The following is a 51,298-nucleotide window of genomic DNA, read 5'->3' on the forward strand; positions in this document are numbered from 1 at the left end:
ATGTTATACCAGCTGCATTTTTATATACATAGTATATAAGTCCTGAACAGTCAAAACTATTAGGTCCTTCAGCTCCCCATACGTAAGGCTTCCCTAATTGCTTGTGAGCTAAGTCTATTACTGCTTGTACTTTATTAGTAGATGGTGTTGATGGCTGTTCAACCACACTATTTGCTAAGTAGCTTCCACTTACCCATCCTATTGTTCCATTTGATGTTTTTATTTTTTTCCATCCATTTGATGCACTTTCTAGAACATCTACTACTGTTCCCTTTGATAACTTTGTTATTACTGAATAACTTGTTCCTGCACCTTTTCTCATATTTAGCGAGTCTGTATTTACTGTTGCTTTATATGATGTTTGTGATGTTGAGTTATCTGTTGATGGATATTCAACTACTCCAGTTGTTAAATAACTTCCGCTTACCCATCCTGTTGTTCCATTTGATGTTTTTACTTTCTTCCATCCATTTGATGCACTTTCTAGAACATCTACTACTGTTCCTTTTGATAACTTTGTTATTACTGAATAACTTGTTCCTGCACCTTTTCTCATATTTAGCGAGTCTGTATTTACTGTTGCTTTATATGATGTTTGTGATGTTGAGTTATCTGTTGATGAGTTTCCAGCTGATCCCGTTGTTAAGTAATCTCCACTTACCCATCCTGTTGTTCCATTTGATGTTTTTATCTTTTTCCATCCATTTGATGCACTTTCTATTACATCTACTACTGTTCCTTTTGATAACTTTGTTATCACTGAATAGCTTGTTCCTGCTCCACTTCTTACGTTTAATGAAGTTGCAGTTACTGTTGCTTTATATGATGTTTGTGAAGTACTTCCTGAATAAACTTTTATATAATCTCCACTCACCCATCCTATTTTTCCATTTGATGCTTTTATTTTATGCCATCCATTTGATGTTTCTAATATTTCTACTTTATCTCCTTTGTATAGCTTAGTAGTAATACCATAACTTGTACTTGGTCCGCTTCTTACGTTTAATGCATCAGCCGTTACTGTACCTTCATTTGAATTTGCAAATGAAGCTGTAGCTGATAATGCAAGGGCCATAACAGGTACGCTTACTCCTATCGCAATTTTTCTATTTAACATAATCAATCTCCTTTAAAATTAACAGATAATGTATCTTTTTTGTAACCTTTTGTATAATATATTTTTATTCATATACATCCATTATATAACATTTATGATTATTTATTCAAGGTATTTTGTTGATTCATGAAAATATTGGTCCATATCTCTCATATTATAATGAAATTTTAATTTTTATTTAGTATATAAAAAAAGTATGACGCCTTATGTATTAAGGCGTCATACTTTAGTTTAATGCAACATCTTTATTATCTATATATTCATTATTTTTTACTATATATTTTTTATCATAAACATTAATTTCTATATCATTACCTTCTAAATTAGTTATATTTACACCGTCTTTATTTACTTCTACTTTGAGTTTATTCTCTCTATAATTTATGTTAAAACTATAACTATTCCATTTATCAGGAAGCTTCGGACCAAATGATAAAGTTTGATTATTTGTTTTCATACCTGCAAATCCTTGAACTATAGATAGCCATGCACCCGACATAGATGTAATATGAAGTCCATCTTCAGTATCATTATTATAATTATCTAAATCAAGTCTAGCTGTTCTTGAATATAGCTCATAAGCTTTATCAAGATTATCTATTTCACAAGCAATTATAGAGTAAATCGAAGGAGATAGAGACGACTCATGAACAGTGTACGTTTCATAGAAATCAAAGTTTCTTTTCTTTTCATCAAAAGTAAATTTATCACTAAAATAATAAATTCCTTGAAGTACATCTGCTTGTTTTATAAAGCATGATCTAAGTATTTTATCCCATGACCAATTTTGATTTAAAGGTAGATTGCACTTTGGTAAATCCTTTACCTTTATAAATTCTTTATCTAAAAAATCATCATGTTGAACTATTATATCTAACTCTTCATCATAAGGTAGGTACATTTTAGCTGATATATTTAACCATTTTTTAACCTCTTCTTCAGTTACATTATTTCTATTTACTGATTCTATACACTCTTTTTCTAACTTAGATATATTTTCTGCTGCATATTCTAAGCACCATTTAGCTAGATAGTTAGTGTACCAGTTGTTATTTACATTATTATCATATTCATTAGGACCTGTTACTCCATGAATCATATATAAATCTTTTCTTTTATTTAAGTGCACTCTACTTGCCCAAAATCTTGCAACTTCAACTATTACATCTATACCGTATTCTTTTATATATTCATAATCTCCAGTATAATTAGTGTAGTTGTATATCGCATAAACCATAGAACCATTTCTATGAATTTCTTCAAAAGTTATTTCCCATTCATTATGGCACTCTTCACCATTGAATGTAACCATTGGATATAAAGCTCCATCTAAGCCTAGCTTTTTAGCATTTTCTTTTGCTTTATCTAACTGATTATATCTATATAATAAAAGATTTCTTGATACTTCTTTAGATGCTACACCAAGATAAACTGGGATGCAATATGCCTCTGTATCCCAATAAGTTGCTCCACCATATTTCTCTCCTGTAAATCCTTTTGGACCTATATTAAGTCTTGAGTCATCTCCATAATATGTTGAAAGTAATTGGAATAAATTATATCTTATCCCTTGTTGTGCTAAATCATCACCATCTATTTTTATATCTGCTGTTTCCCATCTTTTATTCCATGCTTTACTTTGTTCCTGTAAAACTATTTCATACCCCTTATTTGCTTCTTTACTTAATATACATTCAGCTTTTTCTACAAGTTCATTTTCCTTATAGTCCCTTGTAGTAGTTATAGCAACATACTTTTCTATATATATAGTTTCACTTTCTTTAATATCAAATACTAAAGTATTATCACTATAGTATTCTTTATTTGAGTAAGTATTTTTTTTAGCATCTTTATTGGATTTAATATTCATAACTGATGCTATAGTAAACACTTCTGTATTAAATGGATTATCTTTAGTTCTAGCTACTACACTACCATAGTTTTCTTTAGAATCTGTACTAACGTTAACCCAGAATGCTTCATCATAATTTGAATCTTCATTTTTTACATTTGAGTCTAAATATGGACAAAACATTACTTCTCCATCAAAATTTAATGCTTTTATCTCATACTTTATAACTCCTAATTCTTTAGCTACTATACTTAAGAATCTTGTAACTTTAGCTTCTATTTCATATCCATCTATGTTAGCTATAAATTTTCTAGTTAGAGTACCATTTTTCATATCTAACTCTCTATAAAAATCTTTTACCTCGGCTTTTCCTAAATCTAATATTTTTCCATTTATATATACATCAATACCTATAAAGTTTACACTATTTGGCACCTTACCAAAATAATTAGGATATCCATTTTTCCACCATCCAACACGTGTTTTATCAGGATACCAAACCCCTCCTATATAAGATCCTCTATGAGAGTCCTTACTATAATATTCTTCATAATTACCCCTCATACCCATATATCCATTACCTATACTCATTATGGATTCAGCTAATCTATTTTCTTCAAACTCTATTTTATCTTGAATTATCTTCCACTCATCAATAGTGTTAAATAAACGCTTCATACATATCCCCCTGTTAACTTTTTATTTATTAAATATATCCATTAATGTATCAAATTCTAAATATGTTGTATCTTCTACTACTAAATTTGCATTTTTTAATGTTTCTTTATCTCCAACTCCTACAGAATACATTCCAGATGTATTTATTGCTTCAATTCCAGAATATGCATCTTCTATCCCTATACAATTTTTAGCTTCAACATTTAAACCATTTAAAGCCATAAGGAATATATCCGGCGCAGGCTTACTATTTTTACATTTAGATGCATCTGCTATAAAATCAAAATAATTAACAAGTTTCAAATTATTAAGCACCATAGTCGCATTTTTACTTGCTGATGCTAATCCTATTTTTATATTATTTGATTTTATATTTTCCAATAATTTACTTATTCCTGGTAATATATCTTTAGGTGTTATATTTTCTATTAAGGATACATAGTACATATTTTTATCATTTGCCATTTTTTCTTTTTCTTCAATAGTAAAATCATTTTGCTTATTTCCATGTACAAGTATCCTCTCTAAAGATTCCATTCTACTTACACCTTTTAATGTTTCATTAAATTCTCTATCTATTTCTATACCTATTTTGTTTGCTAATTCTTTCCATGCAAGATAGTGATACTCTGCTGTGTCAGTTATCACTCCATCTAAATCAAATATAAATGCATCTATCATACTCCCAATTCCCCTTAAATTTAACTTTTTATTCAGAGTTTATATCATTATATAAAGGATTCTCTCTCTATAAATTCTGTATCTACTATATAGTGTCTTTTTGCATGCTCTTTACCTTCTAAATTATTTATAAGTAATTTTGCAGCACTATATCCTAACTCATAGGCATTTATATCAACTGTAGCAAGTGGTGGATTTTGATATGCTGATAAAGGTGTGTTATTAAATCCTACTATTGATATATTATCTATATTTTTTAATTTTAATTCTTTCATAATACCAAAAGCTATAAGATCATCAGTTGTAACAATCGCAGTTATATCTTTATTTTGTAAAAGCTCATTGCATGCACTTTGTCCTTCATTTTCTATGAATTCATCTTTATGTACAACAATACTTTCATCATAGCTTATTTTGTTATCAAAAAGTGCATTCTTATATCCTATAAATCTATCTTTAGACATATTAAGATTTTCAATAGCCCCTACAAAACCTATTTTTCTATGACCTTTTTTAATCAACTTCTCTACAACATTATACATTGCACTAATATTATCATTATTAACCCATAAAACTTCCTCTGGATTATCAGGTCTTCCAACTACAACAAATGGAAAATCTATGCTTCTTAAATAAGCTGTATTTTTATCGTCTTCACTTACTCTAAGAAGTATAACTCCATCAACTAAATTACTATTTATTATATCTTTTAAATGCTTTCTTTCTATCTGCTGAGTCTTACTAAATGTATAAGTTATATAGTAGTTTTTCTTTTGAGCATACATACTCATTCCCTTCATAGCATTTATGAAAAATGGATTATTTAATATATCATCCGCATCCTCAGGAAGAACTACACCAAGTATTCTAGTTTTATTATTTGCTAAACTTCTAGCTATTGCATTTGGTTTATAATTTAGTTTTTTTATAGCTTCATGTACATTTTCTTTAGTTTTTTCACTTATTTTAGGGCTATTAGATAAAACCCTAGACACTGTAGATGTTGCAACATTTGCCTCTTTTGCTACATCCTTTATTGTTACTTTCATGGCGTCACCTCTATATAATGCTTTCTATAATTATCTTAATATTAGAGTTTAAATATAAGCATATATTTAAACTCTAATATTATATCAATTTGACTTGTATACTTTTAAATGTTGTATCTTAATCCTATATTTATTTTATACTTCCTACTGTTACACTCTTTATAATGTGTTTTTGAGCAAAGAAATAGAATATTAAAACTGGTATTATTGTAAGTACAAGACCTGCAAGTGCTAAATCCCATTGCTTTGTGTATTGTCCAAAGAAGAAAAACATTGAAAGTGGTATTGTTCTAGTACCTGCTTGATTTATAACTAATGATGGTAATAAGAAATCATTCCATATCCAAACTGTATTAAGTATTGCAACTGTTATTGATATTGGCTTTAAAAGCGGAAATATTATATATCTAAATGTTTGCCACTTACTGCATCCATCTATTAATGCAGCTTCATCTAATTCTTTTGGTATACTCTTTACAAATCCATGATATAAGAATATTGCAGATGCAGAACCAAATCCTATATACATAAATATAATTCCTGGTACATTAAGTAAATTTAATTTCCCCATTATATTTATAAGAGGTAACATTATAGATTGGAATGTAACTAACATTGAAGATATAAATATAAATAATATCATATTACTTATTTTAGAGTTTGTTCTTTGTAGCATCCACGCTGCCATAGATGCAAATAGTACTATAAATACTATACTTATAACTGTTATAAATAAAGAGTTTCCTAATACTTTTATAAAATCTAATTGCTCCCATGCTCTAGTATAGTTATCAAGATTAAACTTTTCTGGTAAAGCTAGTGTACTTTCAAATAATTCCCCTTTTGTCTTAAATGAATTTACTATTATTATATAAAATGGCGATAAACATATTAATGCCAGTATTATACCTAATATATCTAGTGCTATCTTACTTAATTTTTTATTCATTATGCTTCCACCTCATCTTTCTTAGTCATATAAACTTGAACTAATGTTATAATACAAACAAATACAAAGAATATTACAGCTTTAGCTTGAGCTAAATTCATTTTGTTATATGAAAATGCTGTTTGGTAAATATTTAATGCTAGCATTTGAGTTGCATTACCTGGCCCTCCATTAGTTAATGCTAAGTTTTGGTCAAATAACTTAAATGAGTTCGAAAGTGTTAAGAATAAACTTATTGTAAATGATGGTCTTATCATTGGGAAAGTGATAAGTTTTATTCTTTGCCATGCATTTGCTCCATCGATTTTTGCAGCTTCATTTAATTCTGGTGGAACATTTTGAAGACCTGCTATATATATAACCATAACATATCCTGCCATTTGCCAAGCCATAATGATTACCATTCCCCAAAAACCTGTAGTTGAATTAGATAACCATCCCATCATCCATTCTTGACCTAGTGATTGACCTACAGCATTAAATACATTAACAAATATGAATTGCCATATAAAACCTAATATTAATCCTCCAATTAAGTTTGGCATAAAGAATATTGTTCTAAGTAAATTACTTATTTTTGATTCCCTAGTTACTAGTAATGCTAAGAAAAATGCTATTACATTTATAGAAATAACTGATACTATAGTAAATTTAACTGTAAACCAAAGTGAACTTCTAAATCCTTCATCATTAAATACTTTTATATAATTTTTAAGTCCAACCCATTCTATATTAGAACCTATACCATTCCAATTTGTAAATGAATAATAAATCCCTAATATTAATGGAATAAGTACAACTAATGAAAATGCAAATAAACTTGGTCCAACAAATGACCAGTAAGCTATACCATGCTGACTTTTAGATTTTTTATTTAACTTTTTAACTTTAGTTTTTGATTCTTTAATTTCAACTTTAGCTTGTGACATAAACTATTCCCCCCTTTAAAATTATAGGAAAGTACAAGTGTACTTTCCTTTTGAAATATTAATTATCTTATTCTCTTTCCTCAGCCCATGTTTTTTGAGCATTTTTAACTAAATCTTCCCAGCTCATGCTTCCATCTAAATATTTTTGTATATCAGCACCAACAACATTTTCTCCCCATCCACTTGGGTATCCCATAAATACCCATGGCATAGTTTTTCCATTGTTAGCATAATTTAATACTTCTGCTGATAATGGATCCTTTGGTTGTAATTCATCACTTTCATATCCTTTAAATGCTGGTATAAAATTAAAGTCATTTATTATCATTTCTTTACCTTCATCAGAAGTATATAGCCAATTTAAGAAATCTTTAGCTGCATCTTTTTCTGCATCTGATTCACCTTTATTTATAGACCAATACATTGGAACACCTACTGGTATAGAGTCTTCTTTAACTCCCTTAAGTGGCATTGGTAATATTCCTGAGTTAGCTGCTATATCAGCATTTACTCCTTCTATTCCTCCATATGCCCAGTTACCCATTTGAACCATAGCTACTTTACCAGTTGAGTATTTTTGCTCTATTTGCATAGCATAGTCAACAGAGTTTATAGATCCTTTTTTACCATCTGGCATAAATGCATAGTCAGCTTGTAAATCTAATAATTCTTTTAATTCTTTATTGTATGTAAAGTTTAAGATCTTAGCTTCATAGGCTTGCTTTCCACTTTCAAATTCATTTCCTAATGCAACATTTAGTAAGTGAAGTCCTGTTACCCATTTTTCTTTTCCTGGAACTGCAAATACTGCTTCAATCCCTAATTCATCTTTTTTAGAATCTAATGTCTTAACAGCATTTTCTAATGCTTCATAAGAAGTTATAGTTGCTGGGTCAATACCTGCTTTTTCAAATATTTCTTTGTTATATATAAATCCATATCCTTCTTGGTTAAAAGGCATACCAAATACACCTTCATCATTTGTTACTGAACCTAATGTACCATCAAATGCCTCATTAACCCAAGGTTGATCTGATAAGTCCTCTAATTTAGATGTCCAGTCTTCAACATCCTGTGGTCCACCAATATTAAATATAGTAGGTTCTTGACCTGATTGGAATTTAGATCTTAATGCAGCACCGTAGTCATTTCCCCCTCCTACAGTTTCTATATTTATATCTACATTAGGATTTTTCTCCTCATAAACTTTTGCTGCTTTTTCTAGTGCATCTTTAGCCTCTACTTTAAATTGGAATATATCTACTACAACCTTGTCTCCTGAAGCATTCCCTGAACTATCGCCTCCATTTGAGCTACTACATCCAACTACACTTGTACCTACTAATACTGTTACAGTTAATAAACTTAAGATTCTTTTTAATCCCATTTTTAATCCCCCTATTCTTTTCAGAGCAATCGATTGCACTGTTTATATTTTTATAGTAGCACAATATATATCATATGTGCAATCGTTTTTCAGAAATATTTTAATTATATTTCAAAAGTGCTGTTGTCTATAAATTTTATATCTTTAGTTATATGCTTTAAATCTTTGACTAATGTGTTAAGAGTTATATCTTTTTTCTTAGCTTCAAGCATAACATCAAAATCCTTATTAACACTTTCTTTAGCCTTATATATAAACTCTAAAAACTTTTTTGCATCCCTGAATTGTATAATTAAATCAGACAAATATATAAACAAAAAAAGACACTTATGATATACTTAGTTAACCTACTAAAATCAACAAAAGGAGTACCAAAAATGTCTTTTAATCATATTAACATAAATCAGCTAACAAATCTAGAAGCAAATTACTATTTAGGCGTGAAAGCAAGAGCTTGCGCTCAAAGAATGAAAATTGGAAAAGATAAAGTTTACAGATATTACAAGCTATTTATGCAAGGACTTACTGTTCAAGAAATATATAATCAATACCTAATAAATAAATCTAGATGTGGAAGAAAGCCCATTGTATTAAGCAAAGAAAAATTAGATGATATCAATAATAAGCTAGAAAATGATTGGTCTTTAGATGCTATCGCAGGAAGAGATAAAATAGATGGAAAAGATGAAAAAATATCAACAAAAACATTATACAAATTAGCAAAACAAGGTGTAATAGATATAAATAAGTTGAGACGTAAGGGTAAAAATAACCCGAAGGGTCATAACGAAACAAGAGGTAAAATTAATACATGTAAAACAATTCATGAAAGAGATGAAAAGTATCCTAATGCTAAAACTAGTATAGAATATGGCCATTTTGAGGGAGATACTATTGTAGGAAAAGCTAGAAAATCAGCTATAGTTACTTTAGTAGAAAAGTATTCAAAATATATTGTATTACTTAAAGCAAGTAGAAAGAGTGAGGATGTTAAAGAAGCAATTTGCAAATGGCTATCATCTTTACATAAGTCGTGTATATCTACTATTACATTTGATAGAGGTAAAGAGTTTTCAAAATGGTCAGACATAGAAAAAGATAGTTCAGTTAATATTGAAATCTACTTTGGAGACCCTGGATCACCAGGTCAAAGAGGGCTAAATGAGAATTCAAATGGAATAGTTAGAAAAGATTTACCTAAGTCTACAGATTTATCTGCATATTCTCAAGAAGAATTAAATATGATTGCGTATAAATGGAATTCTATACCTAGAAAATCACTAGACTATAAAACACCAAATGAGGTTATAAAAGAAGCAACTGGATTTGAAAGCTTACTTACATTTGCTTAGTGATTCATAAGTAATTTGTCTGATTTAAATTGACAATTCAGGATCTATAAAATCTGCATGTTTTCTATCATTTTCAAATTCCCTAGGACTTGAAAAATGTATTTTAGGTGGTAGTTTTTCCTCTTCCCAAGTACTAAATACTTTTGGTAATAAGCTTTTAATATCTTCTTCACAGCTGTTACAATTATGATGATGTACATCAAGCACCATTGGTAATTTTGTCTGTTTACAAATCTTTAACACTTCTTCTGCATTAAAGGTTTTATCATCATTTTCAAGTATTAATCTATTAGTTATTCTCTGAGGAAATTTTTTTAAATTATATATAAATCTATCTGATGCAAGATCCTTTCCTCCTTTAGCACCACCTATGTGTATTACCATTTTTCCATCCTCATAATTCATAGCTTCAAATAAATCAACTTGCATATTAAGAGTTCTTAAAGTATTTTCAACTACACTTTCTTTATCACTATTTATAACATTAAATTGATCAGGATGAGCATCAACTCTTAAATTATTATCTTTTATCAACTTTCCGATATATTCTAAATCTTTTTTAAAATACTTTAAATAATCCCACATTACATCAGGGTGAGTTGCTAAAGGTATAAAATTTGATGTCATTCTATAAAAATGTATATTATTTTCTATATTATATCCAAGTATTTTTTCAAGTGCTTCTATATTAGAGTAAGTTACTTCTTTAAGTTTTTTTAATCTATTTTCTTCATCCATTTTTAAATATCGTGAGTATGTCAATGTAGATGATGATGTAACTTTATCTAAATTTAATGCTATTGCTACATATCCTAGTCTTATTCTCATTTTAGGTTCTCCTTATTGTTTAGTCATTAGTATTTTTAGTACTATCTAATATTCATATTCATGTGATTTTTTCTTCAATATTAAAAATTTTTATTTAAATAATATTTAGTAACTTTTTTTCATATATATGAACATGCTATATATTTAAACAATTTATATTAGGAGAAAAACTATGAAGAGAAAAAAATTAATACTGAATGCGTTTATTCTGACATTTGCAACAATGATGATAGGATTTGTAAGCACGTCATTTAGAGTATATCTATCTAATAAAATCGGTTCAGAAGGTATAGGACTTTATCAACTTATAATGAGCATACATGTAATGACAACTACTTTAGCTATATCTGGAATTAGAGTAACAACTACTCGTCTTATAGCTGAAGAACTTGGAAGATCTAATATAAAAAATATTAAATCAATTTTAAGAAAATCAATACTATATAGTTTACTTTTTAGTACTACAACATTTTTACTTGTTTATAACTTTGCAGATATAATAGCTCTTAAATGGATAGGTGATTCTCGAGCTATAATACCTATAAAAATATTATCTTGCAGCCTACCATTTATAGGAATTAGTGCTTGCTTCCATGGTTATTTTTATGGAATGAGAAAAATAATAAAGAGTGTTTCCTCTGATATAGTTGAAGTTGGAACAATGATGATAATTATTATTTCATTTATGGGAATATGCTTACCTAAAGGCCTAAACTTTACTTGTGCTTTAATTGCCATTGGAACAAGTCTTGGTAATATAGCTTCTGCTATTTATTTTTGCATATTATTTTTATTTGAAAAAAAATCTGGATATAAAAGCGGATATAGTAGAAATAATAAATATAGTTTTTTTAAGATTTTCTCTATATCTTTCCCTATAGCATGTAGCTCTTATATCCAAACAGGACTTAAAACTATTGAAGATTTGTTAATACCAGATGCACTTAGAAGATATGGTTCTTCAACAGCTTCATCATTATCTATATTTGGTATGATAAAAGGAATGGCTCTGCCTATTTTAAATTTTCCATCAATATTTTTAGCATCATTTTCAACTCTTATAATACCTGAAATTGCTGAAGCAAATGCACTTAATCAACATAAAAGAGTTATATATATAATATCTAAAGTATTTAAATTTACATTATTAATTGCCGTATTTGCATCAGGATTATTTATGATATTCTCTAATGAATTAGGATTAGCAATATATAATGATACTCAAGTTGGATTAATGATGAAAATATTAGCACCTCTTATACCATTTATGTATTTAGACAGAATAGTTGATGGAAGCTTAAATGCTCTAGATTATCAAATGAGTACATTAAAGTTTAACTTAATTGATATGACTGTAAGAATATTTTTAATACTATACTTGATACCTAAAAAGGGTATAGAAGGATTTATTATAGTTTTATTTGTAGGAACCCTTCTTAACGCTTCTTTAAGTATACATAAGTTATTAAAGGTTACTAATATACAATTTAAACTATTAAATTGGATTATAAAACCTGGATTTTGTATAACTCTTGCTGGATACTGTATAAAATATGGTCTAGCTTACATTAATTTAAATTTACATATTTCTATTCAAATAGTATTAACTATATCATTATATTTTGTTTTACTTATATTATCTAAATGTATAACTAGAGAAGATATATCCTGGTTTATTGAAGATTTTAAGGCTGAACCAATATGTGTAGAATGGAATGATTTAAGTATATATAAAAGACTTTAAAATTAGCTATGCTTAAACAAAATATTGGTAAATCACTTCTGCCACATCCGTTATTTAAAATATATAAATAATTAAGGCTACCAATTTGGTAGCCCTAATTATTATCTATATTTTTAAGTAATTTAACTATACTATTTAATGTAATATTTAATTGTTTTTCTTCACTTATTAATGCATCATAGTCGCCTTTTTGCTTTCCGTAATCACCAAACTGAGCATGATTTGCACCTTCTATTTCTACATAAGTTGTATTTTCTGGTAATTTATCTTTTGATTCGATAAGATTTTCAAATTTTATAACTCCATCCTTACTTCCCCATATAGAAACTACTTCTTTTCCTAATTGTTTAAGATCATCATTTGATGGATATGATGCAAGAAGTACTACTCCATCTACATTTTTATTCTTTGCTGCAAATCTAGATGCAACAACACCTCCTAATGAATGACCTCCTACAACCCAAGATTTTATATGATCGTGTTCTTTTATAACTTTCTCAGCTTTGTTAGGATCTAGCATAGCAAAGTTTAAAGGCATATCAAGTATAATTACTTCATATCCATTTTCTGCTATTGCCTTACATAGTGGTGCATATGCTTTTGCATCTACTTTCGCTCCAGGGTATAATATAAATCCTTTAGTTGCCTCTTTTCCTTTTGGAGTAAAAGTTATATTTCCATCTACAGTTACTTCTACCTTATTATCACTAACTAATGAATCTAGTGCTAGTTGTCCTGGTTTATAAGATGTTCCTATCCAATTAATAATCCCTACTAAAAAAACTATAACTAATATACTTAAGCCAATTTTTATATTTTTTTTGATTCTATATTCTTTATGTTTAATTATTTCTTCATTTTCATCATCTTCATCTTTCAATAGAGGCCTTTGAAGTTCCATAGTTATACTAAACGTATCCTCTAAGTTAGTGTGTTTTTTCTCTACTTTTTCTGCCATACTCTCCCTCCATAAATCTAAAATACTATATTATAGTTTACCATACATAAAAATTTTTTTCATTAAAATTAAGTTTCAAATTCATTACAAAAAAGCTATGTACAAATTTTGTACATAGCTTTTTTCTTTAGTTTAATGTAATTATTATCTTATAAGATAAATTATAATTTAATTCCACAGCAAGCACAATAAGCAGAATCTTCTTCATTTAATGAATTACATCTTATACATTCAATTAAATAATTTTCTTCTATTTCTACTTTCTTGCCACAAGATCCACAAAACTTATTTTCAGAGTTTAATACACTACCACACTCACATACTAGATCTTTTGATTTTTCTTCTAATTTTTTTATTCTTAGATTATTATTATATATTAACTTATCTATCTCTAAAATTTCATTACATATATTATCAAAGCTATCGTCTATTATTATTTCATTTCTTATTTTTTCATATGTCATTATACCCATATCTAATAATAAATTAGCCTTTTTTATTTGTGCATTTTCTATTTCCATATATATATCATTTTTTTCATTTTCTATTTTATTTCTTGAAAACTTATTACTTATATTTTGCATATTAACATACTCTCCATTTCTGATTATTCAAAATCACTTAATGTATATCCTATTTTTAGTATTATATAGCTATATATAAAAGATATTATCAATGTAGTAAATATACCTGATCCCATAAATATATTACTTAGATAACTGTTCATTTGTAGTAAAGGCATATTTCCTCCTACATATATAACACTAAATGATGATAAAATTGTAATGATTATAGAATAACAAATACTAAAAATTAACACTATGTTAGATGAGCTATTTTTAAATTTCTTTCTTAAATTATATCCTGTAAGTATAAGCACTAATAATGATAAAAATATTATAGATATAAGCATTAACTTTGTATCAAATAATAAATCTCCATTTATTATACTTAAAATTGATAATTTATTGCTCCCTATTGTTGTAGGTACAATATTTGCAAATGTTAATATATATGATGCTAGCTGACTAAGTATAAAAGTAGTATTTCTACTGTAATTATATAATCCAAGTTCATATAAATAACTATTATCAACTATAGAAATACCTAAAAGAATTACAAATACTACTATATATAAAATTAATATAGTATTTATAGCTTTCTTAAGTATATCTAAGTAAATATTTTGTCCAAAGTATTTTTTCTTATATCCTATTAAATAAGTAGATATAAATCCTAAAATAAATCCATTTAAAAATAATTCTATTATATTATATTTATATGAAACTGCTAGTCCATAATTAATCATTTGCGAAATGCTAGATGATGTAGATGAAAATATACTTATTATTACTAGCATAAGTCCATATGTTGCACCAACTCCTACTGAATTATATAAAATATCTTGAGCATTTTTATTTTTTATAAATATTACATTAGATAGTAAAAGTGCAAATAAAGGAATTAACCCAATTAGTAACACTCCTAGATGTATACTAACACTTCCTGAGTTCATCATTGTTGACGCATTTAAATTTATAGTACCTAAATTTATCCCAAGTATTATATGTAGTGGATTTATAAAGTTTATTAATTCTCCAAGATTGAAGCTCATTAATAATTTTAATCCTAAAGAGATTAAGAATAATATTGCAACCGAAGTTACAGATGTTAATAATATAGGCTTTATATCTCCCTTAAAAGCCTTTATAATTTTTCCTTTTTTTGAAGTCTCTACTTCATCTAAAGATTTCCCACAAGATTTACAATATAGGCCTTCATTATTTTCAGTTTCACAATGACCACATACTGATTTTTGTTTTAATGTTATTTTATCTTTTAAAATATCTTGTGTACTTTTTCCATCTTCTGTAGAATAATTTAAATATGTTTTATTCTTATTATCCAATTTTTTCATCTTCCGTCCTTTCCTGTATTCATATAAATAAATTATATATTAATACCTAAAACTTATCTATAGTATAAGTATTCCATTGAAAAAATTTCACATAAAATTCATTTTTCCTATCTAAAATATCCTATATCTTCATATTAATTTCTAATACCAGACTTAAAATATTAAAATATACCACTACAATATATATAAATAAAGGTTATAAACTATAAAATTTATATCTATAATTTATAACCTTTATTATTTATTCCCATTTATTTAATATATTTTTCATAAAGCTTTTTATATCTATATCATATACATTCTTTAACTTATCATCATTAAGTACTTCCATAGATGTTCCTTCAGATACAATATTACCATTATCTAACATAATAACTTTATCAGCAAAATAGTGAACTAAATTTAAATCATGTAAAACGCCTATAACAATTTTTTTATTAGTTTTAGCCCATGTTTTTACATGTTCTAATAATTCTACTTGATATTTAAAATCTAGATGATTAGTTGGTTCATCAAGAAGTATTATATCTGGATTTTGAGCAAACAATTTAGCTAAAAATACTCTTTGTATTTGACCTCCAGATAATTCTGTTATCATTTTATCTCTATACTCCGTTAATCCTACTTTTTCTATGCTATCTAGAATTATTTTCACATCTTCCTTAGATAATGAGCTAAAAGCTCCTTTTAAGTATGGGTATCTACCAAGAGATACAGTTTCATAAACAGTATAAGGAAAATGAATCTCTGACAATTGACTCATTAAACCTACTTTTTGTGCAAAACTTTTTCTTTCATATTTATTAGAATCTACACCATCAAATTTTATTGTGCCTCTATATTCTATTAAATTTGCAATGGATTTTAATAATGTACTTTTACCACAACCATTAGGGCCTATTATAAATAAAATCTCACCTTTATCTACCTGTAAGTTTACGTTTTTTATTATATCTACACCATTATAACCACTATAAAGTTCCTTTATTTTTAACATACCATCACCTTTTATTTTTAAAATAGATATATGCAAAGAATGGAGCTCCAATTAATGCTGTTACTGCACCTACTGGAAGTTCTGATGGTACAACTACAGTTCTAGCAATCAAGTCTGATATTACCATTAAACATCCTCCAAATACAAAGGACATTGGTATTACGTATTTATGTTTTGATCCAAATACGCGTCTAACAACATGAGGTGCAATTAAATCTATAAATCCTATAGTTCCACTTAAAGATATTGCCCCACCCGTTAGTATTGCAGAAAAAATAAAAAGATTTCGTTTTATTTTTGATACATCTACACCTGTTGCTTTTGCTTGCTCTTCTCCAAATGTCATTATATCCATTTCTCTAGTAAATCTTATTACGCCTAACATACCGATTATTAGAAATGGAAGTATGAGCTGTACATAACTCCATCCCTTCATAGAAAAAGTTCCCATCTGCCAAAGAGTTATACTTTTCATATCTTCTGAAAATAATGCGGTAAGCGTTGTAAGTATTGCATTTACAAACAATGAAAATACCATTCCCGATAATATAATTGTATTATTTGACATAGTCCTATCTATTGTAGAAGAAAAAACTATAACTATATATACTGTTGCTAAACCAAATAAAAAGCCTACTAATGGAAGTGTAAAACTTCCAATTATAGGCATAGATATTCCAGTTACTATAATTAATCCTGCACCTAGAGATGCCCCTGATGATACCCCTAGAGTATATGGTGATGCTAGTTGGTTTTTCAAAATAGATTGAACCACTGCACCACTTGTAGCTAAACATCCTCCAACAAAAAATGCAAGCAATACTCTAGGTAATCTCAGTTTCCAAACAATGCCAACATTTTTAATCTCTAATCCATCTCTTAGTGGAATATTTAATATTTTAGTTGATAGTATTGATAATGTATCTAAAAAATTAATATTGGAACTTCCTACGGAAATTCCAATACATATTATTATTAACGCTAATAAAACACTAATTATTACCTTATGTTTATTTTTCATAATGTTCTGGATATACAGCCTTAGCCATTTGTTCTAAAGCTTTAATTACATTTTGAGATGGACGTGAAGATGCATTTTGATCTACTAAATAAACTTCATTATTTTTTATTGCATTTACATTTTCCCAAGCATCTCTAGATTTTATTTCCTCTGTAGGATTCTCCATATATCCTGCATTAGTTATTATTACATCTGGATTTGCATCTATTATAGCTTCAGCTGTTGGAGATACCCATCCTTCTTCATTTTCAAATATATTTTTTGCTCCAATTATTTCTATCATTTCATTTAAGAAAGTAGATTTCCCAAAACTAGATAAATATGGTGCTGGTGATATTTCAAAATATACTGATTTTTTATCAGTTATTGTATCACCTATAGCTTTTATTTCTTCTACTTGTGCTTTCATATCATCTACTATTTCTTTACCTTTTGACCTTTCATTTACAACATCAGCAATAAACTCTATATCTTTGTATATTCCATCTATACTGTCACTACTTGGTATGTAAACTACTGGTATACCTGCTTCACTTATTGCTTTAAACGGATCTTCTACAGAACCAGTTTTGTTGTGTCCTGATGCTATAACAATATCTGGTTCTAAACCTATTATAGTTTCTGCATCTGGATTTAAAAAATCTATTTGTGGTAATTCTGTATTTATACCTTCTATATCAGTAGAATATTTATCTATAGCTACTAGTTTATCTCCTAAACCTAATGCCATTAATACTTCTGTATTTGAAGGAGCTGTAGATATTATTTTTTCTATTTTGGTCGGTATATTTACCTCTGTACCCTCTCTATCTGTAACCATTCTATCTGTTTGAGAACTACATCCTGATAGTACAAATATTGATAATGTCATAATTAATGCTAATATTTTTTTCATTTCAACCTCCTATAATCTTTTATTGTTACTATAACATATAGTTAAGTATAAATTTTATTATATGTACCATGTATACACTATGAAATAACATTATATCAAAAAAGTATCATGATTGCATCATAATTACATTAAAATTAAGTTAAGAAAATATATACTTATGAGATTATATAGAGATAAATGGCATTATAATTTTTATCATATCTACAAATATTAGAACAAAATGGTATGTTCATTTTTAATTATACACTAATATCATATATATTTGGATTAATAGTCAATAAATCTAGATTAATAGCAGGATGGATATTTACTATAATGTATGCTGTTATAGATTCTTATGGATTATTATATTCAGCTAGTTCAATAATAAATTTGAATAATAGTATGTGTGAAACTAAACAAGTAGCTTAAGCTATAAAATAATATATATTTAAGCTTATATTTTAATAAAGATAGTAAGTACTAATAACTATAGATATTAGTATTTACTATCTTTTTTTATATTACATATTTAAATACAGCAAAAAAATGAGCTAAACTTCCTAACAAAATAAAAATATGAAATATTTCATGAAATCCTAAATTTTTAAACTTAAGAGCTCTAGGTTTAAGCCCATATATAACTGCACCTATAGTATAGAGTATTCCTCCTAATACTAATAAAGCTATTCCTCCTAATGCTATAGAATTATAAAGCGGAACTATTATAAATATAGATATCCAACCCATTCCTATATAAATACTTGTCGATATCCATCTAGGGCAGTTAAACCAAATCATTTTAAATAATACTCCGCATATAGCTATAGTGGATATTACACTAAATGTTATCCATCCTATAATACCTTTTAATCCAATCAAGCAAAATGGAGTATAAGAACCTGCTATAAGAATAAAAATCATAGAATGATCTATTTTTCTTAAAAAAGCAATTACATTATCAGACGATACTACTAAGTGATATGTTGCAGATGCAGAGTAAAGTAATATTAAACTAATCCCAAATATAATAACTGCAGCTATATTTATAATATTAGGACTAGTTAGTGTTGTCTTTATAACTAATGCCAAGAGACCTATAAAAGAAAGAATTGCACCACCTAAATGGGTAAATCCATTTATAGGCTCCCTAATATATGCTTTCATAAATTTCCCCCTATAAACTTTTTCACCAACAATTTATTCAGTCAACCGACCGATTTTATTAATATTGTATATTTATTTAAGGTAAAAGTCAATATAATATAAAATCGTATTGATGTTCATTTCACTTAATTTATAATAAAAAACACATTGAGTATTTCATCAATGTGTTTTTATTTAAAAGTAAATCTTCTATTAATAGAATTACTTCTGTAAATCTATTTAATTATTAGAATTCAGCATTTTTAGGAGTTCTTGGGAATGGTATAACGTCTCTTATGTTTTGCATTCCTGTTAAGTACATTAACATTCTTTCAAATCCTAAACCGAAACCAGAATGTGTAGCAGTACCGAACTTTCTAAGTTCTAAATACCACCAGTAATCTTCTTCATTTAATCCTAATTCTTTTATTCTATCTAATAATACATCGTATCTTTCTTCTCTTTGAGATCCACCTATTATTTCTCCTATACCAGGAACTAATAAGTCTGTAGCTCTAACAGTTTTTCCATCTGGATTTAATCTCATATAGAAAGCTTTTATATCTTTTGGATAATCAGTTACGAAAACTGGCCCTTTTATTATTTCTTCTGTTAAGTATCTTTCGTGCTCAGTTTGTAAGTCACATCCCCACTCAACTGGGAACTCAAACTTGTGTCCTGATTTTTGTAATAATTCTATAGCTTCTGTATATGGTAATCTCTTGAATTCAGAGTTTACAACACTTGTTAATCTTTCTATTAATCCTTTGTCAACAAAGTTGTTGAAGAATTCCATTTCTTCTGGGGCATTTTCCATTACATAGTTTATGATGTATTTTATCATATCTTCAGCTAATTCCATGTTGTCTTCTAAGTCTGCGAAAGCTATTTCTGGCTCTACCATCCAGAACTCAGATGCATGTTTAACTGTGTTAGAGTTTTCTGCTCTAAATGTTGGTCCAAATGTATAAACATTTCTAAATGCAAGTGCCATTATTTCAGCATTTAACTGACCACTAACTGTTAAGTTAGCTTCTTTTCCAAAGAAGTCTTTAGAATAATCTACATGTCCTTCTTCTGTTTTAGGTATATTGTTTAAATCCATAGTAGTTAATCTAAACATTTCCCCTGCACCTTCACAGTCACTTCCTGTTATTATTGGAGAGTGAGAATACACGAAGTTTCTATCTTGGAAGAACTTATGTATAGCATAAGCTGTTAAACTTCTTACTCTAAATACAGCAGAGAAAGTATTACTTCTTGGTCTTAAGTGAGCTATTGTTCTTAAGTACTCTAATGTATGTCTTTTCTTTTGTAATGGGTATGAGCTATCTGACTCACCTTCTAATATTATGTTAGTTGCTTGTATTTCAACTGGTTGCTTAGCACCTTCTGTAGATACTAATTCCCCTTCAACAAGTATTGATGAACTTATTGGAAGTTTAGTTATCTCTTTGAAGTTTTCTAATTTTTCATCAGATAAAACTATTTGCATATTTTTGAAGAAACTTCCGTCATTTAATTCTACGAATCCGAAGTTTTTAGAAGCTCTAGATGTTCTTATCCATCCAGCTACTTTTACAGTTTTTCCTATGTATTCTTCTTTGTTTCTGTATAATTCTTTGATTGTTACAAATTGTTTTTGCATATTATTTTCCTCCTTTTGTTATTTTAATTTATATAATTTGATAATTTTTATATGGAAATTCGATTCATACTTTTTACTAATAATACTTAAAATGTATATAAGCTAAAGTATTACTAACTTTTTTGTATAAAAAAAGCCCTTCATCCCATATAACACAAAGGGACGAAAGACTGTTACTCTCGCGGTACCACCCTAATTGCCAATAAAAATTGACCTCTTAGTAAGCATTGCTTATAGTCTATAACGGGACCTCCCGTCTAAGCCTACTCTCTTGTGATTTCGGTTAGAGGCTCCAAGATGTTCTTCAGTATAATCTTCGTATTAGGCTCACACCTTCCCTAACTCGCTGTGACTACATAATATACTTACTCTTCTTTTCATAGCCTTTATTTTAATATTATTTCAATTATTAAAAATATTATACCAACTTGCAAATTTTAAGTCAACATGTTGTTTAAAAAACATATTATCTATTAATACTCCCATATAGGAGGTGATTTTTTGAAATATTTTTTATTATTTCTTATTATATTATCATTTATTGGTCCAGCTGTAGATGACAATAAATCTACAGGTGATGTTATAACGGATAGTATCTATAACTATATAACTTGTCTAGATAATACTGCTAATTATTTAGTTGATAATGTGTCCTTCTTTTCTAATATATCAGAAAAATTATATAAGGCTTCTTACGACTCTATAATGAAAAATAGAGTATTTCAATCACATCTAGTACAATCTGGCGAAACTTTAGATTCTATAATACAACTATATAATAATAATATTGATGATATAGAAACTTTTAGAAAGGTAGTATACAAAGAAAACCAAGATATAGTATCAAGCTCATATGATGTTAAAGCTGGTGAATATATACTTGTTCCTAGTGATAGATAAGTTAATGCCTCAAATAATATAAATCATTTGAGGCATTATATTTGTAATATATTGATTGTAAAACTCCTTAAAAGTTATCTTTTATTTATGCTTTAAATATTGTATTTCCTTCTTTTATAGTTTCTAGAACTTTTATAGTTTCTATCTCTTCTTTATCTATTGATAATATATCTTTATCAAGTATTACTAAATCCGCAAGCTTTCCTTCTTCTATAGAACCCTTTGTATCTTCTTCAAAGTATTGATAAGCTCCATTTATAGTAACTGCTTTTATAGCTTCCATTACCGGTATTCTTTGGTGTTCTCCTAGTACTCTACCAGATTCAGTTTTTCTATTAACTGCATTGTGTATAGCTAATATTTGATTAGGCATTTTTACTGGTGGGTCTTGGTGTAAAGTGAATTTTATTCCTTTTTCTAAAGCCCATCCTATTGGAGATATATTTTGTGCTCTTTCTGGTCCAAATACTTGATCGTGGTGTAAATCTCCCCAGAATCTAACATGGTCACAGAAGAATGTTGGTACAGCACCTAAAGCTTTTACTCTATCTAATTGATCATATCTTAAAGCTTGGCAATGAACCATAACTGGTCTTAATTCTGTTCCGTGACCTGTTATTTCAACAGCTTTTTCGTAACATCTTAAGAATTGCTCACAAGCTTCATCTCCGTTAACGTGTACATTAACTTGAACATTCATATTTATACAATCAACAAAGTATTGAATTACAACTTCATCAGTTTGTGTTCCATATCCACAGTAATCTTTTGGTTGTCCTTGAGGTACTTTGTAGTATGGTTTACTTAACCAAGCAGTAAATCCTTGTGGAGAACCATCTAACCAAGTTTTAGCTCCACCTAACTTGTAGTGATTAAAGTATTCTCTCTTTGGAGTACCCTCATCTTTCATTAGATTTTTAGTTGATGGTTGAGTAGCAAGTCCTACTACATCTATTATCAACATATTATTTTGAGCACAAGCTCCTAATATGTGGTTATATCCATTAGCTTCTTCTACTGACGCATCTTGAGTTGTTGTTATCCCTAATGATGCATATATCTTTTGAGCTCTTACCATAGCCTTTAAGATTTCTTCAAATCCTGGTGCTTTTACAATCTTTTTCTTTTCACTATCTAATATAGCATTTTCCTCTAATACACCATTTGGCTCTTTAGAGTCAGGAGATACTGTTCTTACAACTCCACCTTCTGGAACTTCATAATCTTCTCCTACATATCCGTATAACTCTAATGCTTTAGAGTTTACAGCTGCTAAATGACCTGATGCATGAGATACTGATATAGGTATCTCTGTACTTACTTTATCTAAATCAAATTTAGTTGGATGTTCTCCATCTTCAAATTTAGTATTATCATATCCAAATCCTATTAACCAATTATCGCCACTTGGTGGATCATTTTTTAATGATTCTTCTAATCTAGCTAATAATTCTTCTTTAGACGTTACATCTCCTAATGTAACTATCATTAAAGTTTGTGCAACAGGAACTATGTGACCATGTGGATCTATAAATCCAGGAAGCATAGTTTTACCTTCTAAATCTATAACCTCAGTATCATTATCTTTTAAAGAAAGTATTTCTTCATTAGTTCCTACTTTTATAATTTTACCATCTTCGATAGCAACTGCTTGTACTACTTCTTCTTTGTTATTAACAGTTATCACATTACCATTAAAATAAAGTTTTTTAGTCATTTGGAATCATCTCCATTCAAATTAATAATTTTTTATAATTTAATACCTAAATCTTTTAAGATTAAATTTTTCCATTTTATTATGCAACAGTTTTCTTTATTAAGCAACAATCTTCTCTTTTTTATTACTTAACTTATAAACTTCCCAATGCTTAAATGTAAATATTGCTAATGCAGATACATTTATTCCAGAAAGCACAAATAATAATAAGTCAACTGCTTCAAACACAACATTTGCTCCAAATACAGCTAATGTTCCTGCAGATATTATTAAAACTAAGTATATTGCTATATTCTTATTTGCAGAATTATTTTTAAATAATTTTGTCGTATAGTAGAAAGATCCAAGTATAGTAGTTAAAGCTGATAATACTGTAAATGTACTTAATACTACTAATCCAAATATTCCAACTACATGTTCTGCAGTATTAAAGTATCCACCTAATCTAGTTACTGTATCAGCTGCAGTTCCATCAGTATTTAATAATGCTAAAGTTCCAACTTCTACTCCATAAGAAGCTATGTATGATGTTACAACTATAGAAACAAATATTGTTACTGCTGTTGGTATTAAAGATATCATTGCTGCTTCTCTTGGCTTTGAATCTGATTCTTGAGCTGCCATTGCAAGTGCTCCAAGGCCAGTTTCTGCTGTTTGTATAACTTTTTGCATACCTAATATAAACCCTAATGGTACACCCATCATAGCATTTACTGGGTTTTTCATTCCTTCTATCATACCTTGGAAGAATGTTGGTATGTAATCATAAGTCTTAACAACAAATATTGTAAAGAATATGAAGTATCCTGCTACAGCTGTACCTATCATATAAGTCATAGCACCCATAAATAATTCATGTTTTTTAGATAAGACTAAAGCTCCAACTACTAATATAACTGGAATAACTATGAATAAATATCTTTGAACTAATGATAGCTCTATTCCAAACTTATTGTTTAATATAGTTGCTGCAACTGAGTCTATTCCACTAAATTGGAATCCACCAAATCCAAATACTGCTAAAGCTACGAAACATACTGCATATAAAATACCTAATTTAGGATTTATTAAATCTCCTATATATTCTTTTGGTGTTTTCCCCATTATTTTAGAGTTTAATGTTTCTGAGTAAGAAACTGGAAGCATTATTAATGAACCTATTAAAGCCCATATAGCCATAGCTTCTATATTTGCTTGTCCATTTGCTGATAGTTTTGATAATGCTCCTAAAACTCCTATTATAGCTCCTGTCCCTATCATGGCTCCTAATGATATAGAAGCTGGACCTATAACATTTTTTATATTTAATTTTGCTGGCTCTGTAGCCTTTTTCTGTATTATAACAATCGACCTGACAGCCATTATGGCTCCAACCACTAATATAAATGGTAAGAATACTGGCCATATTGCATCAGATACTTTTGTTATTAAATGTTCTACTTGTAATAATATATCGTGCATATCTGCTCTCCTTTTCTGAAAAGTTTTATATCTAGCGCGGTATAAGATTATCAATTTTTTATAACTTAAGTCAATGCATCATTTTCCTAGCTTTTTCTATTTTTCAATAAATTCCACATTTCTTGAAAAATTCACTATTTAACTATATTATTCCAATTTTAAACTTTCATTTATAACTTTTGCACATGTTAGTATTTTTTCGATTCTCTCTAATATCTCGATTTTATTGCTTACTACTATCTCACTCTCTTTATTCCAAAGTATATCAAAGAACTCATCACATATATGCTTAAACTCACTATCTTTTATAATTGCATAATCATTATGATCTTTTCTAGGGTTAATACTCATAATTTTTAAAGTTTTCGATAAGTATATTGAAGGATTTTGAGTATCTTTAAATACTTCTACGAAGTCTCCATCTATTAATTTAATTTCAACATTATCATATTCTTCTATTATCTTTTTAATATAATTTATATGTCTTTCTCTTTGTTCAAAAGTTAACTTTACAGGTATGTTAAAAAAGTTAAGTTCCCCTACTGAAATATACTTTCTTATATTTAATTCATAAATGAGTACCTTTAACTTAGACTTATATATAACATTTTGTAAGAGCATATTTATTTTTTTTAATTCATCTAAAACCTCTTTATCATCTCCAAATATAGACTCTGCTATTTCTTCAAATAAATCATATGGCATAAAAAGTTCATTTATATGACCTATTAACCACCTTAAATCTTGGCCCATAATATACTGAAGATATGTTCTTTTTCTTATAATATCTAATGATGACTTTATCTCAAGTATAGGTTTTGCCTGATTTTTTAACATATCTTCTAAACTATAATAAATTTCATCCACTATATGCTTATCTTTTGACATATTTGTAAATAAACATTGTCTGTCTTTTGTATATATTGCAGCATGAAATATCCTATCCTTCATTACAGATATAATTGCATTAGAATCAACTTCACAGTTAAATATTTCAAAGTTTATTTCAGGATATGTAGTTATCATATTAATAATCATTATAGTATTAAATACTATATCTGAATCCGATCTATCAAGTCCCATTAAAAGTCTAACTCTAATATCGTGTGATGCATTTACTGACATTAAATCTTTCTTCATATCAGCTATTGCCATTTTATCACTATTGTTCAATTTATATAAATCTGCACTTATTATTAAATCTAATTTATCAGAGTTGCTCATAAATAAACTTGCATCTTTTGATAAGTACTGTTTTCTAAGCTTTGGATTTATATGTGTCATACTATTATAGCTATCTTCAGAGTGTGTGTTTTTATACAAATTAGGCACACTCTTTTCAGCTGTATACATATAAGCTTCTTTTAAACTTCGTTCTAAATACTGTGCTAAGACACTATTACTTTCTAAATCTTTATCTATTTCAAAATAATTTTTTAATTCTTGCATATGTGACATATTCAAAGAATCGACTATAAACTCAGAAGTTATTTTGCAAATATCTGATATGCTCTTTTGAGTAGGTAGATTTTTCCCGGTTATCCACTTACTTATATAAGAAACATCATATCCTAAGGCCTTAGCCAATGAACTTTTTTTCTGATTCGATAAATGTAATAATTTTTCTAATAATTTCCCAAATGTAATATTTTTCAATTACTTCAACCTCCATCAATTATTTTAAAGCTTGTTATATATTATTTCTAATAATTAAATCATTATCCTAATAAATACTGTTTTATTAAACTAATATATCTTCTTAAGTATAAACTTTTTGTTATTGATTTTTTTTTGAATTACTTGAATTTTTTTGTTCATTTTTCTCAACTTATTCGTGAATATTCTCCTTCATTCTCCATTCTTCAACATTTTTTGTGTTAATATTTGTATTGCTTGTTTAAACATTTTTTCTGTTGATATTTTTATTGCTTGCTATATTCTTTATACCAAGCAATAAAAATATTATAAAATTTAATACAACATAAAGGAGAAATAATACTATGAATACTTTAAACCAAAATAAAAGCAAGAAATTTGCAACAGGTTGGCTTATAGTTGTAGCATGTATGCTTATACAAGCTATTCCATTTGGAGTTGCTTCAAACATACAACCACAATTTGTAAGTTATGTTGTTGAAGAGAAAGGTTTTACACTTGCAGGCTTCTCTCTAATATTTACTTTAGGAACTATCGTGTCTGCAGTTGCATCTCCATTTATAGGTATGATGTTTAACAAAATAAGTGCTAAAACAATGTATTTATTAGGAGCAATACTTTCTGGTGGAGGGTTCTTAGCATTCTCTATGTGCCAAGAATTATGGCAATTCTACATTGTTGCTGGTATAGTTCAGGTAGGTACTTCTATCATATCATCAATAGGTATACCATTACTAATAAACTCATGGTTTGATGATACTACAAAGGGAAAGGCATTAGGACTTGCATTTGCTGGTAGTGGCTTAGGTAATATATTCCTTCAACAAATGACTGCTTACTCTTTAGTAAACTTTGGTTCATCTAAATCTTACTTAATGTTTGGTGCATTATCATTAATAGTTGGTATACCTGTATCATTATTATTCTTAAGAATGCCTAAGAACAATAGCGAAATAGTTAAAGGTAATAAGAAAGAAAATAGAAAAGAAGAATCTCAAAATACAACAACAGTTGAATGGGGTTATACTTTTAAAGAAGCTAAAAACCTTAAATTTTTCTGGATATTAGCTTTAGGATTATTCTTCTTAGGTATGTATGTATCTGCATTAGCAGTTCAATATCCAGCATACTTAAAAGTACATTTAGCTATAGATCCAAAGTTTGTTGGTAACGTTGGTTCTGTATTTGCATTATTTTCTTTAGGTGGAAACCTATTTGGTGGAGCACTATTTGATAAATTAGGTGTAACTAAAGGTCTTATAATAGCTTTCATATTAGCTGGAGTTTCATGTTTAGCTTTAATGTTTGCAGGTCAAATGGAAATATTAGCTATAGTATTCGCAGCATTAAAAGGATTATCAGTATTCGCTTACATGATGGGACCTTCATTATTAGTAGGTGCATTCTTCGGTAATAAAGAATTTGGTGCTATACTTGGCGTAGTTCAAATATTCTTCGCTGTAGGATTTGCTGCTGGTTCTTCAGTATTCGGATTATTAGTTGATAATATGGGATATGGAGTTGCTTGGTGGGTTGTATTTGCATTCATAATAGTATGCTACGGATCTTTAATAGTTGCTTCTATAGGTATGACTAAGCTAAACAAAGAAAGAATAGCAAATTTAACAAATAATTCTACAAAAAAAGCTATATAATAAATATAAATACTATTAACTAATGTAAAAAGTATGAAAGGAGTAAAATCAAATGGAGAAAAAACAACTTCAAAAAAACTTAGGTGCTGCTGCTGCTTTGTCTACAGTTGTTGGTATGGTTATAGGTGGTGGAGTATTCTTTAAACCACAGGCAGTTTATGAAATAACTGGTGGAGGACCAGGACTTGGAATGATAGCATGGGTTTTAGCAGGTATAATGACAATAACTGCTGGACTTACTGCAGCAGAAGTTTCAGCTGCAATACCTAAAACAGGTGGAATGATGGTATATATAGAAGAAATATACGGTAAAAAACTTGGGTTTTTAACTGGATGGATGCAATCTGTATTATTCTTCCCTGCTACAATAGCTGCTATATCAGTTATGTTCGGGCAACAAGCTGCTATATTATTAGGTAATGAGTCTTTAGTAATACCTATGACAGTAGGAGTTATACTATTAATAGGTGTGTTAAATACTTTTGGTTCTAAAACAAGTGGTGCAATACAAACTGTATCAACTGTATGTAAATTAATCCCTCTTGTATTAATAATAGTATTTGGATTTATAAAAGGTGGCGGAAATAATCCTATAGTGCAACCTTTAGTTGCAGAAGGTATAAGCCCAACAGGAGTAATAGGACAATTATTAGTTGCTATATTATTTGCTTATGATGGATGGATAAATGTTGGTGCTATAGCTGGTGAAATGAAGAACCCTGGAAAAGATTTACCTAAAGCAATAGTTGGTGGTTTATCTTTAGTTATGGGTGTATATGTAGTTATAAACTTAGCTTACCTTTGGGTATTACCAGCTAGTGAATTAGCTAAATATGCTTCTCCTGCTTCAGCAGTTGCCGAAGTATTATTTGGTTCAATTGGTGGTAAAATAATAAACGTTGGTATATTAGTATCTGTATTTGGATGTATAAATGGATACCTATTAACTGGACCAAGAATAACTTATACATTAGGAAAACAAAAAACTATACCAGTTATATTTGGTAAATTAAATAAAAATGATGTTCCAGCTAATGCTACGCTATTAATGGCTGTACTTTCAGCTTTATATGCATTATCAGGACAATTCAACTTATTAAGCGACTTAGCGATGTTTGCTGTTTGGTCATTCTATGTTTTAACATTTATAGGTGTTATGAAACTTAGAAAAACTCATCCAAACTTAAACAGACCATATAAAGTACCTCTATATCCTATAATTCCATTAATAGCAATATTTAGTGGATTATTCGTTGTATTAAATCAATTATTATTTGCTGGTGCGAAAAGTACAGTGATGTCTTTAGGAGGAGTTGTTATAACTCTTATAGGTTTACCTGTTTATTCTTATATGACTAAAAAGTATGCTAACTCTAATAACAACATAGATACAGCTGCTTAATATAGCAAAGAGCGTAGATATAATCTACGCTCTTTTATTTTTATAATCTACTTCCATTATCAACCCAGTCCTTAGCTTCTTTTACATTACTAAGAGACGGTACAGATACTTTACTTTCAGGCTTTAACTGATCTATATCAGCCCAAGCTGCTGTTTCTGCATTATTAGTAGGTCTATGTTTTTTTAATCTTTTGTTCCCTTCACCACTTAAAGGTTGTGCTTTTTTACTTTGCAATTTTTTCACCTCTTTCTTTTGTTTATATTATTTTTAACCATTATTTATTTTTAAATACCAACTATTCTATGTTATTTGAAATTGCTGCTAATGTATTTCTTAGATTTAATATTCCATATCCTTGTGCCATATTAGGATAAGTGTATATCTCTTTTCTAGTTGCACCTACCATTAAAAATGTTTTTAAGGGTTCTGAAAATAATAGATTTCGACTTTCTTCTTCTTGTGAAATTATATAGCTCATCATTATAGCTACAATACCTGTTACAACCGATGAACTTATTCCTGTTCCTGTTGCTGTATTATAAGCATCATTTTGATATGGGCCTATTATATCAACACCTGGTGCTACTATATCTGGTTTTATTGGTCTTTTTACTACAGGACCTTTTGATGAACCTATCCATAAACTATCTGTTCTATCATTATAGGCACCTACAGTTATTACTGTTTTTATAACTCCAAATAATGTAATTGTGGCATCTGATGATGAATCCGTAAATCTAGTTTGCGGAGAAATTAAATTTTTATTAGGTAAATATACATTATAATTACCATTTATTATAAATTCCGGAAATATCCTTAATGTCCATATACCTGGCTTTATATTTTTAAGAGTTATATCTAGCATTTCATTTCCTGATTTTATCCATGGATATATATATCTCATTTCATAGGATGTGTCTTCTAAGTTGAATCTTCCTCTATATACAAATGGTTCCGGTGTATAATTTATAACATAGCTCATTTCTCCTCCAGGAGATATTATAGCTGCTCCTATTTTATCGGGGCCTATTGGACACAGAGTTATATCTAAATTAACTTGTTCTCCAACTTGAATTATTATATCTTGACTTTTATCAGCCATCTGTATGTTACCGCTATAATGTATATCTGTATTACCTTCATTTCCAGCTCCACAAACTACTATTCTTCCTGATCCCCCTAAATCCTCAAAAGAATCTAGCATAGAAACTTCTATTCCTGAGGTTGATCTACCTCCAACAGTTAGATTTATTACCATACGTTTATTTTCTCTATCAGCTACTTCCAAAGCATATTTTATACCTGCTAAAAAATCAGATTCCTCATAGTTTACTTTTCCTTTAGCAAATGTATCTTTGTAAGATTTTAATTTTATTACTACTAACTCTGAATCTACAGCAACACCGTCATAATTAGAATTTCCATGACCTAAGCCTGCTGCTATTCCAGCTGCTATAGTTCCAGTTCCAATATTATCTACACTTAGGCTAGAATCATTTCTTTTTATATATTCATTTATTTCTTCCCTAGTAAATTCACTTCCAAATAAATACCCCTCTGGTGGCGGCTTTAAAGTGCTTTCTTGGTCCCATATAGATATAATCTTTGTAGTATTATCTGATTTTATAAAATCTGGATGTAAATAATTTATTCCAGAGTCTATTATAGCAATAATAATATCTTTTCCCGTTGGTGTTATATATGGATTTATATATATATACTCAGTACCTGCAGCTGTTCTTACAGTTTCTCCATTTGGTAAGTTATTTGTTAATTCTATTAATGAACTCATTACACTTGATCTTTCCCACCAAATTATACCATCTATCCTATCTAATATATCTTCGTTAAAAGAATCATCTACATATAAAGCTACTATTGTATTATTTAATATAATATATCTATTAATATTATTATTTTTCAAATTTTCTTCTAACCGATCAACCGGTATATTGTATATTATAATATACGATTTTTCCATCTGACCTGTATCACCTCTATTTTAATTGTTCAAATGAACCCCTTATATTTAATAACCCATATCCTAAAGCACTATTAGGATAAGATGTATTATCAAACCTTGTTGCTCCAGCTTTTAGATAAGTTACCATTGACTGAGTAAAAGCTTTTTTAGGATATCTATTTTCAACTAAAACATACTGAAGAAATAAAGCAAGCGAGCCTGTTACATATGCAGCAGCTGGTGCTGTACCACTTATTCTTGCATACTTTTCACCTGGGTAAGGTGCTATTATATTTACTCCAGGAGCTACTATATCAGGCGCTGGTATATAATCGATAGTTGGCCCTCTAGATGAAGTTGGCCATATAGTACCATTTATAGTATCATATGCACCTACACTAATAACATCTTCATATGTTGCAGGGTAGTTTATAGTTTTTTCTGGGTTACTTTCCCTAAATCTAGTTCCTGGTTTCAAGAATACTCTGTTTGCTAGATATGCATTATATATTCCACTGTTTATATCAACGCCTATAAGTTTAATCTTCCATATACCTTTTTTAACATTCTTTAAATTTATAATGATTTGCTGTTGACCTGAAAAAGTTGTTGGATAGTTAGTTACTAGAAGGTATTCAGTTTGCTCAAAATCATATAATCCAGTTAAGAAAGAATAGGAAGATACTTGTAATAACTTACTAGTTTCTCCAGTTGGAGATATCACTTCACAATTTACTCTATCTGGTCTGTCCATCCATATTTGAATTTCTACATCTGGGTCATCCTCTGATAATTCTAATTCTATATATTCTTCACCGCCATTAAATTGTACAACTCCTGATGTATGGGTTTGTGTATTTCCTTCATTTCCTACTCCCGAAACTATACAAATACCTCGTTCAAAAAATACTGCATCTCTTAAAGTTAATGCAGTCATTGCAACTAATTCATTACTTCCATATGATGTGTTAAATACTATAGGCATATTAAGCTCTAATGCTTTTTTTGCTGCATATTCTGCTGCTACAGATAATGAAGCATTTATATAATTACCATCATACTTTTTTAATTTAATTACAATTAATGATGCTTCATTTGCAACTCCTGCATAATCAGGATTTATATTTCCAAGTCCTGCACATATTCCACTTAACATTGTTCCGCTACCTTCTTCATCTACAGATAATGTAGCATCTTTTTCTCTTATGGCCTTATTAATATCTTCATTAGTATATTCAGTGCCAATATAATATCCTTTTGGTGGTTTGCCATCTTTGGTTTGATCCCATAAGTAAAGAATTTTTGAAGTTCCATCTGGATATATAAAGTCTGGATGCAAATAGTCTATTCCAGAATCAGCAATACCAATAATCACACCTCTTCCAGTAACATTTATATTAGGATTTTCTTTAAAGAAATTTGCTCCTATAATTTCATTTCCAACAACACCACCAGTTGTTCCCTGGCTTATTTGAGAAAGAGAAGCTAACCTAATAATAGGCTCTATCTTCTGAGCTGATAATATACTCACTATACTTCCTACAGCTTGCATATCACTAGGTGAAATATATAAAATTGCAAAATTATCAGAAATTCTTTCTAACCTATAAGTTATATTTAAATTTTTTAAATCTTCTTCAAACTGTTGATTCTCAAATGATACCCCTATTATTGGAATAAGATTTTCTTGCCTTAAATTTTTCTTTTTTTTTATTTTTTTCTTGCTTCGATAAAGTCCATAGTCTTGGTTATTTTGAGATATGCTCAATAAATTTAATTTAGACAAATCTAAAAATCCATACCCTCTAGAATTATTTGGATAAGTGTATTGTGGATTTCTTCTTGCATATTCTATAAGCACTGATTTGACTTTTTGAGAATATAAAAATAAGTCGTTTCCTTCTACAATTCCCCACTGCATTAATAAAGAACAGACTCCCGTTACATGCGGAGTTGCCATACTAGTTCCTGTAAGTGCTCCTGTTGATCCACCAGGTAAATATGAAACTATCTCTTCTCCAGGAGCTAATAAGTCTGGTTTAATTATTCCACCATCTACATCACCTTCTCCTGAGAACGTAGAAACCACATCTGTTCTAGAATTGAAGCTCCCAACAGTTATAACTTTGCTAGCAGTACCCGGAACAGTTACTGTAAGAACCTTACTCGGTTCTAAAAACCTTGTATCTACTGTTATCCCTTCTGATGTTGGCAAATATATATCTATATTCCCATCTACTAACTTAATAGGAGTGAATAATAGTGTCCATATTCCTGGAATTATTTCAGTATCTGATTTTAGCTCAATAGTTATTCTTCTACTTAACGAATATGGTGCTATAGGATAAAAAACTCCATTTATCCTAGTATTTCCAATAATATTTTTTACTAGGCCTGAATCTTGTGATATAGGCTGAGTACTTTTACCTGTTGGGCTAACTAAATATATATTAAAATCATCTACAAATGATGGCCATATATTTATATTAATTATTTTTTCATTTTGACCTACCTCTATTTCAACTAAGGTATCTTCATTTTCATCATTTTTTATATTAATTCTTTTGTGTCCTGCTTTTGTTGCATTATTACCAGCTGCAACAACTATATTATTTTTCCAAAACGAACACATTTGATCTATATATTGTTCAAATAAAGATTCCCCTCTATGAGACCCTTCATTACTTCCGTAGCTTATATTTATAGCAATTGGTCTTTGTAGTTCTAAAGCTCTATCTAAAACAAATTTTATAGCTCTCATAAATTCAGTACTTTTAGAGAAAGTATCTGTTTGTCTTCTTCCTACCCTTACAACTATCATATCTGCTTCATTTGCTACCCCACAAGCAATACCTGCTGTATGAGTTCCATGAGTACTAGTTGATGATATAGGAACTTCCATTTCTCCATTTATAGCTTTATTTATATCTTCATTAGTATATAATGTTCCTTCTTTAAACCCATCTGGTGGATTTCCGTCAATAGATTGGTCCCAATAGTAAAGTATTTTAGATTTGCCATCTTTATCTTTGAATATAGGTATATTGTAATCTATTCCAGAGTCTATAAGACCTAGTAATGTTCCTTTACCCGTTAATTTTGTACGTTCTTTAAATGATGTTATTCCTGTACTAGAGAAGCTTTGAGTATCTTGTGTTTCTAATATGAATGGTTTTTCTACATATTCTATCTGAGTATAATTTAATAAGTTATCAACCTTTTGTGGAGTATCTGCTGTTATGATTGCATAATTATATCCCAGAAGCTCTACAGATACACCTAATTCATGTTCCAAAAATGTTATATCTCCATTATATTTAACTATTACTTCATAGTCCACATGTTTCACCTCCTATAGTATAGTAAAAATATTTTACTATATATATATGTATTAATAATATTTTTATTGTATAATACATATGTTAGTTAAATTCTAAAATTTATCTTTAAAGGATGTGTTATTTTTGAAAGAAAAAAAGTTTTACTTAAATATAGTGCTGACTGTAGTTGTATCATATATATTAATTAAATTTATTGATAACTATCAATACTTCTTTAATGTAGTCAATTTACTTTTATCACTTTTAACACCATTTGTAATAGCTTTTATTTTAGCTTATATATTTAATCCTATAGTAGTCTTTTTAGAAAAAAAACTAAGATTCAAAAGGATACAATCACTTCTATTTACATATGGTATATTAATAATATTATTAGTTTCATCTATAGTTTTTACTGCACCAGTTATTATAAATAGTATAATTGATATAGTAAATCAAATACCTATATATATAGATAAAACACAAGTATTTTTAATAGATTTAGGGAAAAGTTTAAAAAATGTAGATCCTAACACTTTAAAGGATATAGGAGATAATATCGTGGCAGCACTTCCTAAATTAAGTACTTTATTTGCAGGATACTTAGGTCAAATATTTAATACTACATTTTCAGTTGGTAAGTTTATAGTTCAATTTGTGTTAGCCTTTATAATATGCTTTTATATACTTCTTGAAAAAGAAGATTTTCTATTATTTACTAAAAAAACTATCTATGTTATGTTTGGTAAAAAATACGGTGACTTTACTTTAGAAGTGTGTTCTACTTTAAACTCTAATATAGGTAAATACTTTTCAGGTAAAATACTTGATTCATTTATAGTAGGTGTTTTATCTGGGATTGGACTTTATTTTATAAAATCTCAGTATGCATTACTTTTTGGGATACTAATAGGATTTATGAACCTAATTCCTTATTTTGGTCCCGTTATTGGAATGACTCCAGTTGTTTTAATAAACTTATTTTACGATCCAACTATAGCGATTTTATCTCTTATATATTTGTTGCTAGTTCAACAAATAGAAGTTGCAGTTATAGAACCTAAAATCGTTGGTGGTCAGCTAGGCCTTAGCCCATTTTTAACTATATTAGCTGTTACTGTAGGTGGAGGATTTTTTGGAATTCCAGGTATGATTCTATCTGTTCCTGCAATAGGTGTTATAAAAATGTATATAGTTAAATTTGTAGAATATAAATATAAAGATATTAAATAATTAAATTATAAGGAACAACCTCTTTTAATATATAGTTTTTTATTACTTGAGTTTGTTCCTTTTTAATATTTATTATTTTCTATGGCATAAGTTTTTCAAAAATATAAATACCTATAGTATATATATTTTTATTAATGTTAATAAAATATATATATATACTAAATTATAAAAGTTGGTGATTATATGAAAAAATTAATTATGGTTTTATGTATTTTATGTAGCTCTTTATTCTTCATAAATCCAATTGAAAAACTAACATATGCAAATGATACTAATAAAATACATCAACAAACTGAGTTAACTTTAGAACAAGCTAAAGAACTTCTTATAAAATATAATGATAAGGTTGATTATATATATCAAGGAGATGCAAATGAATTTGAGTATCTAAAATCTAAAAATCTTCAAGGATATGTTTTTTTACCAGATGTAGATACTGACATAGGATATTTTGTTGATAAACAAACTTCAAATATATACTTCTTCCATCCAAGCGGATATTTGGAATTAGTAAAATAATTAATAATATAGCTTAGACTAAAACACATACTTTAGTCTAAGCTATATTTATAAATAATCAATATTAAAATTTATCTTTATTGGCTACTTTCATTCAAACTTCTTAAGTATTTTCTTCTATCTTCTTATTTAATCTTCCTAACATATTTTTTGAAAAATTAGATATGTCACTTGGAACGCAATCACTTGTTGCAAGTAAACTATAAATTTCTAAAGCTCTCTTATAATCTCTTTTTCCAGCATAAGATTTAAATGCTTCTTCTGATAAGTCTTTACATATTTTACTTATTCTTTCATATCGTCTTTTCAATCTTATCGCCCCTTTGATATTAGAATATATAAATATATATGTTTATTTATATATGTTTATTCTAATCGCCTAGGCATATATATCAGAAAACTCTATTCTTATTTTTTCTACTCTATCTAAATCTTTCTCATATGTATCAATTGATTCTTTTATAGAGGTTCTATTAGGTATTTTTATATTAAATTCCGTCCATTTTCCTATTTCACTATCTACAGTTACTTCACCATCGTGTAATTTTACAAGTGATTTAACCAAAGATAGTCCAATTCCTGTACCTTCTTTTATTATACTTCTCTCGTCATTTAATCTTACATATTTTCCAAATATTTTATCTATATTATTTTTAGATATTCCTATTCCATTATCTTTAACACGTATATTTACAAATTCATCATTATGAGTTATTGATATTATAATTTTTCCTTTGTTTTCTTTTCTGAACTTAACTGCATTTGATATTAAATTTAATATTATTCTTTCCATTTTTTCCATATCAAATGAAATAATAAGTTCTTCTATATCTGTGTCAAAAACTATATTCATATTATTAGACTTAACAAATGGTTCTATAGATTCACATATATCTTCTATAAAATATATTATATTAGCATTTGTAGGACTATAATTACTATGACCTAAGTCAATTCTATTATCATCCGATATATTATTAACAAGCTTTAATATTCTGTATGAATTTTGATTTATTATTTTTAAGTATTTTTCCATATCATCATATGAAAATTCTTTATTGCATTCTATTTTTTTATTTAATAATTGTACAGAGCTAAATATAAGGTTTAAAGGTGTCTTAAATTCATGTGTCAAATTAGACAAAAAATTTGCCTTAGATAAATCATATAGATTATCCTCTATATCAAACCATACTATAACTTCATTCTTCGAAATTTTCTTACTTTTTAAATTAAATTTATTCTTTATATTATTAATAGTTATATTATCTGCGTTTTTTTCTAAGGTGCTTTTAACTAATCCTTTTATCTCCCTATTCTCTTTTATATCTCCAAGATTAATATCTATGTTCTTTTCATGGCTAATATTAGTCTCATTTATAATTAATCTATCATTTTCTAATTGTGCAATAATAAAAGGACGAGGATTTTCAAATAATATATTTTTATATTTATCCACGTTCTATTCCCCCCGTATAAAATTCATAAGCCAAGTACTTATTGTCAAACCTCCATATAAGTAAATTGTAGCACAACATTACTTGAGATTCATCATTTAATTTATTTTTATATTGACAAAAGGAGATTAGTAATCTCACCAATCTCCTTTTGCTTCTATATTTTTACATTTATTATGTTACTTTGTTTAGAGAATTTTCCATCTTTACTTCCTATTACATAAACATCTATATTAAAATCTTCTTTTATAGGTATACTTATATAATTCTCTTGTAAACTATTTTCATATAATGTAAATCCATTTTCACCATTTTTATTATCTTTTACATAAACACTATATGTTACATCTTTAATGTTAAGCTTATCCCATGTAAGAGTTACTATATTATTTTCATCATCAATTTTTTCAACTAAATTTTCAATTACTTCCTCTTCTATGTTTTCTAATTTTGGTAATATATTTACTATATTGCTTGGTTTAGTACTTATATTATTATTTTTGCCCACAACATATAAACTCAAACTTGGAATTTCACCTTCAAATAAATCTACTTCTATCTTAGTATTTACCCTATTACTAGATATTTTACTTTTATCTAATTTTAAAGATTTGAAAAGCTTATAGTCTAAATCTCCTAGAGAATTATTTTTTAGGAATATTTCATAATTATTTATATCTTTTATATAATCCCATGAGATATCTATTGATAATTTCCCATTAATAATTTCATAATTTACCATTATATTTTTAATGATTTTATCAATTATAGATTCTTTTTCTACTTTTATGGTTACTATTTTTTGCTTGTCTCCACAAGTTATCCTTACTTTCTCAGTTCCTTCTTTTGATCCTGTTATAGTTCCATCCTTACTAAGACTAATTGCATAATCTATTGTAACTTTTCTATCAACTAGCTCATATTTAATTTTTCCATGTTTTAAGCCCTTAGGTTCAGTTATAATCTTCGGATTTAATTTTTTTGTTTCGTTTTGTGCTATTTTAATAGTACTAGGTATACTTATCTTTGCTATTTTAGCTTGGATATTATAGTCAAACACGGTTTCCTTATCTCCAGCTTTTATATATAAACTAGCCTTACCTACACCTACAGCTTCAACAACATTACCTTCAATCTTCAGGATATTTTCATCACTACTTTCATATGTGACTAATTGTTTTTCTTTGAACTTATCATAATCTACTTGTACTTCACTATTTATTTTAGCTGATTCACCTACATACTTTATATCATTGTCTAATGTAGCCGTTAAGCTCTCAACCTTTGGATTTACAACCTTAATATTTACTTTTTTCAATATCCTTGAGTTCTTCATCACGCCTATTGATGCCGTACCTTCTTGATTTGCTGTAACTTCATTTCCATTTATACTTAGTATATTAGAATTATCTAAAATCTTAAAATAGATATGTGGATTTTTCGCATAAGATGGTATAATTACGTACTCTCCAGTAGATAATGTTACTGTATCATTTAGTTTCATAACAAACTTATCAATATCTTTAACATAATCACCATCTTCCATCTCAATTTCTATACCTTTTACCATAGGCGTAATAACTCCAAATTTAAATAAATAATATTGTGCTATTAACAGTATTGGTATAATAATTATTATCATTATTGTTATTACTTTATAATTTATATTCTTTACACTTTTCATATAAACCCTTCCTTTAGGAATATAATGCTCTAATGAATCTATTGTTCTAGTTATTTTTATAAGCATATTGAAATTACTATATAAACTTTTTTAACTATCAACGACTTAATTAATATATTTATTATATTTATCATATTATCCTTTAAAAAAGAATACTTATCTTTCAACAATTTTTTCTAATTCAATTATAAACCATAAATTTATATTTTTATACCTTATTTAAATACTCATCTTAAATAGATTTATATATATTTATACATTATTTTGTAAATACTAAATTAGTATAAATAATCGTGAGGTGATTAAATGAATAATTTAAAGGAAATATTATTGAGTGAATTACCTAACTTTAGAGAAAAGTCTCTTAAGTTCTTAAATGGAGAAATATCTAAGCCTGAGTATAAAGGATTCTCAGGTGGTTATGGTGTATATGCTCAAAGAGATAAAAAGTCTTTTATGATAAGACTTAGAACTTCATGTGGTGTAATTTCAAAATCTCAACTTCATACTATATATAATATGTCCTATGAAAATAAATTAGAAAAAATACATTTAACAACTAGACAAGCAATTCAATTACATGAACTTACTGTAGATCAAATATGCAGTATAATGGAAGAAGGTATACATAAGGATATCTTTACTAGAGGAGGCGGAGGTAACTTTCCTAGAAACGTAGGATTATCTCCATTATCAGGTGTTGATCCTGATGAGGCTTTCGACGTTACACCATATGCTGTTGCAACTGATAAGCATTTTATAAGTAAAATAACAACTTACCATCTACCTAGAAAACTAAAGGTTTCATATTCTAGTAGCAATAATGATGATGCTCACTGTACAGTTCAAGACTTAGGGTTTATTGCAACTCTTAAAGATAACAAACCTTACTTTAATGTATATGTGGGTGGTGGTCTAGGTAAAAACCCTAAAGTAGGATTAAAACTAGATGAACCTATAGAAGCTAAAGATGCTCTGTATTATGTAGAAGGCTTAACTAAATTATTTATAGATTATGGTAATTACGAAAATAAAAACAAAGCTAGAGTAAGATATATTGTTGATGAACTTGGTGAAGAAGCTTTTATAGAAAAATTCAAAGAGTATTCTTTAAAAGAAAAGGAAAAAGGAGGACTTAATTTAACTCCAGAACCTATAGACTATTCAAAAGAAGATATTGAAGTAGATATATGTGACCATAGAATAAGAAAACAAAAGCAAAAAGGTCTATACACAGTTTACATTCATCCAGTTGGAGGTCAATTATATCTTAAGGATTTAAAAGCTTTACTTTATGAGTTAGATAAAATAAAAAATCCTATGATAAGAATAGGTATGACTGAAGGAATGTATATATTAAATTTAAATGGTAAAGAAGCTGAAAAAATATTAGAAGTAAGTAAAAAAATAAGTGGAAATTCAAGTCTAGAAGAAAGTATTTGTTGCATAGGTGTTCCTATCTGTCAAATGGGTATACAAAACAGTCAAAAAATGCTAAATACTATAATAGACTACTTCAGGGAAAATGTAGATAAAGAAACTATGCATAAGCTCCCAAGATTATATATATCAGGTTGTCCTAACTCTTGTGGAGTTCATCAAATAGGCAGTATTGGATTAACTGGAAAAATGAAAAATATAGATGGTACACCTACGGATGTATTTGAAATATATATATGTGGTAACTTTGAGGTTGGTAAATCAAGACTTGGTACATCTATAGGTGACCTTAAAGCTACTGATATACCAGAGTTTTTACATGAATTAGCTAAGATTACAGAAGGAGATTTCTTTGAATTTGCTACTAACAATACTGAAAAGGTACTTGAAGTAGCCTCTAAATATAAACTATAAATTTTTATTTTTTAGTTTATATCTTATATAATTTTTTACTACTTAAATTAATAATTAAAAAATATCTCAAAGTACTAATAAAATTTAATACTTTGAGATATTTTATATCTATTTAACTTCTACATTATATTTTTTAATTAAATTATCTAATATATTACTTTGTTTTTCATATCCTAAAGTATATACTAACTCTTCCTTTATAGTGTCAAAGTCGTCATACTTTTCATCTGTCTTTTTAATTATGTGATATCCATAATCAGTTTCTACTATCTCTGGATATATTTCTCCGTTTTTTAATGAAAATGCAGCTTTTTCAAAAGGTTCTACCATTTGACCTTTGCTAAAGAAATCTAAATCTCCACCATTTTCACTACTACCGTCTTGAGAATATTCTTTAGCTAATTGAGCAAAATCTACTCCTTCTTTAGCTTGTTTTAATATTTCTTCAGCTTTTTCCTTATTCTTTTTCTTTTGTTCATCGCTTACATCATTACCTTCAGCATCTCTATTGCTAATTAATATATGAGATGCTCTAACCCTTAAAAACTCGTCCTTATTTTTATTATAATAGTTTTCAGCTTCTTTTTCAGTTACTTCTGATGCTTGTCCTATATACTCAACGGCGATTAATTCTTTTTCTAATTCTTTTTCTATATCTTCTTTAGTTATATTACACTTATTAATTAATTCGTCTTCTGTTATATTATAAGTTTGTTGTAAACTTGACATTAAAGTAGAGTATTCATTTTCTATATCTTCTTTTTCAACTTTTATTCCTTCTGCTTTACCTTCTAAATATAAAACTTCTGTTGTAGTCATATAATCTATAAAACTAGCTTCATAAACATCTATTTCTTCATCAGTCATTTTAGTTTTTGCATTTATATAAAATAATGGTTCCATTTTTTGTCTAAGTTGTTCACCTGTTATTTTAGTATCGCCAACAGTTGCTATAACTTTATTAGCGCTATATTTTCTTGACGTTGCAGGTAAAGTTCTACCTACAGATTTTCCATATGTAAATCCTACTCCTAAACAAAGACATCCTATAACAGCCATTGCAATTATAGATTTAGTATTTTTACCATTTTTTAATTTTTTAATTTTAGTTTTAATCCCCTTCTCTGCCACTTCCTCAGACTGTACTATTTCTTCACTTTCTCCGTTATTATTTTCTGCTACCGCTTCAATTACTACATCATTATTTACTGACTCTTCATTTGTAGTAGATTCTGTTTTTATTTCTTCATTATCGTTTATTATTTTTTTATCCTCCGACATTTTTTCCTCCTAAAAGTTAAATATAATTTTATATTACAATATATTAATTTAATATGTGTGAAAAAAACTTGAAGCTATTATGAATTTAAACTGAAATTAAATGTTTCTTAAACTATACCTTATTTCATACCTTCCAACTTTATTTTCTTTATACTTTAGCATACTAGTTATTTCAGATTTGCTTTTATTCAAATACTTAGAACAATCATCTAAAGACTTAAATACTTCTATTACTTCCCCTTTACTATTTAATAATTCTATTTTCTTCTTTCCTCCCCTTTTAATTATTGATTTATATTTTATATAGTACCTATCATACTCTTCATCTAAACATTCAAACTTATAATGCATTTTTATTGGGTCTATCTTATTATTTGATAATATATCATCTCTTTTAGACTCAGATATATTTAATGTAAATATTTTATTATTTAAATCATTATATATTTCTAATGGACTTTTATTATTATTTGTATAATCATTACTATATTCACTTAATCTTAATTCTTTACTTAAGTATTTTATCGCTTCTCCTAGATAGTCTGTATGACCATGTCTTAAATTTTCTGCTATATATTCTATAGGTAGTTTTAAAACTTTACTACCCTGCTTATGAGTATCAAATATTTGCTCTTCATTATTGTATACATCAATTGCTTTTATTGACCTTCCTCTTTTTATCTTTGCATCTATTATGTATCGTTTGTCTTCATCATCAAGCTCTTCTGCTTCTGCTTCTGCTTCTGCTTCTGCTTCTGCTTCTGCTTCTGCTTCTGCTTCTGCTTCTGCTTCTGCTTCTGCTTCTGCTTCTGCTTCTGCTTCTGCTTCTGACGCATTGTTTATTATTTTCTCTAAATTGTCAACTCTTTCTATGATATTTATTTCTTTTTCTTCATTTTCAAGCTTTAATTCTTCTTTTTCTATTGAAATTTCATCTAAAGTATCTACTATTTTTTCATCTTTATTTATTACGTTTTCTTTAATTTCTAAAACTTTACTCTCCTCTGATTTTTTCTTAAAACGGTTAAAAAACTTTTTTAACAACTTATTATTCCTCCTAAAACTAGTTAATACTTATTTATAATGTCATATTATATATTACTAGAATATGTGTTGTTAGTAAACCAAAGTATTATGTAATTTTATTTTAAATAAAAAATTCGCTTCGCTCATTTCGCCAACGATATAGCCTTGCTACCGCTACGGATATATCCGTTGCTCAAAAATGTCATTTTTTACGTTTATAAAGTTATTGATATTACTTATATTCATAGGCTATACACAAGTATAGTTATGATATAATTTACTTATTACGTAAAAAAATAAAAGACAATATATTTAATGGTTATAGCCATCAAGTATATTGCCTTTTACCAAAGCTTATGCCTTTGCCTCTTTTTGATTTTTATTAAATAACTATTATTGACCAATTAGTTTATATGCTATCTATTGGTAATTAACATCAGATACTAATCGCCATATATTAAATTGAGGTATATTTAATATATCTTAGTTATTTAATATGATATCTATTGATATCTCATCAACAGTACTCCCAATAGATACTAGTAAAAGGTAAGGTTTTTCCTTGCTTTTATCTAGTGAGTCCTGTTAATATTATAATATGCAATTTTATCTTTTATATTCATACTTTAAGTAATTTAATTGTTCTACTCGTTATTTTATTAAACATATTGAAATTACTATATAAAGTTTTTAGCTATCAAAATGTAACTTGTTAAACTATAGTATTTTCAAGTAACAATATTTAACTAGCACAATAAGTTAACTATATAATTCATATATATCAGAAAACTCTAATTCTATTTTGTCTATATCTATCTCATAGTTATACTCATACTTATCACCTTCTAATTTTTCATTTGGTAATAGTATTTCAAATTCAGTTCCATTTTCTCCATCACTATCTAAGTATATTTCACCGTTATTTAATTCAACGATTGATTTTACTATACTAAGACCTATTCCACTACCTTCATTTAATCTAGTTAATGATTTATCTCCTTGAACAAATCTTTCAAATATCATACCTTGTATACCTATAGGTATCCCTATACCATCATCTTTTACGATTATATGTACCCATTGTTCATCTTTATATAAATTAACGACTATATTACCATTTTCTTTTGTAAACTTTATAGCATTTGATAATAAATTAAGCATAGCTCGTTCTATCATAGATGAATCACATTTTATTATATGTTCTTCAATTTCAGTATCAAATACTATATTTATATTTTTATTTTCTGCATAATTTACTACAGAAAGTGTTATATCTTCAATAACTCTTACAATATCACAGTTTACAAATTTAGGTTTAGTAAATCCTACATCTATTTTTGTTATATCAACTATGTTGTCTATAAGCCTTAACATACGTTTACAATTTAGATTTAAACACTGTTTATGTTTTTCATATATTTCTCTAAAGTTAACTGACATATCACTACTTTTAAAGTCTAAAAGTTGAACTGTTGAGTAAAAAATATTTAATGGTGTTCTTAATTCATGTGATATATTGGCAAAAAACTCATTTTTAACTTCTTCATGCTTTTTTATTTTTTCATATTCTATTAAATACCTTTCTGTTCTTAGCTTTGAAGATATATCCTGGAATGTAATTGCATAGTTATTTTCTTCAGATCTAGTATAAATATTTTGAATACTACACTCTAAAGTCATATCTAATGATGGTATATATATATTGCCTTTCCATGCTTTATATTTTTTTACAGAATTGTTAATTTCAAAGATTAAATCTTTATCTACTTCCTTCATTCTTTTAGTTATAACAGATTCAACTTTTTTATCTTTTTCACATGGATTTTGGAATATAAAGTTTTTAACGGTTTTATTTGCAAATTTTATTTTTCCATTTTCATCGTATATAACTATACAGCTATACTTATTTTCATCTACTATCTGATAAAAAATATTAAGTTTATTCTCTAGCTCTTGATTTCTTTTTATACTTAATATAAGTTCTAAAAATAAACCACCTATAAGTATAATAAATCCCATATATGTTATTGAGATAGATGATAATTTTATAACACTCATTGGATTTATAGCTCCTACTATTGCATAACAAGCTTTCACTCCAAATAAAAATATACTAGAGCTTATGACAGAGTATATATATTCTCTTTGACTTATACTCTTTACTAAATATGTCGTCGATACCACTAAATATAATATTATTAAAAATATATTGTACCTTATAAAGTAACTTTCTTTATTTGTAAAAATCAAACCTTTATTTTCTAATATCCCTATAAAGAAAGCTATTGTAGCTACTATTAATATAGAGCTAATCTTATTAGACATTATTATGTTTTTAATCTTATTAAATGAAGAAATACTTATTACTAATATACTTATTCTAAGTAATGATGTACTTATCGTAATATATCCATCTATGTACTTAGTTGAATTTGTTAAATTCATATTATCTAAGTTTCCAAGGGATATATCTATAAAAAATACAACATACATAAGAGATATAATAAAAAGTTCTTCTTTTTTTGTGCTATTATAGCACATTATACAACTGCCAATTGCAAGACCTGCTAAAACTAAATTAAATAACCTTATAAAAGATATTACATTCATATACTGTAACTCTTCTACTTTTAGTATGCAAAATAATCTATTTATATATAAAATTCCTATTATTAAAGTTAAAGACATTATAATAAATGTAGATAAATTATTTTGTATTTTTGTAGCCTCTTTTTTTACTTCTTTTATATTGTACATTTATATACAACCTCTCCCCTATCTTTATTTTACACAATCTATTTTTATTAAAATTATATAAAATTTTATTTTATATATTAGTTTTAATAAAAATAGATTCCCCTAAATAAAATCTAAATATTTCGATTAAAGTATACATTTATTATACATTTTTTATTCTTTTTTTTCAAATTTTTCCATAATTTAGTAATATTTTAAAATTAATAAATCAATTTTGATATAATATATAAATTAATATATTTTCCTGTAAAATATTATTAAATATTATTCTATATTATCCAAATAATATTTAATATATTTAAGTCTATAATGAGGAGATTTTTATTATGGTAGATAAGTTAAAATTTTTAAAAGGAAAAGTTAAAGAATATATAAAATTTAATATTATAGGTATTAGTAACTTTATAGTATCTCAAATTTTTTATATTACTCTTTTTATGGTATTTAAATTTAATTATATTGTAGCTTATACCATAACTAGTATACTTAGCATTATTGCTTCTTACTTTTTAAATTCAAAGTTTACATTTAAAAGTGAAAGCTATTCAACTAAAAAATTTTCTTTATCAGTTTTAGTTTATATTTTTGAATATATTCTTAATATGGGAATTATAATTTTTTTAGTTAAAATACTTGGTATAAATGAAATAATAGCACCTTTAATAGCACCTATATTTTCTACTCCACCTGTATTTTTCTTAATGAGAGCTGCTATAAAAAATAATGAATAAACTTATTTTAGGTTTAAATGTGTGTTACTAGTACTATTAATTAAATTTAAAATAACTTTTATTATAAATATAATTGGTAAAAAATAAAAACCTATGAATTTAGAATAGATTTCTAGATTCATAGGTTTTATATTTAAAATAGTGAATTGAATATTTTACTTAGTATTTGAGTATGCTCATTAAATATATTAAATCCTATTAATATAAGTATGATTCCTCCTACTAATTCTGCATATCCGTTGAATATATCTCCAACTTTGTTTCCTACAAATACTCCAACAACACATACTAAGAATGTTATAATACATATTATTGAAGCTGCTGGTATTATACTTACATTTAAAAATGCAAAACTTATCCCTACTGCTAAAGCATCTATACTAGTAGCTACTGCAAGCATTATTATCTCTTTGTTAGATAAATCATCTACATCAGTTGTAGCGCTAAACTCTAGTTCAGATGCATTTTCTTCTTTTCTATCATCAAAAAAGCCTTTTATCATATTAAATCCTATAAATCCAAGTAATATAAATGCTATCCAATGGTCTATAGATTTTATATAGCTTTCAAAGCTTATACCTAAAGCCCATCCAAGAAGTGGCATCGCCCCTTGAAATACTCCAAATGCTAAAGCCATCTTTAATGCTGTAGATTTTTTTAAATTTTTAATTGTCATACCTTTTGTAATAGACACTGCAAATGCATCCATAGATAATGCAAATGCTGTAAATATAAGTGCTATAAAATTCATACATTTCCTCCTAAAACTTATTTTATAAACGCAAAAAACGAGACTTATGCATGCTAAATAAACATGCATGAGTCTCGTTTTTTAATACTAGACCAGACTTAAAATCATTATGTTGATCTAGTAACACTTATCGTGCAAACTACTCCCTCAGCAAAACTAGAAAGTATTATATATTTAAATAGTATAATGCTAATTTAACATAATTACAATATCTAATTTTTTATTTTCTAAAGTTATTCTAGTCACTTTTTTAGATATTATACATAAAGTTTAACATAATAAAGTATTTATAAAAAATTTGGCTTCGCTTGAGCGACGTGTCGGCGAAACATTTTAAGCCTCGTGTGGTCGATATTTTTTATTTCGCCAACGATATATACTTGCTCACGCTACAGATACATCCATTGCCCAAAAATAAAAAGAGAGATTAAATCTCTCTTTTTTACTCTGCTAATTCAAGATATCCACTTGGATGGAAGTAGTATATTTTAGCATCATCTTTATTTACAAACATTCCTAAATCTGTATCTGCATCCATTAAAAACACATATCCTTCTAAACCTTTTTCTTTTAATGCTACAAAATCATTTTCTGTTCCTTGGTATATGTATTTAACATTAGGATTATACATTGATAACAATTCTTCAGCTTCTTCTTTATTTAATTTATTTATAACTTGTACTTCTACATTATTAGTTTTATTTATATTCTTTGTTGTATCTTGTGCAAAAACTAGGTCTCCTATATTACTAGTTGCTAATAGTCCTGCACATATTAATGATAATGTTATAATTGCTTTTTTCATATAAATCACGTCCTCTTAAGTATTATTTATGTAATTTATTTTTATTATTTCTTCTATGATTTAATATTATCACTAAATATTATTAAATAACAGTTACACACTTGTTACCTTAGATTACAAATTCGTAAACTTGGTTACAACGGTGTAACAATTTATTGTAGAAAAAGGACATAAAAAATACCTTGATAAAAATCAAGGTATTTTAATATTATAATTTTAATGATGCACCTTCCCAGTCTTTAAGGAAGTTTTCTATTCCTTTATCTGTTAAAGGATGTTTAGTCATTTGAGTTATAACTTTGTATGGAACTGTAGCTATATCTGCTCCCATTCTAGCAGCTTGTGCTACATGTATTGGGTTTCTAACACTTGCAACTATTATTTCTGTTTCTATAGCATTAACATTGAATATATCAACTATTTCTTCTATTAATGAAAGGCCATCTTGACCTATATCATCAAGTCTTCCTACAAATGGACTTACATAAGTAGCTCCTGCTCTAGCAGCTAATAATGCTTGAGTTGCTGAGAATATTAATGTTACATTTGTTTTTATTCCCTTTTGAGATAATATTTTAGTTGCTTTTAATCCTTCTAATGTCATAGGTAACTTTATAACTATGTTTTTATGTATTTTAGATAATTTATCTGCTTCTTCTACCATTCCTTTATGGTCTAAGCTTATTACTTCTGCACTTATAGGACCATCAACTATCGTACTTATTTCTTTTACTACTTCTATAAAGTCTCTTCCTTCTTTAGCTATAAGAGATGGGTTTGTAGTAACTCCACATATAACTCCTAATTCATTAGCTTCTTTTATTTCTTCTATGTTTGCTGTATCTATAAAAAATCTCATTAAAGGCCTCCATAAGTTTTATATTAACTATTTTTAAATTTCTCTACTTTCTATTATTAACTAATAGACTTTTAATATATCATAGTNAGGTATATACTATGTATATTCATAAAAAATAAGAAAGGATATGATTTCAATGAAGATAACTTTACCAGAATCAGCAGTAAAGACGTTAAAAGACATCTTACAAGACAATCAAGATAGACCTCAAACTATAAGAGTTTATTTCGCAGGCATAGGCTGAGGCGGTCCATCATTTGGTATTGCTCTGGATGAGCAAAAGGATAGTGATGTAGCTTATGAAGTAGAGGGGCTACAATTTATAATGGATAAAAACGAATATGTACAACATGGTGATATTGTTATAGAAGATACAGGATACGGATTTAGAGTAATTCCTGAAAGTATGAAAAATGATCAAGGTGGATGTGGCGGAGGATGCTCTGGTTGCGGACACTAAAATAATTAAAGGAGTGTATTATATGCACTCCTTTTTTATAATGTTATTAATCTTTATTTATTATATTTTTAGATATATCTATTATAAAATTATTATAATTAATCTGTTGTGCTAGTTAAAATTATTTTCCAAATAAAGTAAATTGATTTTTTTCAAAAACAATATCCCATAAAGATTAGTATTTGTAAATATTAACCAAATACTAATCTTTTTATCTTAGCCATAGAATCATCATTTTTCATCAATTTATTTATTAGAAATGAAATATTATGAGCTAAAACTTTTATTGAGGTTCTAGTTATAAATCCTAGCATCGATTTACTTTTAACCTTATTTAAATTTAATTGTTCTGTTAATTGAGAAAAACTAGTTTCTATCCTTCTTCTAACTTTGAATAATAGTTGTCTTACTTCTTTTGGATAGTTATCTCTACTATTTGCCCTTTTTAAGAATAGTAAATCTATATCTCTTTCACTTTTTAATTCAGGCGTTAGCCTTTTGTTAATATATCCTTTATCTCCGATTATAGAGATAGATCTATATTTATCGCATAAATCCCATACCGCATTTCTATCATCTATGTTTGCTGGAGTTATAACATAATCAGTTAAAAATCCATCTACAGTAGTAAGTGCATGAAATTTAAATCCGAAATAAGTTTCTTTTTTAGAAGCGCAT

The 51,298-nt window shown here is 27.6% G+C and carries 44 protein-coding genes and 1 other annotated feature (1 of these 45 cut by a window edge); of the genes, 11 read left to right on the forward strand and 33 right to left on the reverse strand.

What is annotated here, in order from left to right:
- The 8 genes from BN7997_RS12320 to BN7997_RS12355 all read right to left on the reverse strand — a co-directional run.
- Window positions 1-1,117, reverse strand: the 5' portion of a protein-coding gene (locus BN7997_RS12320) for a C40 family peptidase (RefSeq protein WP_071121053.1). Its footprint begins 239 nt before the window's first position; the window shows 1,117 of its 1,356 coding nt (coding positions 1-1,117); the start codon lies at window positions 1,115-1,117; the stop codon falls past the left edge of the window.
- Between the two features lie 226 nt (window positions 1,118-1,343).
- Window positions 1,344-3,647, reverse strand: a complete 2,304-nt coding sequence (locus BN7997_RS12325) for a glycoside hydrolase family 65 protein (protein WP_071121054.1) — start codon at window positions 3,645-3,647, stop codon at window positions 1,344-1,346.
- A gap of 21 nt (window positions 3,648-3,668) precedes the next feature.
- Window positions 3,669-4,328, reverse strand: a complete 660-nt coding sequence (gene pgmB, locus BN7997_RS12330; protein WP_071121055.1) for a beta-phosphoglucomutase — start codon at window positions 4,326-4,328, stop codon at window positions 3,669-3,671.
- 47 nt (window positions 4,329-4,375) lie between these two features.
- Window positions 4,376-5,377, reverse strand: coding sequence for a LacI family DNA-binding transcriptional regulator (locus tag BN7997_RS12335; protein WP_071121056.1), 1,002 nt, complete (start codon window positions 5,375-5,377; stop codon window positions 4,376-4,378).
- 130 nt (window positions 5,378-5,507) lie between these two features.
- Window positions 5,508-6,326 carry a carbohydrate ABC transporter permease gene (locus tag BN7997_RS12340; protein WP_071121057.1) on the reverse strand — a complete coding sequence of 273 codons (819 nt, stop codon included), beginning with the start codon at window positions 6,324-6,326 and terminating at the stop codon, window positions 5,508-5,510.
- Window positions 6,326-7,255: a carbohydrate ABC transporter permease gene (locus BN7997_RS12345; RefSeq protein WP_071121058.1), complete on the reverse strand. Its 930-nt coding sequence runs from the start codon at window positions 7,253-7,255 to the stop codon at window positions 6,326-6,328. The genes BN7997_RS12340 and BN7997_RS12345 overlap by 1 nt, the downstream gene beginning before the upstream one ends.
- A gap of 67 nt (window positions 7,256-7,322) precedes the next feature.
- Complete coding sequence (locus BN7997_RS12350; protein WP_071121059.1) at window positions 7,323-8,642, reverse strand: ABC transporter substrate-binding protein; 1,320 nt, start codon at window positions 8,640-8,642, stop codon at window positions 7,323-7,325.
- Window positions 8,643-8,746: 104 nt separating this feature from the next.
- Complete coding sequence (locus BN7997_RS12355) at window positions 8,747-8,947, reverse strand: hypothetical protein (protein WP_143023207.1); 201 nt, start codon at window positions 8,945-8,947, stop codon at window positions 8,747-8,749.
- A 72-nt stretch (window positions 8,948-9,019) separates the two neighbouring features.
- Between BN7997_RS12355 and BN7997_RS12360 the strand changes: the two genes are divergently transcribed.
- Window positions 9,020-9,994 (forward strand): IS30 family transposase, encoded by a 975-nt coding sequence (locus tag BN7997_RS12360; protein WP_071119190.1) that lies wholly within the window; start codon window positions 9,020-9,022, stop codon window positions 9,992-9,994.
- 24 nt (window positions 9,995-10,018) lie between these two features.
- On the opposite strand, the gene uvsE is transcribed toward BN7997_RS12360, so the two are convergent.
- Window positions 10,019-10,822 carry a UV DNA damage repair endonuclease UvsE gene (gene uvsE, locus BN7997_RS12365; protein WP_071121061.1) on the reverse strand — a complete coding sequence of 268 codons (804 nt, stop codon included), beginning with the start codon at window positions 10,820-10,822 and terminating at the stop codon, window positions 10,019-10,021.
- 172 nt (window positions 10,823-10,994) lie between these two features.
- On the opposite strand from uvsE, the gene BN7997_RS12370 reads away from it, so the two are divergent.
- Window positions 10,995-12,566 (forward strand): oligosaccharide flippase family protein, encoded by a 1,572-nt coding sequence (locus BN7997_RS12370; protein WP_071121062.1) that lies wholly within the window; start codon window positions 10,995-10,997, stop codon window positions 12,564-12,566.
- Between the two features lie 94 nt (window positions 12,567-12,660).
- Here the strand turns inward: BN7997_RS12370 and BN7997_RS12375 are convergent, their stop codons facing one another.
- From BN7997_RS12375 to BN7997_RS12400, 6 genes are all read right to left on the reverse strand, one after another.
- Entirely contained in the window at window positions 12,661-13,524 is an 864-nt protein-coding gene (locus tag BN7997_RS12375) for an alpha/beta hydrolase (protein ID WP_083335112.1), read from the reverse strand.
- A gap of 161 nt (window positions 13,525-13,685) precedes the next feature.
- Window positions 13,686-14,108: a zinc ribbon domain-containing protein gene (locus BN7997_RS12380; RefSeq protein WP_071121063.1), complete on the reverse strand. Its 423-nt coding sequence runs from the start codon at window positions 14,106-14,108 to the stop codon at window positions 13,686-13,688.
- A gap of 23 nt (window positions 14,109-14,131) precedes the next feature.
- Window positions 14,132-15,442, reverse strand: coding sequence for a hypothetical protein (locus tag BN7997_RS12385; protein ID WP_071121064.1), 1,311 nt, complete (start codon window positions 15,440-15,442; stop codon window positions 14,132-14,134).
- Between the two features lie 241 nt (window positions 15,443-15,683).
- Window positions 15,684-16,439 carry an ABC transporter ATP-binding protein gene (locus tag BN7997_RS12390; protein WP_071121430.1) on the reverse strand — a complete coding sequence of 252 codons (756 nt, stop codon included), beginning with the start codon at window positions 16,437-16,439 and terminating at the stop codon, window positions 15,684-15,686.
- Between the two features lie 4 nt (window positions 16,440-16,443).
- Complete coding sequence (locus BN7997_RS12395; protein WP_071121065.1) at window positions 16,444-17,460, reverse strand: FecCD family ABC transporter permease; 1,017 nt, start codon at window positions 17,458-17,460, stop codon at window positions 16,444-16,446.
- The gene (locus tag BN7997_RS12400; RefSeq protein WP_071121066.1) at window positions 17,450-18,355 is read right to left on the reverse strand and encodes an ABC transporter substrate-binding protein; all 906 of its coding nucleotides are present in this window, start codon (window positions 18,353-18,355) and stop codon (window positions 17,450-17,452) included. Before BN7997_RS12400 ends, BN7997_RS12395 begins: the two co-directional genes overlap by 11 nt.
- A 225-nt stretch (window positions 18,356-18,580) precedes the next feature.
- Between BN7997_RS12400 and BN7997_RS12405 the strand changes: the two genes are divergently transcribed.
- Window positions 18,581-18,766 carry a hypothetical protein gene (locus BN7997_RS12405; protein ID WP_071121067.1) on the forward strand — a complete coding sequence of 62 codons (186 nt, stop codon included), beginning with the start codon at window positions 18,581-18,583 and terminating at the stop codon, window positions 18,764-18,766.
- Window positions 18,767-18,853: 87 nt separating this feature from the next.
- Here the strand turns inward: BN7997_RS12405 and trhA are convergent, their stop codons facing one another.
- Both trhA and asnS read right to left on the reverse strand, forming a co-directional pair.
- Window positions 18,854-19,501 carry a PAQR family membrane homeostasis protein TrhA gene (gene trhA, locus BN7997_RS12410; protein WP_071121068.1) on the reverse strand — a complete coding sequence of 216 codons (648 nt, stop codon included), beginning with the start codon at window positions 19,499-19,501 and terminating at the stop codon, window positions 18,854-18,856.
- Window positions 19,502-19,727: 226 nt separating this feature from the next.
- Complete coding sequence (gene asnS / locus BN7997_RS12415) at window positions 19,728-21,128, reverse strand: asparagine--tRNA ligase (RefSeq protein ID WP_071121069.1); 1,401 nt, start codon at window positions 21,126-21,128, stop codon at window positions 19,728-19,730.
- A gap of 155 nt (window positions 21,129-21,283) precedes the next feature.
- Window positions 21,284-21,518: a binding site (T-box leader), on the reverse strand.
- Between the two features lie 111 nt (window positions 21,519-21,629).
- On the opposite strand from asnS, the gene BN7997_RS12420 reads away from it, so the two are divergent.
- Window positions 21,630-22,028 (forward strand): hypothetical protein, encoded by a 399-nt coding sequence (locus BN7997_RS12420; protein ID WP_071121070.1) that lies wholly within the window; start codon window positions 21,630-21,632, stop codon window positions 22,026-22,028.
- Between the two features lie 85 nt (window positions 22,029-22,113).
- On the opposite strand, the gene BN7997_RS12425 is transcribed toward BN7997_RS12420, so the two are convergent.
- From BN7997_RS12425 to BN7997_RS12435, 3 genes are all read right to left on the reverse strand, one after another.
- Window positions 22,114-23,745 (reverse strand): amidohydrolase, encoded by a 1,632-nt coding sequence (locus BN7997_RS12425; protein ID WP_071121071.1) that lies wholly within the window; start codon window positions 23,743-23,745, stop codon window positions 22,114-22,116.
- A 99-nt stretch (window positions 23,746-23,844) separates the two neighbouring features.
- Complete coding sequence (locus BN7997_RS12430) at window positions 23,845-25,206, reverse strand: alanine:cation symporter family protein (protein WP_071121072.1); 1,362 nt, start codon at window positions 25,204-25,206, stop codon at window positions 23,845-23,847.
- Window positions 25,207-25,353: 147 nt separating this feature from the next.
- Entirely contained in the window at window positions 25,354-26,862 is a 1,509-nt protein-coding gene (locus BN7997_RS12435) for a helix-turn-helix domain-containing protein (protein ID WP_071121073.1), read from the reverse strand.
- 344 nt (window positions 26,863-27,206) lie between these two features.
- Here BN7997_RS12435 and BN7997_RS12440 point away from each other — a divergent pair, with 344 nt between their 5' ends.
- Together BN7997_RS12440 and BN7997_RS12445 are read left to right on the forward strand one after the other, a co-directional pair.
- A complete protein-coding gene (locus tag BN7997_RS12440; protein WP_071121074.1) occupies window positions 27,207-28,517 on the forward strand; it encodes a conjugated bile salt MFS transporter in 1,311 nt (436 codons plus the stop codon).
- Window positions 28,518-28,569: 52 nt separating this feature from the next.
- Window positions 28,570-29,919 (forward strand): APC family permease, encoded by a 1,350-nt coding sequence (locus tag BN7997_RS12445; RefSeq protein ID WP_071121075.1) that lies wholly within the window; start codon window positions 28,570-28,572, stop codon window positions 29,917-29,919.
- 40 nt (window positions 29,920-29,959) lie between these two features.
- Here the strand turns inward: BN7997_RS12445 and BN7997_RS12450 are convergent, their stop codons facing one another.
- The 3 genes from BN7997_RS12450 to cspBA form a co-directional block, all read right to left on the reverse strand.
- A complete protein-coding gene (locus tag BN7997_RS12450; RefSeq protein WP_071121076.1) occupies window positions 29,960-30,154 on the reverse strand; it encodes a CDIF630_02480 family spore surface protein in 195 nt (64 codons plus the stop codon).
- Between the two features lie 61 nt (window positions 30,155-30,215).
- Window positions 30,216-31,901 (reverse strand): bile acid germinant receptor pseudoprotease CspC, encoded by a 1,686-nt coding sequence (gene cspC / locus BN7997_RS12455; RefSeq protein ID WP_071121077.1) that lies wholly within the window; start codon window positions 31,899-31,901, stop codon window positions 30,216-30,218.
- A 16-nt stretch (window positions 31,902-31,917) separates the two neighbouring features.
- Complete coding sequence (gene cspBA / locus BN7997_RS12460) at window positions 31,918-35,223, reverse strand: bifunctional germination protease/germinant receptor pseudoprotease CspBA (RefSeq protein WP_242873421.1); 3,306 nt, start codon at window positions 35,221-35,223, stop codon at window positions 31,918-31,920.
- 124 nt (window positions 35,224-35,347) lie between these two features.
- Between cspBA and BN7997_RS12465 the strand changes: the two genes are divergently transcribed.
- On the forward strand, window positions 35,348-36,436 hold the full coding sequence (locus BN7997_RS12465) for an AI-2E family transporter (RefSeq protein WP_071121079.1): 1,089 nt from the start codon (window positions 35,348-35,350) through the stop codon (window positions 36,434-36,436).
- Between the two features lie 183 nt (window positions 36,437-36,619).
- Window positions 36,620-36,955 carry a hypothetical protein gene (locus BN7997_RS12470; protein ID WP_071121080.1) on the forward strand — a complete coding sequence of 112 codons (336 nt, stop codon included), beginning with the start codon at window positions 36,620-36,622 and terminating at the stop codon, window positions 36,953-36,955.
- Window positions 36,956-37,058: 103 nt separating this feature from the next.
- Here BN7997_RS12470 and BN7997_RS12475 read toward each other — a convergent pair whose 3' ends face one another.
- From BN7997_RS12475 to BN7997_RS12485, 3 genes are all read right to left on the reverse strand, one after another.
- Window positions 37,059-37,265, reverse strand: a complete 207-nt coding sequence (locus BN7997_RS12475) for a hypothetical protein (RefSeq protein WP_071121081.1) — start codon at window positions 37,263-37,265, stop codon at window positions 37,059-37,061.
- A 69-nt stretch (window positions 37,266-37,334) separates the two neighbouring features.
- Window positions 37,335-38,414 carry a sensor histidine kinase gene (locus BN7997_RS12480; RefSeq protein ID WP_083335113.1) on the reverse strand — a complete coding sequence of 360 codons (1,080 nt, stop codon included), beginning with the start codon at window positions 38,412-38,414 and terminating at the stop codon, window positions 37,335-37,337.
- Window positions 38,415-38,569: 155 nt separating this feature from the next.
- Complete coding sequence (locus tag BN7997_RS12485) at window positions 38,570-40,096, reverse strand: hypothetical protein (protein ID WP_071121082.1); 1,527 nt, start codon at window positions 40,094-40,096, stop codon at window positions 38,570-38,572.
- A gap of 306 nt (window positions 40,097-40,402) precedes the next feature.
- Here BN7997_RS12485 and BN7997_RS12490 point away from each other — a divergent pair, with 306 nt between their 5' ends.
- Window positions 40,403-41,950 (forward strand): nitrite/sulfite reductase, encoded by a 1,548-nt coding sequence (locus BN7997_RS12490; RefSeq protein WP_071121083.1) that lies wholly within the window; start codon window positions 40,403-40,405, stop codon window positions 41,948-41,950.
- 108 nt (window positions 41,951-42,058) lie between these two features.
- Here the strand turns inward: BN7997_RS12490 and BN7997_RS15465 are convergent, their stop codons facing one another.
- From BN7997_RS15465 to BN7997_RS12505, 3 genes are all read right to left on the reverse strand, one after another.
- Window positions 42,059-43,231: a peptidylprolyl isomerase gene (locus tag BN7997_RS15465; RefSeq protein WP_071121084.1), complete on the reverse strand. Its 1,173-nt coding sequence runs from the start codon at window positions 43,229-43,231 to the stop codon at window positions 42,059-42,061.
- A 96-nt stretch (window positions 43,232-43,327) separates the two neighbouring features.
- Window positions 43,328-44,275 carry a hypothetical protein gene (locus BN7997_RS15320; RefSeq protein ID WP_071121085.1) on the reverse strand — a complete coding sequence of 316 codons (948 nt, stop codon included), beginning with the start codon at window positions 44,273-44,275 and terminating at the stop codon, window positions 43,328-43,330.
- Window positions 44,276-45,016: 741 nt separating this feature from the next.
- The gene (locus BN7997_RS12505) at window positions 45,017-47,014 is read right to left on the reverse strand and encodes a sensor histidine kinase (protein ID WP_071121086.1); all 1,998 of its coding nucleotides are present in this window, start codon (window positions 47,012-47,014) and stop codon (window positions 45,017-45,019) included.
- A gap of 326 nt (window positions 47,015-47,340) precedes the next feature.
- Between BN7997_RS12505 and BN7997_RS12510 the strand changes: the two genes are divergently transcribed.
- A complete protein-coding gene (locus BN7997_RS12510; protein ID WP_071121087.1) occupies window positions 47,341-47,745 on the forward strand; it encodes a GtrA family protein in 405 nt (134 codons plus the stop codon).
- Window positions 47,746-47,878: 133 nt separating this feature from the next.
- On the opposite strand, the gene BN7997_RS12515 is transcribed toward BN7997_RS12510, so the two are convergent.
- The 3 genes from BN7997_RS12515 to fsa all read right to left on the reverse strand — a co-directional run bounded on the left by BN7997_RS12515 (window position 47,879) and on the right by fsa (window position 50,160).
- Window positions 47,879-48,496, reverse strand: a complete 618-nt coding sequence (locus tag BN7997_RS12515) for a manganese efflux pump MntP (RefSeq protein ID WP_071121088.1) — start codon at window positions 48,494-48,496, stop codon at window positions 47,879-47,881.
- A gap of 442 nt (window positions 48,497-48,938) precedes the next feature.
- A complete protein-coding gene (locus tag BN7997_RS12520) occupies window positions 48,939-49,301 on the reverse strand; it encodes a hypothetical protein (protein WP_071121089.1) in 363 nt (120 codons plus the stop codon).
- A 208-nt stretch (window positions 49,302-49,509) separates the two neighbouring features.
- Complete coding sequence (gene fsa / locus BN7997_RS12525; RefSeq protein ID WP_071121090.1) at window positions 49,510-50,160, reverse strand: fructose-6-phosphate aldolase; 651 nt, start codon at window positions 50,158-50,160, stop codon at window positions 49,510-49,512.
- 325 nt (window positions 50,161-50,485) lie between these two features.
- On the opposite strand from fsa, the gene BN7997_RS16250 reads away from it, so the two are divergent.
- Window positions 50,486-50,620: a hypothetical protein gene (locus BN7997_RS16250; protein ID WP_278335255.1), complete on the forward strand. Its 135-nt coding sequence runs from the start codon at window positions 50,486-50,488 to the stop codon at window positions 50,618-50,620.
- Window positions 50,621-50,811: 191 nt separating this feature from the next.
- On the opposite strand, the gene BN7997_RS15470 is transcribed toward BN7997_RS16250, so the two are convergent.
- Window positions 50,812-51,298: IS982 family transposase (locus tag BN7997_RS15470; RefSeq protein ID WP_143023243.1), on the reverse strand; the 487-nt coding region annotated here is incomplete at its 5' end.

The organism is Romboutsia timonensis, from assembly GCF_900106845.1.
Lineage (GTDB): Bacteria > Bacillota > Clostridia > Peptostreptococcales > Peptostreptococcaceae > Romboutsia > Romboutsia timonensis.

Bases quoted from the DNA above. Each gene is read 5' to 3' on its own strand.
- BN7997_RS12325 (WP_071121054.1), bottom strand. From the start codon at position 3,647: ATGAAGCGTTTATTTAACACTATTGATGAGTGGAAGATAATTCAAGAT.
- pgmB (WP_071121055.1), bottom strand. From the start codon at position 4,328: ATGATAGATGCATTTATATTTGATTTAGATGGAGTGATAACTGACACA.
- BN7997_RS12335 (WP_071121056.1), bottom strand. From the start codon at position 5,377: ATGAAAGTAACAATAAAGGATGTAGCAAAAGAGGCAAATGTTGCAACA.
- BN7997_RS12340 (WP_071121057.1), bottom strand. From the start codon at position 6,326: ATGAATAAAAAATTAAGTAAGATAGCACTAGATATATTAGGTATAATA.
- BN7997_RS12345 (WP_071121058.1), bottom strand. From the start codon at position 7,255: ATGTCACAAGCTAAAGTTGAAATTAAAGAATCAAAAACTAAAGTTAAA.
- BN7997_RS12350 (WP_071121059.1), bottom strand. From the start codon at position 8,642: ATGGGATTAAAAAGAATCTTAAGTTTATTAACTGTAACAGTATTAGTA.
- BN7997_RS12360 (WP_071119190.1), top strand. From the start codon at position 9,020: ATGTCTTTTAATCATATTAACATAAATCAGCTAACAAATCTAGAAGCA.
- uvsE (WP_071121061.1), bottom strand. From the start codon at position 10,822: ATGAGAATAAGACTAGGATATGTAGCAATAGCATTAAATTTAGATAAA.
- BN7997_RS12370 (WP_071121062.1), top strand. From the start codon at position 10,995: ATGAAGAGAAAAAAATTAATACTGAATGCGTTTATTCTGACATTTGCA.
- BN7997_RS12375 (WP_083335112.1), bottom strand. From the start codon at position 13,524: ATGGCAGAAAAAGTAGAGAAAAAACACACTAACTTAGAGGATACGTTT.
- BN7997_RS12380 (WP_071121063.1), bottom strand. From the start codon at position 14,108: ATGCAAAATATAAGTAATAAGTTTTCAAGAAATAAAATAGAAAATGAA.
- BN7997_RS12385 (WP_071121064.1), bottom strand. From the start codon at position 15,442: ATGAAAAAATTGGATAATAAGAATAAAACATATTTAAATTATTCTACA.
- BN7997_RS12390 (WP_071121430.1), bottom strand. From the start codon at position 16,439: ATGTTAAAAATAAAGGAACTTTATAGTGGTTATAATGGTGTAGATATA.
- BN7997_RS12395 (WP_071121065.1), bottom strand. From the start codon at position 17,460: ATGAAAAATAAACATAAGGTAATAATTAGTGTTTTATTAGCGTTAATA.
- BN7997_RS12400 (WP_071121066.1), bottom strand. From the start codon at position 18,355: ATGAAAAAAATATTAGCATTAATTATGACATTATCAATATTTGTACTA.
- BN7997_RS12405 (WP_071121067.1), top strand. From the start codon at position 18,581: ATGTTCATTTTTAATTATACACTAATATCATATATATTTGGATTAATA.
- trhA (WP_071121068.1), bottom strand. From the start codon at position 19,501: ATGAAAGCATATATTAGGGAGCCTATAAATGGATTTACCCATTTAGGT.
- asnS (WP_071121069.1), bottom strand. From the start codon at position 21,128: ATGCAAAAACAATTTGTAACAATCAAAGAATTATACAGAAACAAAGAA.
- BN7997_RS12425 (WP_071121071.1), bottom strand. From the start codon at position 23,745: ATGACTAAAAAACTTTATTTTAATGGTAATGTGATAACTGTTAATAAC.
- BN7997_RS12430 (WP_071121072.1), bottom strand. From the start codon at position 25,206: ATGCACGATATATTATTACAAGTAGAACATTTAATAACAAAAGTATCT.
- BN7997_RS12440 (WP_071121074.1), top strand. From the start codon at position 27,207: ATGAATACTTTAAACCAAAATAAAAGCAAGAAATTTGCAACAGGTTGG.
- BN7997_RS12445 (WP_071121075.1), top strand. From the start codon at position 28,570: ATGGAGAAAAAACAACTTCAAAAAAACTTAGGTGCTGCTGCTGCTTTG.
- cspC (WP_071121077.1), bottom strand. From the start codon at position 31,901: ATGGAAAAATCGTATATTATAATATACAATATACCGGTTGATCGGTTA.
- BN7997_RS12470 (WP_071121080.1), top strand. From the start codon at position 36,620: ATGAAAAAATTAATTATGGTTTTATGTATTTTATGTAGCTCTTTATTC.
- BN7997_RS12485 (WP_071121082.1), bottom strand. From the start codon at position 40,096: ATGAAAAGTGTAAAGAATATAAATTATAAAGTAATAACAATAATGATA.
- BN7997_RS12490 (WP_071121083.1), top strand. From the start codon at position 40,403: ATGAATAATTTAAAGGAAATATTATTGAGTGAATTACCTAACTTTAGA.
- BN7997_RS15465 (WP_071121084.1), bottom strand. From the start codon at position 43,231: ATGTCGGAGGATAAAAAAATAATAAACGATAATGAAGAAATAAAAACA.
- BN7997_RS12505 (WP_071121086.1), bottom strand. From the start codon at position 47,014: ATGTACAATATAAAAGAAGTAAAAAAAGAGGCTACAAAAATACAAAAT.
- BN7997_RS12510 (WP_071121087.1), top strand. From the start codon at position 47,341: ATGGTAGATAAGTTAAAATTTTTAAAAGGAAAAGTTAAAGAATATATA.
- BN7997_RS12515 (WP_071121088.1), bottom strand. From the start codon at position 48,496: ATGAATTTTATAGCACTTATATTTACAGCATTTGCATTATCTATGGAT.
- BN7997_RS12520 (WP_071121089.1), bottom strand. From the start codon at position 49,301: ATGAAAAAAGCAATTATAACATTATCATTAATATGTGCAGGACTATTA.
- fsa (WP_071121090.1), bottom strand. From the start codon at position 50,160: ATGAGATTTTTTATAGATACAGCAAACATAGAAGAAATAAAAGAAGCT.
- BN7997_RS16250 (WP_278335255.1), top strand. From the start codon at position 50,486: ATGGATAAAAACGAATATGTACAACATGGTGATATTGTTATAGAAGAT.